This is a genomic window from Bdellovibrio bacteriovorus (assembly GCF_041888015.1).
Taxonomy (GTDB): Bacteria; Bdellovibrionota; Bdellovibrionia; order Bdellovibrionales; family Bdellovibrionaceae; genus Bdellovibrio.
On the sequence record NZ_CP168968.1, the window covers coordinates 3,491,918 to 3,548,808 of the forward strand.

General features: G+C 48.3%; 56 protein-coding genes and 1 other RNA gene (1 of these 57 cut by a window edge). 30 read left to right on the forward strand and 27 right to left on the reverse strand.

What is annotated here, in order from left to right; translation table 11 throughout:
* Positions 1-13 precede the first annotated feature (13 nt).
* Both ACES2G_RS16640 and rnpB read right to left on the reverse strand, forming a co-directional pair.
* Entirely contained in the window at positions 14-2,527 is a 2,514-nt protein-coding gene (locus ACES2G_RS16640; RefSeq protein ID WP_374000793.1) for a hypothetical protein, read from the reverse strand.
* Between the two features lie 189 nt (positions 2,528-2,716).
* Positions 2,717-3,102: RNase P RNA component class A (gene rnpB, locus ACES2G_RS16645), an RNA gene on the reverse strand.
* A gap of 99 nt (positions 3,103-3,201) precedes the next feature.
* On the opposite strand from rnpB, the gene ACES2G_RS16650 reads away from it, so the two are divergent.
* A complete protein-coding gene (locus ACES2G_RS16650) occupies positions 3,202-3,663 on the forward strand; it encodes a fibronectin type III domain-containing protein (protein WP_347359396.1) in 462 nt (153 codons plus the stop codon).
* Positions 3,664-3,817: 154 nt separating this feature from the next.
* A complete protein-coding gene (locus ACES2G_RS16655; protein ID WP_347359397.1) occupies positions 3,818-5,404 on the forward strand; it encodes an ATP-binding protein in 1,587 nt (528 codons plus the stop codon).
* Here the strand turns inward: ACES2G_RS16655 and ACES2G_RS16660 are convergent.
* Entirely contained in the window at positions 5,401-6,234 is an 834-nt protein-coding gene (locus ACES2G_RS16660) for a Bd3614 family nucleic acid deaminase (RefSeq protein ID WP_374000794.1), read from the reverse strand. The genes ACES2G_RS16655 and ACES2G_RS16660 overlap by 4 nt on opposite strands.
* 46 nt (positions 6,235-6,280) lie before the next feature.
* Between ACES2G_RS16660 and ACES2G_RS16665 the strand changes: the two genes are divergently transcribed.
* The 3 genes from ACES2G_RS16665 (at position 6,281) to ACES2G_RS16675 (ending at position 9,451) form a co-directional block, all read left to right on the forward strand.
* Positions 6,281-7,198: a class I SAM-dependent methyltransferase gene (locus ACES2G_RS16665; RefSeq protein ID WP_347359399.1), complete on the forward strand. Its 918-nt coding sequence runs from the start codon at positions 6,281-6,283 to the stop codon at positions 7,196-7,198.
* A gap of 268 nt (positions 7,199-7,466) precedes the next feature.
* Complete coding sequence (gene speE / locus ACES2G_RS16670; RefSeq protein WP_374000795.1) at positions 7,467-8,756, forward strand: polyamine aminopropyltransferase; 1,290 nt, start codon at positions 7,467-7,469, stop codon at positions 8,754-8,756.
* Positions 8,757-8,830: 74 nt separating this feature from the next.
* Complete coding sequence (locus tag ACES2G_RS16675; RefSeq protein ID WP_347358709.1) at positions 8,831-9,451, forward strand: superoxide dismutase; 621 nt, start codon at positions 8,831-8,833, stop codon at positions 9,449-9,451.
* A 74-nt stretch (positions 9,452-9,525) separates the two neighbouring features.
* Here ACES2G_RS16675 and ACES2G_RS16680 read toward each other — a convergent pair whose 3' ends face one another.
* From ACES2G_RS16680 to ACES2G_RS16695, 4 genes are all read right to left on the reverse strand, one after another.
* Positions 9,526-10,302 (reverse strand): hypothetical protein, encoded by a 777-nt coding sequence (locus ACES2G_RS16680; protein WP_347358710.1) that lies wholly within the window; start codon positions 10,300-10,302, stop codon positions 9,526-9,528.
* Between the two features lie 124 nt (positions 10,303-10,426).
* Positions 10,427-10,999, reverse strand: coding sequence for an NAD(P)H-dependent oxidoreductase (locus ACES2G_RS16685; RefSeq protein WP_347358711.1), 573 nt, complete (start codon positions 10,997-10,999; stop codon positions 10,427-10,429).
* A 151-nt stretch (positions 11,000-11,150) separates the two neighbouring features.
* The gene (locus ACES2G_RS16690; RefSeq protein ID WP_347358712.1) at positions 11,151-11,708 is read right to left on the reverse strand and encodes a BON domain-containing protein; all 558 of its coding nucleotides are present in this window, start codon (positions 11,706-11,708) and stop codon (positions 11,151-11,153) included.
* A 38-nt stretch (positions 11,709-11,746) separates the two neighbouring features.
* Positions 11,747-12,124, reverse strand: a complete 378-nt coding sequence (locus ACES2G_RS16695; protein ID WP_347358713.1) for an HPF/RaiA family ribosome-associated protein — start codon at positions 12,122-12,124, stop codon at positions 11,747-11,749.
* A gap of 206 nt (positions 12,125-12,330) precedes the next feature.
* Here ACES2G_RS16695 and ACES2G_RS16700 point away from each other — a divergent pair, with 206 nt between their 5' ends.
* Entirely contained in the window at positions 12,331-13,251 is a 921-nt protein-coding gene (locus ACES2G_RS16700; RefSeq protein WP_347358714.1) for a LysR family transcriptional regulator, read from the forward strand.
* A gap of 54 nt (positions 13,252-13,305) precedes the next feature.
* Here ACES2G_RS16700 and ACES2G_RS16705 read toward each other — a convergent pair whose 3' ends face one another.
* Positions 13,306-14,538, reverse strand: a complete 1,233-nt coding sequence (locus tag ACES2G_RS16705) for a M20/M25/M40 family metallo-hydrolase (RefSeq protein WP_374000796.1) — start codon at positions 14,536-14,538, stop codon at positions 13,306-13,308.
* Positions 14,539-14,647: 109 nt separating this feature from the next.
* Between ACES2G_RS16705 and ACES2G_RS16710 the strand changes: the two genes are divergently transcribed.
* Entirely contained in the window at positions 14,648-16,225 is a 1,578-nt protein-coding gene (locus ACES2G_RS16710; RefSeq protein WP_347358716.1) for a DUF4080 domain-containing protein, read from the forward strand.
* Here the strand turns inward: ACES2G_RS16710 and ACES2G_RS16715 are convergent.
* Both ACES2G_RS16715 and ubiG read right to left on the reverse strand, forming a co-directional pair.
* Positions 16,173-16,682, reverse strand: coding sequence for a DUF1772 domain-containing protein (locus ACES2G_RS16715; RefSeq protein WP_374000797.1), 510 nt, complete (start codon positions 16,680-16,682; stop codon positions 16,173-16,175). The genes ACES2G_RS16710 and ACES2G_RS16715 overlap by 53 nt on opposite strands.
* Before the next feature lie 66 nt (positions 16,683-16,748).
* A complete protein-coding gene (gene ubiG / locus ACES2G_RS16720) occupies positions 16,749-17,519 on the reverse strand; it encodes a bifunctional 2-polyprenyl-6-hydroxyphenol methylase/3-demethylubiquinol 3-O-methyltransferase UbiG (protein ID WP_347358718.1) in 771 nt (256 codons plus the stop codon).
* 126 nt (positions 17,520-17,645) lie between these two features.
* Here ubiG and ACES2G_RS16725 point away from each other — a divergent pair, with 126 nt between their 5' ends.
* Together ACES2G_RS16725 and ACES2G_RS16730 are read left to right on the forward strand one after the other, a co-directional pair.
* Positions 17,646-18,020 (forward strand): hypothetical protein, encoded by a 375-nt coding sequence (locus ACES2G_RS16725; RefSeq protein ID WP_347358719.1) that lies wholly within the window; start codon positions 17,646-17,648, stop codon positions 18,018-18,020.
* An 84-nt stretch (positions 18,021-18,104) separates the two neighbouring features.
* Complete coding sequence (locus ACES2G_RS16730; RefSeq protein WP_374000798.1) at positions 18,105-19,946, forward strand: ArnT family glycosyltransferase; 1,842 nt, start codon at positions 18,105-18,107, stop codon at positions 19,944-19,946.
* Here the strand turns inward: ACES2G_RS16730 and ACES2G_RS16735 are convergent.
* The gene (locus ACES2G_RS16735; RefSeq protein ID WP_347358721.1) at positions 19,839-20,234 is read right to left on the reverse strand and encodes a TM2 domain-containing protein; all 396 of its coding nucleotides are present in this window, start codon (positions 20,232-20,234) and stop codon (positions 19,839-19,841) included. The two genes, ACES2G_RS16730 and ACES2G_RS16735, sit on opposite strands and share 108 nt — an antisense overlap.
* 20 nt (positions 20,235-20,254) lie before the next feature.
* Positions 20,255-21,625 (reverse strand): NAD(P)H-binding protein, encoded by a 1,371-nt coding sequence (locus tag ACES2G_RS16740; protein WP_374000799.1) that lies wholly within the window; start codon positions 21,623-21,625, stop codon positions 20,255-20,257.
* A 151-nt stretch (positions 21,626-21,776) separates the two neighbouring features.
* Here ACES2G_RS16740 and ACES2G_RS16745 point away from each other — a divergent pair, with 151 nt between their 5' ends.
* Positions 21,777-22,256, forward strand: coding sequence for an Hsp20/alpha crystallin family protein (locus tag ACES2G_RS16745; protein WP_347358723.1), 480 nt, complete (start codon positions 21,777-21,779; stop codon positions 22,254-22,256).
* A gap of 117 nt (positions 22,257-22,373) precedes the next feature.
* Positions 22,374-22,853, forward strand: a complete 480-nt coding sequence (locus tag ACES2G_RS16750; protein WP_347358724.1) for a hypothetical protein — start codon at positions 22,374-22,376, stop codon at positions 22,851-22,853.
* Here the strand turns inward: ACES2G_RS16750 and ACES2G_RS16755 are convergent, their stop codons facing one another.
* Positions 22,854-23,192: a VOC family protein gene (locus ACES2G_RS16755; protein WP_374000800.1), complete on the reverse strand. Its 339-nt coding sequence runs from the start codon at positions 23,190-23,192 to the stop codon at positions 22,854-22,856.
* Between the two features lie 96 nt (positions 23,193-23,288).
* Here ACES2G_RS16755 and ACES2G_RS16760 point away from each other — a divergent pair, with 96 nt between their 5' ends.
* Positions 23,289-23,807 (forward strand): asparaginase domain-containing protein, encoded by a 519-nt coding sequence (locus ACES2G_RS16760; RefSeq protein ID WP_347358725.1) that lies wholly within the window; start codon positions 23,289-23,291, stop codon positions 23,805-23,807.
* Between the two features lie 110 nt (positions 23,808-23,917).
* Positions 23,918-25,672 carry a hypothetical protein gene (locus tag ACES2G_RS16765; protein ID WP_374000801.1) on the forward strand — a complete coding sequence of 585 codons (1,755 nt, stop codon included), beginning with the start codon at positions 23,918-23,920 and terminating at the stop codon, positions 25,670-25,672.
* Positions 25,673-25,675: 3 nt separating this feature from the next.
* Here ACES2G_RS16765 and ACES2G_RS16770 read toward each other — a convergent pair whose 3' ends face one another.
* Both ACES2G_RS16770 and ACES2G_RS16775 read right to left on the reverse strand, forming a co-directional pair.
* On the reverse strand, positions 25,676-26,335 hold the full coding sequence (locus ACES2G_RS16770; protein WP_374000802.1) for an SRPBCC domain-containing protein: 660 nt from the start codon (positions 26,333-26,335) through the stop codon (positions 25,676-25,678).
* 19 nt (positions 26,336-26,354) lie between these two features.
* Entirely contained in the window at positions 26,355-27,077 is a 723-nt protein-coding gene (locus ACES2G_RS16775) for a DUF4097 family beta strand repeat-containing protein (protein ID WP_347358728.1), read from the reverse strand.
* Positions 27,078-27,234: 157 nt separating this feature from the next.
* On the opposite strand from ACES2G_RS16775, the gene ACES2G_RS16780 reads away from it, so the two are divergent.
* Positions 27,235-28,836: an ATP-binding cassette domain-containing protein gene (locus ACES2G_RS16780; RefSeq protein ID WP_347358729.1), complete on the forward strand. Its 1,602-nt coding sequence runs from the start codon at positions 27,235-27,237 to the stop codon at positions 28,834-28,836.
* Here ACES2G_RS16780 and ACES2G_RS16785 read toward each other — a convergent pair.
* The gene (locus tag ACES2G_RS16785) at positions 28,833-29,735 is read right to left on the reverse strand and encodes a LysR family transcriptional regulator (RefSeq protein ID WP_374000804.1); all 903 of its coding nucleotides are present in this window, start codon (positions 29,733-29,735) and stop codon (positions 28,833-28,835) included. The genes ACES2G_RS16780 and ACES2G_RS16785 overlap by 4 nt on opposite strands.
* A gap of 99 nt (positions 29,736-29,834) precedes the next feature.
* On the opposite strand from ACES2G_RS16785, the gene ACES2G_RS16790 reads away from it, so the two are divergent.
* Positions 29,835-30,944 carry an S-(hydroxymethyl)glutathione dehydrogenase/class III alcohol dehydrogenase gene (locus ACES2G_RS16790; RefSeq protein WP_347358739.1) on the forward strand — a complete coding sequence of 370 codons (1,110 nt, stop codon included), beginning with the start codon at positions 29,835-29,837 and terminating at the stop codon, positions 30,942-30,944.
* Between the two features lie 13 nt (positions 30,945-30,957).
* The gene (fghA, locus tag ACES2G_RS16795) at positions 30,958-31,785 is read left to right on the forward strand and encodes an S-formylglutathione hydrolase (protein WP_374000805.1); all 828 of its coding nucleotides are present in this window, start codon (positions 30,958-30,960) and stop codon (positions 31,783-31,785) included.
* A gap of 3 nt (positions 31,786-31,788) precedes the next feature.
* On the opposite strand, the gene ACES2G_RS16800 is transcribed toward fghA, so the two are convergent.
* Complete coding sequence (locus ACES2G_RS16800; RefSeq protein WP_374000806.1) at positions 31,789-32,493, reverse strand: tRNA-uridine aminocarboxypropyltransferase; 705 nt, start codon at positions 32,491-32,493, stop codon at positions 31,789-31,791.
* Positions 32,494-32,711: 218 nt separating this feature from the next.
* Between ACES2G_RS16800 and ACES2G_RS16805 the strand changes: the two genes are divergently transcribed.
* Positions 32,712-33,356 carry a L,D-transpeptidase gene (locus tag ACES2G_RS16805; RefSeq protein ID WP_347358733.1) on the forward strand — a complete coding sequence of 215 codons (645 nt, stop codon included), beginning with the start codon at positions 32,712-32,714 and terminating at the stop codon, positions 33,354-33,356.
* Between the two features lie 39 nt (positions 33,357-33,395).
* On the opposite strand, the gene ACES2G_RS16810 is transcribed toward ACES2G_RS16805, so the two are convergent.
* The gene (locus ACES2G_RS16810) at positions 33,396-33,881 is read right to left on the reverse strand and encodes a hypothetical protein (RefSeq protein ID WP_347358734.1); all 486 of its coding nucleotides are present in this window, start codon (positions 33,879-33,881) and stop codon (positions 33,396-33,398) included.
* Positions 33,882-33,926: 45 nt separating this feature from the next.
* Positions 33,927-34,298 carry an MGMT family protein gene (locus tag ACES2G_RS16815; protein ID WP_347358735.1) on the reverse strand — a complete coding sequence of 124 codons (372 nt, stop codon included), beginning with the start codon at positions 34,296-34,298 and terminating at the stop codon, positions 33,927-33,929.
* Positions 34,299-34,340: 42 nt separating this feature from the next.
* Here ACES2G_RS16815 and ACES2G_RS16820 point away from each other — a divergent pair, with 42 nt between their 5' ends.
* Positions 34,341-35,885, forward strand: a complete 1,545-nt coding sequence (locus ACES2G_RS16820) for an AbgT family transporter (protein WP_347358736.1) — start codon at positions 34,341-34,343, stop codon at positions 35,883-35,885.
* 52 nt (positions 35,886-35,937) lie between these two features.
* On the opposite strand, the gene ACES2G_RS16825 is transcribed toward ACES2G_RS16820, so the two are convergent.
* Positions 35,938-36,888 carry a hypothetical protein gene (locus ACES2G_RS16825; protein WP_347358912.1) on the reverse strand — a complete coding sequence of 317 codons (951 nt, stop codon included), beginning with the start codon at positions 36,886-36,888 and terminating at the stop codon, positions 35,938-35,940.
* A gap of 184 nt (positions 36,889-37,072) precedes the next feature.
* Complete coding sequence (locus ACES2G_RS16830) at positions 37,073-37,318, reverse strand: zf-TFIIB domain-containing protein (protein WP_347358913.1); 246 nt, start codon at positions 37,316-37,318, stop codon at positions 37,073-37,075.
* A gap of 180 nt (positions 37,319-37,498) precedes the next feature.
* On the opposite strand from ACES2G_RS16830, the gene ACES2G_RS16835 reads away from it, so the two are divergent.
* Positions 37,499-38,686: an MFS transporter gene (locus ACES2G_RS16835; RefSeq protein ID WP_374001915.1), complete on the forward strand. Its 1,188-nt coding sequence runs from the start codon at positions 37,499-37,501 to the stop codon at positions 38,684-38,686.
* 7 nt (positions 38,687-38,693) lie between these two features.
* Here the strand turns inward: ACES2G_RS16835 and ACES2G_RS16840 are convergent, their stop codons facing one another.
* On the reverse strand, positions 38,694-39,350 hold the full coding sequence (locus ACES2G_RS16840) for a response regulator (protein WP_374000807.1): 657 nt from the start codon (positions 39,348-39,350) through the stop codon (positions 38,694-38,696).
* Positions 39,351-39,378: 28 nt separating this feature from the next.
* Positions 39,379-41,394: an ATP-binding protein gene (locus tag ACES2G_RS16845; protein WP_347358916.1), complete on the reverse strand. Its 2,016-nt coding sequence runs from the start codon at positions 41,392-41,394 to the stop codon at positions 39,379-39,381.
* A gap of 168 nt (positions 41,395-41,562) precedes the next feature.
* Here ACES2G_RS16845 and ACES2G_RS16850 point away from each other — a divergent pair, with 168 nt between their 5' ends.
* The 6 genes from ACES2G_RS16850 (at position 41,563) to ACES2G_RS16875 (ending at position 48,987) form a co-directional block, all read left to right on the forward strand.
* The gene (locus ACES2G_RS16850; RefSeq protein WP_347358917.1) at positions 41,563-41,973 is read left to right on the forward strand and encodes a CoA-binding protein; all 411 of its coding nucleotides are present in this window, start codon (positions 41,563-41,565) and stop codon (positions 41,971-41,973) included.
* A gap of 123 nt (positions 41,974-42,096) precedes the next feature.
* Positions 42,097-42,816 (forward strand): alpha/beta fold hydrolase, encoded by a 720-nt coding sequence (locus ACES2G_RS16855; protein WP_374000808.1) that lies wholly within the window; start codon positions 42,097-42,099, stop codon positions 42,814-42,816.
* The gene (locus tag ACES2G_RS16860; RefSeq protein ID WP_347358919.1) at positions 42,813-43,451 is read left to right on the forward strand and encodes a phosphatase PAP2-related protein; all 639 of its coding nucleotides are present in this window, start codon (positions 42,813-42,815) and stop codon (positions 43,449-43,451) included. The genes ACES2G_RS16855 and ACES2G_RS16860 overlap by 4 nt, the downstream gene beginning before the upstream one ends.
* Before the next feature lie 148 nt (positions 43,452-43,599).
* Positions 43,600-44,232, forward strand: coding sequence for a hypothetical protein (locus ACES2G_RS16865; RefSeq protein WP_347358920.1), 633 nt, complete (start codon positions 43,600-43,602; stop codon positions 44,230-44,232).
* 150 nt (positions 44,233-44,382) lie between these two features.
* Positions 44,383-48,396 (forward strand): hypothetical protein, encoded by a 4,014-nt coding sequence (locus tag ACES2G_RS16870; RefSeq protein WP_374000811.1) that lies wholly within the window; start codon positions 44,383-44,385, stop codon positions 48,394-48,396.
* Positions 48,397-48,549: 153 nt separating this feature from the next.
* A complete protein-coding gene (locus tag ACES2G_RS16875) occupies positions 48,550-48,987 on the forward strand; it encodes a cupin domain-containing protein (protein ID WP_374000812.1) in 438 nt (145 codons plus the stop codon).
* Between the two features lie 37 nt (positions 48,988-49,024).
* Here the strand turns inward: ACES2G_RS16875 and ACES2G_RS16880 are convergent, their stop codons facing one another.
* On the reverse strand, positions 49,025-50,347 hold the full coding sequence (locus ACES2G_RS16880) for an MBL fold metallo-hydrolase (RefSeq protein WP_374000813.1): 1,323 nt from the start codon (positions 50,345-50,347) through the stop codon (positions 49,025-49,027).
* Between the two features lie 54 nt (positions 50,348-50,401).
* On the opposite strand from ACES2G_RS16880, the gene ACES2G_RS16885 reads away from it, so the two are divergent.
* On the forward strand, positions 50,402-51,175 hold the full coding sequence (locus ACES2G_RS16885) for an exodeoxyribonuclease III (protein ID WP_347358924.1): 774 nt from the start codon (positions 50,402-50,404) through the stop codon (positions 51,173-51,175).
* A 2-nt stretch (positions 51,176-51,177) separates the two neighbouring features.
* On the opposite strand, the gene ACES2G_RS16890 is transcribed toward ACES2G_RS16885, so the two are convergent.
* From ACES2G_RS16890 to ACES2G_RS16900, 3 genes are all read right to left on the reverse strand, one after another.
* Positions 51,178-51,660: an SRPBCC family protein gene (locus tag ACES2G_RS16890; protein ID WP_347358925.1), complete on the reverse strand. Its 483-nt coding sequence runs from the start codon at positions 51,658-51,660 to the stop codon at positions 51,178-51,180.
* 9 nt (positions 51,661-51,669) lie between these two features.
* On the reverse strand, positions 51,670-51,795 hold the full coding sequence (locus ACES2G_RS16895) for a hypothetical protein (protein ID WP_374000814.1): 126 nt from the start codon (positions 51,793-51,795) through the stop codon (positions 51,670-51,672).
* Between the two features lie 118 nt (positions 51,796-51,913).
* Positions 51,914-52,774, reverse strand: coding sequence for an alpha/beta fold hydrolase (locus ACES2G_RS16900; protein WP_374000815.1), 861 nt, complete (start codon positions 52,772-52,774; stop codon positions 51,914-51,916).
* 204 nt (positions 52,775-52,978) lie between these two features.
* Between ACES2G_RS16900 and ACES2G_RS16905 the strand changes: the two genes are divergently transcribed.
* From ACES2G_RS16905 to ACES2G_RS16920, 4 genes are all read left to right on the forward strand, one after another.
* Complete coding sequence (locus ACES2G_RS16905; protein WP_374000816.1) at positions 52,979-53,860, forward strand: urea transporter; 882 nt, start codon at positions 52,979-52,981, stop codon at positions 53,858-53,860.
* Positions 53,860-54,513, forward strand: a complete 654-nt coding sequence (locus ACES2G_RS16910; protein WP_374000817.1) for a tRNA-uridine aminocarboxypropyltransferase — start codon at positions 53,860-53,862, stop codon at positions 54,511-54,513. Before ACES2G_RS16905 ends, ACES2G_RS16910 begins: the two co-directional genes overlap by 1 nt.
* A gap of 71 nt (positions 54,514-54,584) precedes the next feature.
* Positions 54,585-55,850 carry a DEAD/DEAH box helicase gene (locus ACES2G_RS16915; protein ID WP_347358928.1) on the forward strand — a complete coding sequence of 422 codons (1,266 nt, stop codon included), beginning with the start codon at positions 54,585-54,587 and terminating at the stop codon, positions 55,848-55,850.
* Between the two features lie 137 nt (positions 55,851-55,987).
* Positions 55,988-56,891 carry the beginning of a hypothetical protein gene (locus ACES2G_RS16920; RefSeq protein ID WP_374000818.1) on the forward strand. The gene runs 2,003 nt beyond the window's last position, so the window shows 904 of its 2,907 coding nt (coding positions 1-904); it begins with the start codon at positions 55,988-55,990; its stop codon lies beyond the right edge, outside the window.

The window sequence follows — 56,891 nt, forward strand, 5'->3', positions numbered from 1 at the left end:
CTGTATAAAGGCTCTATTCGTACAGACCAAAGACCGGGAATGGGGTCTCTTTACTTGTTGCAGGTGAGGGATCACTCAGCCCCAAGTTTCCTTTGACATTAGAACCCCAGCACTGAATCTGGCCCGATACAATTCGACAATAACTGTTTCCAATCCCGCCATCGATGGAATACTCACCATAGTGACTCCAGGTGGACGAAATCTCCGTCGCTGAAGTTTTATCATGCTGATAGATTTTCCCCGCGTGCTTGTAGTAAACGTTGGTGTAAGACGCCATATTCAAACCTTCCACAACCACACCTGCCGTTCCCGGAAGGACCGACACGTTGGGGCCCACACCCCAACCGCCCCAGCAGTAAACTCCGCCAGAAGCCCGAGCCGCACAGGCAGATTCATATCCTGCTGCCACTTGCACGAAGTCAGAAAAGGCACTGTCAATCAAACGAGGTGTCGAGGTGCTGCCCCCCGCACTTCCTAAGCGACCGTCATCATTGCTTCCCCAGCAATAGACTTGCCCGCTTTTGACAGCGCAGGAGAATCCATAACCCACGGCCACACTGGTGACGCCTGAGTTCATATTTGTCACAGCCTGAGGTTCCGTATTGCAATCCCCAATACATGTCGCCACCCCTAAAGGCAGACTGTCATTCCAACCCCAACAATAAGCCGCACCACCGTCAATACCACAATAGTGATATTCTCCTGTCACCCGACTTAAACTGGTAAAGCTTCCCACGGGAACATAGGACGAACCGAAGTTGTCGCCCGCACAATAACCTTTGCCATTGCGAGCGATACAGGAGTTATAACCGTTAGTGGCCACCGAAGTCACACCGCTGTGGAATATCTTGCGCGGTAAAGATACGCCTTTGGTATTCCCGGTTCCGCAGGCACCTGATTGATTAAATCCCCAACACCACAAAGCGCCGGAAGATTCCACCGCCAGCCCCTCATTGTTCATGGCCATCTCAGTCACACTGGTTAAACCTGGAATCGTCTGGGGCGCAAGACTTGAGTACTCAGCGCCCGCGCCACCAATCCCCAATGCTCCATCCAAGTTGGCACCCCAGCAATACACGCGTCCCTCAGAGACAGCACATTGCGTGTTAATAAAGATGCCCTTTTCAACCATGCTGATCTTAGGCAAGCCAAAGTTTTCCGCAACGGCCACAGTCTCACCACTGTTCCAACAGTACAAAGTCGATTCATCTTCGGCTGACACGCACCACTCTGAAGAATTAATATGATGATCCAGATTCGACACTCGTCCCGACAATCCCGTTATTTGCACCGGAGTTGCCCCATAGTCCTGCCCCCAGCAATGCACTTCACGATCTGACGTCGGGCTTGCCTCCGACAAAACACAATACTGATTCGAGTGCGATGCAGTCTCGATATTAACAATGCCCGCAGGCATTCCGACCACCTGAGCCGCCGTAGGATACTTGTTATTATTTACCGGACGAAGAATTCCGAAGTCAGCGTTCGAACCCCAGCAGTACACTTCTCCCATCGAAGTGAGCCCACAGGCAGATACACTACCCACCGCCACATCGACAGCCATCCCCATAAAGCCCATAACCAACGACGGAGTCGTTACAACTCCCGTTGTCAGACCGTTTCCGACAATACCGTTGTCATTGTAACCCCAGCATCGAATCTGACCTACACTCATCACCGCACATCCTGCCGTGGCATTGCCGATTGAAACTTGGACTGCGTCTGAACCAATAAGCAACGCGGGCGAAGTTAAACTTCCCCAGGCTCCCGGCACGTTATAACCCCAACACCAAACCTCACCGCCCGTTTTTACCGCGCAGCTATAGCGACCGGTCATGTCAAAGCCCAAAACTCCCGAATCCAGTTGCAGAGGTGCGACCGGAAGAGTGACTCCCGCATCCATGGAATAATTCACGCCATCACCCAATTGATAGCCCAGTCCCCCGTTACCCCAACACTTCAAACTTTGATTGGAAAGACGCGCACAAAAAGCACGAGTTCCCGCTTTGACTTCAAGAGCAGTGATCCCTGAGTCCGCCGAGGCAATCATCTGCACTGACTTGGACTGATCGGCCCCTTCATATTCATAACGAACTTCAAAATCATCCTCGAAACTTGCAGGCGCACTGGCTGCAAACGACAAAACCACGGTGCAGGAAGCCTGACTTGCCAGCTCTTCCGAACATGTTCCCCCGGTACCCGGAAAAACATCCCCTACAAAACGGAATGGAAAATTTAGTTTCCAGCTACGCAAGCCTTCAACCGTTTTAGACCCGTAGTTTTTAACTGTTACAGTGCGGGAGTTGGAGGTGCCTACAGTCACATGACCAAACTCCACTTTATTGGTGGTGAACTGCAAAGGGTCTGTCTCGGAACCAATAGTTCCGCCTCCACCATCACCGTTTCCACCGCCTCCACCCCCAATAGTGGACTTCAAGTCGCTCAACAAAGAAGCGTCTAATGAGCAGGCCGTCGTTAAAAGTAATGATAAAGCTACAGGTGCAAACCAAAACGAAACCAATCGCACGCAAAACCTCCGAGAAGAACTGTGATTCTTATCGGAGACTTGCACTCGAAAACGCATAGTCTCTTCAGGTTATTTCGACCTAAATACGCGTAAAATATGATTATCTGGGGACCAAGTTGTGAGCCACGCTCAGAAACGAAACGCACTCCCATTCGGTGCTACGGCACCAAAGGAAAATGAAGAAGGCGGGATCTCGGTTTTGCTATAAGCCGGATTCTGTCCCAACTACCAGGTCCCATAATTTGACCCGATAATCGTGGATGATCATTCCTCTGGGAGTGGCATTACTGACACCCTCAAGCGATCTTACCCGAAGACTACGGACTGGCCGTCCTACTAATGTCTCCCTATTTGATCTTGCTCCGCGCAGAGTTTGGCTGTTTTCACTCCAGCGACTCCCCTAGAGGCTCCCGTTCCCGCCTCCAGGCTCAAAGCCCTGGACATTCTCTCTGTTCCACTGTTCCTGACATTACTGTCGAGGGGCGTTACCCCTTGCGCTGCCATATGGAGTCCGGACTTTCCTCTCTAATTTCATGAATTTAGAGTATTATTAGAGCAATCATCCGCAAAACCGATGGGGATTTCTAACACCGTCCAGCATTTAGCGCAAGAAGGTTTTCTTCAATCCCAGTTTTATTTTACTTTCTAAGCATCGTTTACAAAAGGATTAAATCATGAAGATCTTGGTATCTCTATTCGCGTTCGCTATGACTTTGACTCTTGCTTCTGCTTCTTTGGCTGAAGAGGCTCATGGTGGTGGTCACGGTGGTTTGACCGAAAAAATGAATGCTTTGTTCCCACAGCCGAAAGAAGACCCAGCCAAGAACGAAGTTCCTGCAAAGCCAGAGCTGCAAAGTCCAGGTTACTATCAGGCGATCAAAGCTGATAAAACAACTTTGACTTGGAAAGAAGTCACTGGCGCTGATGAATATCACGTACAAGTTGCTACAGATGCTAACTTCAAATGGTTGGTGGCAAATGAGTACTCTGTAAAAAACACTTCCTTTGAAGTGACAGGTTTGGAAGCTGGCAAACACTACTTCTGGAGAGTGGCAGCTGTTAAATCACAAAACTGGAGCACATTCCGCAAAAGCTTCTTTGCAATGTCCATGTTCGAAACTCCTGCAGCAAAATAAGTTGTTGTGAAAATTTGATTGCACACACCAAGAGCCCTTGAAGAAGGGCTCTTTTTTTTGCGCTTCGACAGTTCCCTTGCGCAATTACAAAGTTTTAATCCCCAGGGCGTTTTGTAATTTTATATCTTTGTAAGAGTGTAGATACACTTATGTCATGACTCATTCGGTATATGAGGCTCTTCTCAATTCAAATGCAGTGATAGAGTTCGACATCCAGGGAAATATTCTCTGGGCCAACTCTAATTTTCTGAATCTACTCGGATATGAAATGAACGAGATTCAGGGAAAGCATCATTCTTTGTTCCTGCCGGAGTTTCACCAACATGAACTTGAATATCAAGAAATGTGGAATCAACTTGCCGAAGGACATGCTCAATCCGGGGAATTCAAACGGCTGAGCAAACAACAGGAAGTGATTTGGATTCAAGGATCTTACACACCAGTAAGAAATGCCGAAGGAACAGTTATCAAGATCGTCAAAATGGCGGTCGATATCACCGAAAAGAAAAGTCTGTCCGACAATCTGGAAAAGAAAAATCGGGAGCTGGTTGGCGCTGCCACCAAAGCCCGGGCCGCCACTCAAGCCAAGTCCGTCTTTCTGGCCAACATGAGCCATGAAATCCGCACCCCTTTAAATTCAATTATTGGTATCACTGACACCTTGGCGGAAACAACCTTGGATGATCAGCAGAGCTCTTTCGTTGAGATTCTTCAACGCGCCAACCATCAGCTTATGACCATCATCAATGACATTCTGGATCTGTCGAAGGTGGAAGCTGGCGAGATCGAACTGCGCCCCCTGCCTTTCAAACTTCAAAGCATGTTGGATGATCTGATCGCTATCCTTGGGTTCCGGGCCAAAGAAAAAGGTCTGCAGCTGAAAATCGAGATCGAATCCGATGTAGGCGAATATTTCGTCGGGGATGCGGATCGTCTGCGCCAGGTCCTGATGAATCTTCTGAACAATTCGATCAAATTCACCCAAAGTGGCAGCATTTCTTTACGAGTTGCCGTCAACCGCACTTCGCATTCGGGAAATTTGCTGTTCTGTGTTTCTGATACAGGAATCGGCATTTCAAAACAGAAGTTCAAAGATATCTTTCAGCCTTTCACACAGGCTGATTCCACCACCACCCGCAAATATGGCGGTACGGGCCTGGGGCTTTCCATCACAAAGAACATTGTTCAACTGATGAATGGTCATATCTGGTTTGAAAGCGAACTGAATGTGGGAAGTGCATTCTATTTCACGATCTCCGTGCCCACCACCACGGAAAGAAAGACCTCAATGCACAACCCTTGGCAGGGCCGCTATCAGCTGACCGACATTCGGCACAATATCTCACACAGCCGCCTGCGCATCCTGGTCGTGGATGATGTGGATGACAATCGCAGTCTTTTTGGAATCTATCTGCAAAAGACCATTCATTCTGTCAGCTATGCCAGCAGCGGATCTGAGGCTGTCGAAATGGTGAAAAACGAACACTTCGATATCATCTTTATGGACGTACAAATGCCGGGAATGGATGGCTATGAAGCCACACGGTGCATTCGTGTTCTGGAGAAAGATCTGGAGCGCACTCCGGCTCGGATTTTCGCCTGTACAGCGAATGCCTTCCAGGAAGATGTTCGTAAAAGTCTGTCGGCGGGATGTGATTTGCACCTGTCAAAGCCGGTCCGCAAAGACACCATGCTCAAAGCCATTCATTCTTTCTTTAGTGCGCCCGAGGCGATTTACTAGCCTTCAGCCACCAACTCATTCAGATTCCAGTGATCCAAGACTGTTTGCCGGGACAGACCGCCTTCTTCTTTGACGGAATAATAGACCTTGATGGAGTGGGGATTCACAGAACTGTGATAGATCATCCCCGCGCACATTTTGCAGGGTTTGTGGGTGGAATACAAAATGGTGTCTTCCGGAATTCCCTGACCGTTTTCGCGATAAAAGCGCTGGATCAGATTCACCTCGGCATGAAGGGTTTTATTCCTGGAATTGGAATTCACCCCATAACCCAGAAGTGTCCCTGCTTTATCTACCAAGACTGCAGCGATATCCCGGTCGAAATCGTGCAAAACCTGTCCCCGGGGAACTCTTTGCGCAAGCTTGGTCACATTTTGCAGAAATGCGTGCTCTGAACCGGGCTTCTGCTCTGAAATCCACTGATGAATTTCTGCCAAAGAAAGCTGACTTTCCGCATTGAGATAACGGCTGACCGGCAAAAGATCAGCCCCTGCCCCCACCTCGATCATTTGCTTTAGAACGAGCATCTGATGATCATAAGGGATGATCTGGGCGGTCACGCGTTTGGCGACCACTTTGACCATCCCCCGACACATTTCAGTCAGATGTGCCGTTGTATAGATGCGCTGACGTAAAATAAAGAAACTGTGATCCACAAACTGTTCAAAAAGCCCTTGCAGCAGCTTCACCACGGATGAGGATGGCAGATGCTTTTTCCCCTGGGAACAGCGGGCGTAATAGATAGTGTCTTCATGCTCGATGAAAGCAACGTCTGTTCCTGCCTGAACAAGTAAAAATGCTATATGTTCTGCCCTTTTTTCTGCCAACATCCAGGAATTGGTACCATATCCCGTCTAAATTGTCTAAAAAGCCCCTATGGACATGATCAAAAACCGCTTGGAAAAAAACTTCAAAAAACTGAAAAGCTGGGCTGAGCGCCACCAAATCGAGGCTTTCCGCCTTTATGATCGTGATATTCCCGAATATCCATACATTGTCGATATTTATAAAGACCACTTCCTGATCTATGACAAAAGTGATTTGCGCGACAAAGACAAAAATCACCTGCCTCACGTTCAAGAGGCACTAAAGGCTCTGTTCAAATGCGATGATTCTCAAGTGGTGGTCAAAAAACGGGAGCGCCAGGAAGGCCTGAAGCAATACGAGAAACTCGATGCCAAAGAGGACACCTTTGTCATTCGCGAGTCACAAGCCCTGATAAAAGTGAATCTTTATGACTATCTGGACACCGGCTTGTTCCTGGATCACCGTCCGATGCGCCAGAAGGTCTTTAAAACCGTTCAGGGCAAAAGATTCCTGAATCTTTTTTGCTATACAGGCTCGGTCAGCGTATTTGCCGCTCTAGGCGGGGCTCGCACGACCAGCGTGGATATGTCACAAACCTACCTGCGCTGGGCTCAGGACAACTTCCAGCTCAACAACATCGACTTGGGAAACCATAGTTTCATCAATGCTGACGTTCTGGAATGGCTGCGCGCACAGAAAAATTCGAACACTTTTGATGTGATTTTCCTGGATCCTCCGACCTTCTCCAATTCCAAGAAAATGGAGGACACATTCGAGGTCGAACGCGATCAGGATTTCCTGGTTGAAAGCTGCATGCAAATGCTGGCTCCCGAGGGAGTTCTGTATTTCTCGAATAACAAGAGGAAGTTTAAGATTTCCGACAGCATTCTGTCCAAATACAGAGTGAAAGAAATCACCACCGAGAGCATCCCACAAGATTTCCATGATAAAAAAATTCACAACTGCTTCGAGATCAGAACCAAATAAGGGCCCCTAGGGCCCTTTTCCATTTTGGGGACAAAAATACCTTGCCCCAGCCACCAAAAAGCCCTAGAACCCCCGCTTTAAGACAACTACTAAAATCAAAAAGATCCCTAGAAGATCTTAGAAATATAAGGCCACTCAAAATGCCCCAGGCGCAAGGCGGAGGGGTCCCTTCGAAGCGGAGGCGTGCTCCAAGCACGTCGCAGCGAAGGAGGTCCCCCGACAACGCAGTCGAATGGGGTATTTTCAGGGGCCGTCGGAGGAAGAGGAATTGAAAGCTTTAGGTCGTCATATTTTGGTTGAATTCAGTGGATGCAACGCTGAGGTTTTAAACGACGTTTCCATCATCGAAAGAAGCATGGTTGAAGCGGCGCAAATCGCAGGCGCGACAGTCATCAACTCCACGTTCCACCACTTCTCCCCATGGGGCGTAAGCGGTGTTGTTGTGATCCAAGAAAGTCACCTGGCGATTCACACTTGGCCGGAATATCGTTATGCCGCAGTGGATTTGTTCACTTGCGGTGATTCTGTGGACCCGTGGGTTTCCTTTGAACACCTGAAAAAAGCTTTCCAGGCCAATTACTCTGCTTTGGAAATGAACCGCGGTTCTTTGCACGTCATCCAAAAATCTGATTTCCAACCGAAGATCATGCGAGAAAAACCATCCTTCGATCTTTCCAAAGGTCATCAGATCGACCGCAATGTCTGGTTCACGGACAAGGACGAAAATCAGGCGCTTTCTTTGCGTTACACAGGCGATGTTTTGTTTGATGAAACAAATCCGTTCCAGCGCGTGCGTGTTTTGGACTCTTATTCTCACGGCAAATTCCTGGCGATCAACAACATGGTTATGTGCACAGAGCGTGATGAATTCCATTATCACGAGATGATCACTCACCCGGTGATGCAGGCTCATGGTAACGCGAAAAATATTTTGGTTATCGGTGGCGGTGACGGCGGCACAATTCGTGAATTGTTCAAATACGACCATATTGAAAAAGTCACGATGGTGGAAATCGATGAGGCGGTTGTTCGCGCTTCCAAAGAACACCTGCCAAAGATCGCTTCTGAGTTCAACAATCCAAAGTTGAATCTTATTATCGGCGACGGCATTCAGTTCGTAAAAGATGCTGCGGCAAACTCTTACGATGTGATCATCGTGGATGGTTCTGATCCGGTGGGTCCGGCAAAAGGTCTTTTCACTGCGGAGTTCTACACCAACTGTAAAAACGCATTGAAAGAGGGCGGTTTGGTGATCACTCAAGGTGAATCGCCAATGTTCCATGAAGGCACTTTCGTTGAATTGAATCAGTGCTTGAAAGGCATCTTCGGCAAGAAGAGTGTTCACACAATGTTGTTCCATGCGACCACTTATCCTTCAGGAATGTGGAGCTTGCAGATGGGCGTGAAGGGGACAAATCATCCTGCGAAAGACTTCAACAAAGACAATGCGCGCCAATTCTCTCTGGCCAAAGGTCTGAAGTACTACAACGAAGATCTGCATACAGCGGCATTCTGCCTGCCTACATTCGTTAAAACGATGCTTGGCGATAACGCCTAGTTCAGTGAATTGAGATAGACCGCCTCCTGTTTTCATTATAGTTTCATCTAGAACTAAACAAACAGGAGGCGTAAATGTTCAAACTTCCACAACTTCCCTACGCAAAAACAGGTTTGGCTCCTTTGTTCAACGAAGAACAAATGACTTACCACTACGACAAACATCACAAAGCTTACATCGACAACTTGAATAAATTCATGGAAACAGATGCTTCTCTTAAAGGAAAATCCCTTGAAGAGATCACTCTGACTTCATCGGGTGGCGTGTTCAACAACGCGGCTCAAGCCTGGAATCACACATTCTTCTGGTTTGGTATGACTCCAGCGGGTCAAGGCGGCCAGCCTTCTACAGAATTGTCTGCAGCGATCACTCGCGATTTCGGTTCTATGGATGAGTTGAAAGCAAAGTTCGTTGATGGCGGCGTAAAAACCTTCGGTTCCGGCTGGATCTGGTTGTGCGCGGATACTTCCGGCAAACTTTCCTTGGTTTCTACTTCCAACGCCGCAGTTCCTTTCACCAACAACGGTCCAACTCCTTTGTTGGTTGCGGACGTTTGGGAACACGCTTACTACGTGGATTACAGAAATCTTCGTGCAAAATATCTGGAAACTTTCTGGAGCCAAGTAAACTGGAACTTCGTTTCTGAAAACTTCGCATCCAAAAAAGTCCGCGACCTAACTAAGTCCATGACATAGTTTTGGTATTCATCGCAAAAAATAAAAAGGGACTGCCTTCAAGCAGTCCCTTTTTTCTTTTGAAGCCTGTTTTTTTAAAGTTCAAAGAATGTCGTGGAAAGCAGGAACAGCGTGTTCCCGTTGTCTGGGGTGTAATAAACGCCGACAGAAGGACGAGAGAACATTTCCTTGGGACGGAACTGAGACCAAGCCACCCCAGCCCCCGTGTTCATATTCTCGTAAGGGGAAATCCCCGCCTCACGCAAGTGCCCCCAAGCAAAGGTCAACCACTCGCGGTCCTTGATCTGATATTGCATATCCAGACCCCACTCGGATTCACACTTCAAAGAATACACAAACGTCATCGTGTTTTTGGAATCGATATGTCCGCAGACATTGTTCAGGAACGGCGACAACGTAATGTCTTCAAGTTCCGCAGGACGATAGTTGAAACCGATGTGAAAGGAACGCAGAACCAAATCTGGCGTCTCGATCACTTTACCGTCCTGTCTGACTTCGGACTTAAAGCGATTTTCAGTGAAGGCAGCGGCCCAATCGAATTTTTCGCCGCGATAGAAATTCAATTTGGCGGTGTAGTTTCGGCTTCCAGGTACGGTGGCATAAAAAATGGGAACTGTGCCCAGTTCAACCCGCTCATGCACCCCCACACTCAGGGCATTGGCCAGCATGTGGGAATTGATGTTAGCCCCACTGGTTCTTTGAAAGCCAAACTGCCATTTTGCCAGAGTGCGTGCCGAGGTGCTGACTACCGGGTTAAAGATCACACGTTTTTCAGGAACGACCATATCAAAACCTGCAAGGGCTTTGAATCCAGAGAGCAGAATAAGAGTCGATATAATAAACGCGCGCATGCCCGCGAGCAGTACAAATAAGATGCCAAAAAAAGGGTCTCGAGTGCCTGTTTAAATCCAGTTCGAGGTTCCACAGTCTTGCAACATCAGTACATTTTTCACTGTGACAAATATTTAGACAGCCCTAAGATCGCAGCCACTTACGACGAGGATCTTTTTTATCCACGGGCCAATGCGCCCACTGCACATTCAGATCACACGCTTTCAGCAGATTTTCCACAATCAGCTCGGCATCTTCCTTCTGCCAAAAATCCTTCGCATGAGAGCTGGGGCTTTTCAGAGCAATATCAGAAACCAAAGAATAGACCATGCCGCTCATCGGAGGAATCAGGAAGCCCATCGTGGAAAGAACCCCCTGCAGGCGCGACAAGATCCCTTTGCCACCCACCGAGTGCATCAACACAAAAACAGCGACAGGCTTCCCCATTAAAGCCTCTGTCCCCTCAAGATCCGTCATCTGCTCAAGAAGCTTTTGCAGGGGGCTTCCCCATGAATCCCAATAGGTGCCTGTTACAAAGATCATCGCATCGGCATCAGTGATTTTCTTTTTTAAAGAGCTTCCATAGCCCGAGCTTGCCAGATGTATCACATCCAACGAGGCCGTTTTCGGAAATAGCTTCTTCAGTGCCTTGATCCAAAGCGCACAGTTGCCTTTGTCACCAGAAGGGCTGCCATTTAAAACCAAAATCTTTTTCATCGGGAATTTACTCCATGCCGAAAGGGATGTCGTATTATGACCTGCTCCAAGGACACAATCCAAGGATAAAAATAAGACAGGCGCCTGGGATCAGACGCCTGCACATGGAGGGATGGGAAAAGGACCGCACCTTAATTTGTGACAACTTTCATCAAGACACCTCCTTTAGGTTGTCTTCGAGGATCACTGTCCCCTTATTTATGGGGAACAGCACTTCATAAGCAAAATCAACCGAGATAGGAACTCTGCGTGGAGGGTCCCTGATTTCAATGAAATTCAGAACATCCTGCACACCGGACAGCTCCCAGGCCGCCGCGACAGCCAAAGCTTTCAAACGAGGTCGGAACACCTCCCCGTGAAGTTTTACAATGCCATCAACAACTTCGACTTCTACATGTTCACCGCCGATCTTAATCATCTCTGTCATCTGAGCTTCAAGGATTCGAAGGATCTCCTCGTCGGATCTATAGTAGTCCGTGGGCACGACAATGCGGTCTTCGACAGCCCAGACACCTTCGGTGTCTGAGATGACTTCCAAGGCCGCATTCTTTTTGTAAGATGTGTCCACGAATCCACTTACAATGACCAGGTTGCCCCGGACAACAACGTCAAGATCAGCTGCGCTCACTCTTTTATCCCATTTGATTCGATCGCAAATCTTGCGACCGAGCTCACTGTCGATCTGGTTTTTAAGAAGATGCGTATTCATTATGCTGCTCCTTGCCTGTTCTCGGGTTTTTGTTGGAGTCAAGCCACCCCTTCCAGTGTGGGTGGCTGATAGTCCAACATCGGATCATTCCTGCGATGTTGTGACTTGCGAGAGGATCGCTTGCTCAGCACCACTTTCAAAGCGGCAACTGTTTTCGCTACACATCGCTTGAAGTTCTCGTCACTTTTGACGATCTTAATCACACTTTTTGAGCGTGATGGCTTCAGGATGACCTCACAGAGATAACTCGGCTTGCGAGTCTGCGAGCGATGTCGATCTGTTTCGACTCGCACGGTGAGGTGAGCACCACTGTCATACTTGAAGAAATCCCCGACAGCATTTTCAACTGTCTCCATTAGGTAAGCTTCGAGATTTTCAGTTTTAGTGATGTCTCTGTAGTAGATGTCTGTTTGCATATCTACCTCCTTGTCTTGCTCTCATTATCGTAGAAAACAACAAATTCGTTAAATATATAATTTAGAAGACATTGTTAGGTTAAAGTTATATATTTAAGGGGTCTAGCAGAGGATTTCGTAGGGAAGCTCATAACTTACAGAGCCGCATCAAGAGGCTAGTTCCAAAAAGGCTCCAAAAAAACCATGTTAATCGGAGGTCTTGCACCATGTTTAACTACAACCATTTATATTACTTCTATGTAACCGCCCGCCTGGGTGGAGTCAGTAATGCTGCAAAATATCTGCATATCAGTCAGCCTTCACTCAGTTCGCAAATAAAAGTTTTAGAAAGTACGCTGGACAGAAAGCTCTTCGAAAAACGAGGAAGAAATCTGCATCTGACTCCTGAAGGTGAACGCACCTTTGCCTACTGTAAAAAGATGTTTGATGTCGCCGCTGACTTTGCTGAATCTTTAAAAAGTCCCTCTGAAAAACAAAGTCAGCGCATCCGTATTGGCGTCAGCGATCAGGTGGAACGTCCCTTTATTGCCGACTTGCTGGCTCCGCTGATTCGCGAACAAAAACGCGGCATCGAAAAACACTTCTTTGTCAGCTCAGCTCCGTCAGATATCCTCGTGAATCAACTGCGCAGTCAGGAAATTGATCTGCTGCTGACGAACAAGCCTATCTATGCTGACGACGTCAAAGAAATCGCCACTGCCGAAATGCCGGTGAATCTGATGGTCTCCACCAAGAATCTGAAAGATCTTAAAATTCGCATCTCCCGTCACACCTCTGCTCTGGAGTTCCTGAATGCGGTGCCTTGGGGTTTGATCATTCCTTCTTACAAGATGAAGCTGCGCCATGAAACCGATCTGTTTTTCCAGGAAATTCATGCGCGCAAAAAAGTGATCTTTGAAAGTGACATCATGTCCGTGGTGGGTCGTGCTGTTATTGACGGGGCTGGGGTTGGCTTTTTGCCGGTCCCCTATGTTTTGGATGAGGTTCAGTCAGGCAAGATCACTTTGATCGGCCCTAAGACAGGATACTGGAAGCACACCTTGTATCTGCTGGGGCGCAAGGATCAGAAGGAAGATGAAATTCTGACGGATCTGAAAAAGACCATCAAAAGACTGGAGAAGTTCTAAAATAAAAAGCCCGCTGCAAAGAGCGGGCTTTTTATTTTTATTCTGAATGTAATCTTAGTACGGCTGGCGAGCGTCTGAATTCGCCAGATCCATCCCCATCACCACGGCAATTTTAGTGTAGGCCGCAGAATGTTTGAAGTTGGATTCCGGAGTAATCACATCACGAGTCGTGTGGATGTTCTTGTTGCTTTTGCTGAAGGTCGCTTCAAATGGCATCAGTGCCGGATAGCCCTGACGATTCCAGGAAGCGTGATCGCTGCAACCGTAACCACACTTGTCATCCACGATACGAGCATGGATATAGGTCTCATTCGCAGCTTTTAGATATTCACGCAACCAAGAGCTGGTGAAGTCCGTCATACTGCCAATAACCAGTTCACCAGAGCCCGGGAACAAAGTCATATCCAACTGAAGAACCGCGACAACGTCTTTCTTTTCAGCTTTATATTGCTTGGCAATTTCGGCAGAACCCAGAAGGCCTGACTCTTCACCCGCGTACCAGAAGATCTCAATCGTGCGCTTTGGCTGGGATTTGCTCATCAAAATACGCAAAGCTTCGATCAGATTCGCAGAACCGGAAGCATTGTCATCTGCACCTGGAGCTGTTTTACCACCGCCCCAGCTTTGATTGATGGAATCCAAGTGACCACCCAAGACTACGATTTCATTCGGACGCTCACTGCCCACCAGACGCACTTTCAGCGATCTTTGCTTCGTGGAGGTGTGGTTGATCTGAGAAATCTCATAGGGGATTTTAGATTCCGCCAGCATAGACTCCAAACGCGTCTTCATTTCATCAACGTGACGGTTCGGCTCAGCATCGCGATTACTGCGACTTGGGAAAGAGGACAACCACGTCACATAGGCACGCAGATTGTCTTCGCTGACTTCTGTCAAAGCCGATTCAATAGCGGCATTCTTTTCCAAGGCCAAAGGGGCAAACGGCGCACGATCATACAGGGCGTTTTGTTCCTGAATTTTTGCCAGATTATCCAGAATCCCGTTAAAACCAGCACCTTGAACGTGCATATCCAAACTCAGGTCTTCAAAGCCGCCGCACTTGCCGACTTGGTGAGAGCGTTCCTGAATTCTCTGCTGCATCAAAGGAGTCACAATAGCGTAACCGACCTCAATGCGTTCATCTTTAGCTAGTACCGGGATATTAAGAGCGCGCAAATCCTTCAAATCAGCCAAAATCGGCTTTGTTTCGAAGTTTTCCATATCAGGAACATGCGCCATTGCACTCGTTGCAACGAACATTAGCAAAGCCATCGTGGCAGTTTTCATATTTTCAATCCTTTGAAAAGCATTACCGCAAGTTAATGCTATCGAATTTGTCCTCATGTTGGCAAAGACAATTCGCTTATTTTTTAAACATGCATTAGGATAAGTCCCTATGACGACAGACATTTTACTGGTGACCCTGAACTCCACTTACCAACATAGCTCCTTTGGTTTGCGCTACCTTTATGCCAACTTGGAAGAACTGCAATCACGCACCCAAATCCTGGAGTTCACCATCGCCCGGGACCCACGAGACATCGCTGAAAACCTCCTGCGTCACAAACCCAAGATTATCGGAATCGGCGTATATATTTGGAATGCCCAAGAATCTTTGGAACTGGTTTCTTTACTAAAGCGGATCAGCCCTGAGACTTTGGTGGTTTTAGGAGGCCCGGAAGTCAGCCACGAATCCGAGACCAATCCACTTTGTCAGACTGCGGACTTTGTCATCAAAGGGGAAGCCGACTTCCTGTTTAGAGACTTCTGCCGAAGCTACCTGAACGACGGGGTGCTCCCGGAACAGAAAATCATCGCGGGAATTCTGCCGGACATCAAGACCATCAAATCCCCTTATGAGTTCTACAGTGACGAGGATATCAAAAACCGTGTTTTGTATGTAGAGGTTTCCCGCGGCTGCCCTTATCGCTGCGAGTACTGCCTGTCCTCTTTGGATAAATCTGTCCGTAACTTCGACGTTCCTCATTTTTTGGAAGAAATGCAGAAGCTGATGGAACGAGGGGCCCGTCAGTTCAAATTCATTGATCGCACTTTCAACTTAAGCCCGACAACCTGCACACAAATTCTGGAATTCTTCCTGGAACGAATTCATCTGGGACTATTCCTGCATTTTGAAATGGTGCCGGATCGTCTTCCTATTGAAATCCGAGAGCTGATCAAAAAATTTCCAGCAGGTTCTTTGCAGTTTGAAATTGGCATTCAGACTTGGAATACCGACGTCGCTCGTCTGGTCAGTCGTCGTAACGATTTGGAAAAGGTGAAGGACAACTTCCGCTTCCTGGCTTCAGAAACAGGCGTTCATACTCACGCAGATCTGATCGCCGGCCTTCCGGGCGAAGACATCCACAGTTTCGCCAAAGGTTTTGATATTTTGGCCGAGCTTCGCCCAGATGAAATTCAGGTCGGGATTTTGAAACGCCTCAAAGGGGCGCCGATCTCCCGTCACGATAAAGAATGGGAAATGGTTTATTCGGCCCATCCGCCCTTCCAGATTCTGCGCACCAAATCCATGGATTTTGCCACCTTGCAGACCATGAATCGCTTTTCAAAATATTGGGACCTTTACGCCAACAGCGGAACATTTAAAAACTTTGTCGAAAGTCTGAAAACAGCCGCTCAGGACAAGGAACACCAATCCTTCTTCTGGGAGTTCTATGATTTCAACGCCTTCATGTCACAAAGACATGCCCAGTCTCACGGAATTTCCCAATTAAGTTTGTTTGAATCTGCTTTGATTTATCTGACAGAGCATCGCAACTGGTCTCTGGAAAAAGCCAAAGCGCTTTTAGGTGAAGACTATTTGGCCACTGGAAAAAAGGAACTTCCTCGATTCCTGAAAGCTGGCGAGGCTTCGCCAACTGCTGGCGGCCAGGACAACGCCGAGACAAAAGGAAACCTGCCTAAGCGGCAGCAAAGGCATCTGGCTGCGAAGACGGAGCAGGCCTCATCATAAAGATCGAAGCCAGCAACAAAGAAAATCCCGCCACCAACAAAGCACAGCGGATGTACATGAACCACAGCCACTGTGACCGGATACCCATCCAATCCGGTGGCGGTGACATCAAATCCCAGCTTGTGATGAGTTGATTGAGCGGAAGATTGCCCATGTAGGTCATAAGCAATTCATTCAACACACAGATCACTGCAAACACCATCAATAAATATTCCATGGATTTCCAGCGACCGCGAGACAGATACATATTCGCCACCAAGGTCAGCAGGGCTAATGCATAAACTATCGGGCTCATCATCGAAAAAGAATGATTCCAATTTCGATGAAACTCCAGGTACGCCAGTATCGACAGGTTCTCAAGCGTGGGCCCCACTCCAACAACCAGAGCAAAGGAGCTTCCCGCCATCAAACCCAGCAGCAGCAAACCAAGATATTTCAGACCCAAAGATAAGTTCATAGAGACATCATATATTCTCTTGTTTACACCACTACAAGTTTCATTTTTTTAATTCAAAATTACCGGTTATTGCTCGCGCATCTTTTTCGCAAAGCCTGTGTAAGCTATCAAAGGCATCTTACTAAAGGTGAACTTAAAATCCTTTGGAACCTCTCCGGACCGCATGAGTTGCCATAGTTGCTTTTGTAAAAATACAGGGCGTATTCCACGAATATCCGGCTGCTCAAACCCGAGGTCTTCCATCCACATCTTCAATTTCCGAGGCTCGATAAACAGGGAATAAACATGGTAATCCGGTGGTGTGTTCTTCACGAACCACTCCATCCCTTTAATCACCACCAACCAGGCCAAAGGATTTTTATTAAAGGTATTGAAGAAGAACAATCCCCCCGGACGCAACACTCGTGAAGCTTCCGCAATCACTTTCTGAGGATCAGAAACATGCTCCAGCAAATCCATAGCGGCAACAACGTCGAAGCTTTCATTGGCATAAGGCACTTGATAGACATCCCCCTGATGGTAGTGCACTGAATGTGTATGATCCCGGGATTCGGCCACTTTCAAACTGGAGGTGGACAAATCAATGCCCGTCACTTTATGGCCCGCCTCTGCCAAATCATTTGCCAAAAAGCCAGCCCCACAACCCATATCAAGGATTTCGGCGTGATAGCCTATATTGCGCCGAATGGATTCCAGAATCCATGGCATTTCCACCTTGTGCTGATTGCGCAAAAGAGCGATAGGATCATCCTGAGCCTCATACCATCGATCCGCCAGATGATCATAAACTTCATTGTTGACGATTTCTCGGTCCACCTTTGCAAGTTCCAAATCCATGGAATCACCTCCAGCTCTCAAACACGCTAGCAGTCGCCAGTTCCGGCGAGGAGCTTTGGCGAAGTCCAGTGGTAAGAATCAAGTGGCATATTGATCTGTCAGTCGGCTTCCGCTACACTCAAACATATGGCTGATTATATTGAAATTGCGTGCCGATGGATTTTAGGTCTGCAGATGTTCTTCTGGGGGCTCAACGGCTTTTTTCATTGGGTGAAAGTTCCTCCTTCCGACCCTGCCATCGACCGCTTTGTTCAAGCCTGCATCGACACACGCTTCATCATGCCAACCGTGAAGATCTTTGAAATCATCGGTGGCGCTCTGCTGGTTTTGCACATAGGTGTGCCTCTGACTCTGGCTTTACTTTCTCCTATCATGTTTGTGGTGACCGGATTGCATATTCTGCACAATCCCAAACCCTGGGGCGTTCTGGTCACAACCACGCTGCCTTATGCCGCTCTGCTGTTCTATCATAGCTCTACTTTATTACGACTTGTTCACTAAACGACTCTGTAGCAATTAAACTCTCTATGAATCTTTCGTAACTTGAGGAAAAACAAGATCTCTCAGTAGATACTCCTCAAGCTTATGAAAAGACACAGTGCTAATTCTTCTTCCTATTTGATTCTCGGACTCGTTGGTATGGCTTTGGCCTTTTCCTGGCTCTTTGCTTTAACCCCCCGTCCTCACAATATCGAAGTCATCCGCCCCAACCTCACAGTCAATACCCAGTCACTGTCTTCTTTCAACTATCTGAATTACAATACCGATCATGAGGGCCTGTACTGGTTGAAGTTCGAAACTGACCCCATGATCTACCCTTTAAGCCGTCTTAAAATGCGCACCATGAACTGCGTTCACGAAATGAGCACCAATCATAGCGATTGGAAATTACCCTCAGGACTGCAGAGTGTTTGTGACAATCGCAGTGGACTCTTGCTCAAGGACACCACAAAATCACTTTCTCAAAATACCCAATGGAGATTTGCGGGCAGCACCCGGGGTGACAGCTACGGTGTTCTTCTGGAGAAGGACTGGAGCGATCCTCCCGTAGCGGCAGGTCTTGCCCTGTTGACTTTATCTTTGGCGTTGATGCTTTATGTCCGGCTGCCAACACGCCATCTGTCAGAGCGTCTTTTTGTTGTCACGTTCTTGATCTTGGCCTTTCTTTTCCGCTTCTGGCTGGTTTTCATCGAGTCGCCCCCTCAATTCGGCCTTTTTTCGGACATGGGGGCTTACTTCTCCCGCTCCGAAGAAATTCTTAAAGGCCAATTCCAGCTCGATCAACTGTTTCAACCCATTGGCTTCACCTTGTGGAGCTTATGGCTTCGCAAGCTAGGTGATTTTGAGCTGTTTAATTGGTCACAGGTTTTCTTTTCCTTGGGCACCGTGGTTTTCATTTATCTGATGGTGCGGGAGCGCTTCGGTTCTTTGGCCGGAGCCATCAGTGTGGTGATCAGTGCGACCTATGTTCCGCTGGCGGGTTTTGCCACTTTTCACATGGCCGAAAACGCCTATGCGTTTTTCATATCTTTGCTCTTGTGGCTGATTCTGAAGACATTAAAGAACCAGCGCCTGTCAGGATACTTTATGATTGGCCTGCTGATGGCGATCGCCTTCTATTTCAAAGGAAATCATGCCTTCTTTATCCCGATCTTTGCTCTTTGGCTTCTTTATCAGGACCGGCAGCATTTCCAAAAAGGCTTCCGTAAAGTTGCGGTGATGGGACTGGGATGTGCACTTGTCGTAGCACCGCATATCCTGTGGACCTGGGAGCACTATGGAAAACCGCAGCTAGGCCCCACGGCTGGCGCCTTGAATTTTGTGGAAGGAAAATGCCCTTCGAAAGACAACGAGGATTCCACCGGAGCCCGCTGGATGTCCCCGATGTTCGGCTTCACCAACGAAAGAATCTACAAAAAATGGGATCGTCCGTTTACAGATCAAGGATATTTCTGGAAAGCCGGGTTTAACTGTGTGAAAGAAGACCCGCTGGTTCTGATTTCCAGCCTTCGTTACATCTACTATCTGGCCTTTGGAAACCCCTTGTGGCCTCATATCTCCACCAACGTGCAGGACCTCTATTATCCTTGGGAAAATTTATTTTACTATGGAATCCTGCCGCTGACTCTTTTGGGGCTGTTGGTTCTGCGTAAAGACGAAGAGGCCTTCACTCAGACCTCCGCCTTACTGATCATGTCGCTGTTCCTGACTGTGTGGTTCTTTAAATCAGAGAACCGCTTCCGGGTTCCTTTTGATGCCCTCTTGATTGCCTGGTCCTCTGTGGGAGCCTCCTGGGTTCTGTTGAAGCTTTTGTCCTTCTTAGGATGGTTGACTGTTTACCTGCGAAACCTGTTCATTAAGACTCCAGTAGTCGTACAGGTAACCCACCAGGAAGAGTCCTCCGGTGCAGAGCCAAATCAGTCCTGAGATCCATTTTCCCATATAGAAGCGATGCACACCGAATATTCCAAGGAAGGTCAAAAGAATCCATGCCACGGTATAGTCGATACGCCCATTGCGATAATTGCGTTGCGCATCTCGCTCCATACCCGGAATCAGGAAAAGATCAATCAACCATCCCACTCCTAAAAGACCAAACGTAAAGAACCAGATGGTTCCGGAAACAGACTTTCCAAAATAGAAGCGATGAGCCCCCATGAATCCGAAGATCCAAAGAATATAACCAATAAAAGTGGAATGTGTTGGCTGTGCCATTGCTGTACTCCTGTTATTCGTTAACGGGCCGCGTGCGGTCGCTTCAAGTATAGACCAAACTTATACATAACCCATACATGAAACAAGGCCTGTGTCCATCTGTACAAAAACCACGGCATGCGGGGTTTGAATTCATGGATGGCTGCGATTACGGCTTTGCCTCCAAGGATTTCCCGAAACTCCAAACGCCCCCGAACTGTCTTTTGCGCCAGAAGTCCCCCTCGCACATAGAAAAGCTGCCGGTGGGACCAACTTCGTTCTGGAGAATACTCCAGAATCAAAAGTCGCAGGTACGGAAAGCTCCAACTGAAACTCACCCAGCGTCCACTAACTTCAACTTTCATAAAACCCGGCCGCATTGTGGGCAGAAAATCCATATAGGCCTTCGCCACCTGCGCTGCCGTCACACCTTCAGGAATGAGGAGACGCTGGACCGAGCGAACCTCATAAGACCCGATCGGATTTTTTTGAAATGCCAACGGTGCCTGCTGTTCCTGATAGTGATCCAGGGCCGTGCTTAACGCCTGCTGAATGGGGGTAAAAGAATATCCGGGAATATTTAGTTCATGTCCTGCCCGCACGATCAAAGGGACTCGCAAACCTTCAATCAACGGTCGCACCAGCGCTCGCGGAGCCCCTGTCACCAAGCAGACCCACAGTGTGGAAAGTTCCGGACTTAAAAAGGGGATCGGCAGCAATATACGCTTCTTACCCAAAATACCGGAGATCATCTTCATCATATCCAGATAGCTCACCACATCCGGCCCGCCAAGATCATAAATATGGTCGGCGGTGGCAGGTGTTTCAAGACAGTGATGCAGACTTCGCACCACATCTTTAAGTGCAATCGGCTGACTGAGCGTATGAGTCCACTTCGGGCACACCATCACCGGCAAGCGCTGAACAAGACGCACCATCATATGAAAGGACGAGCCCTCCGGCCCCAGAATAACAGCAGCACGCAAAATCGTCGCAGGAATTTTACTGGCGGTGAAAAGCCCTTCAACCTCATGCCGACTTTTCAAATGACGGGACAAAGTGGGGGCATCATCTGGATACATGCCTCCCAAATAGAGGATTCTTTTGACTCCGCACTTTTCCGCCGCACGCACAAAGTTGTCCGCCACAATCAAATCAAAATCTTCAAAGCTTCCTTGAGTCAGTTGTGCAGACGGCCGCATCGAGTGCACTAAATAGACAGCGACGTCACAGCCTTGCAGGGCTTTTTCTGCATCAAGCAAACTAAATAAATCGCAAGATCGCCATTCAATTCCTAGGGCAGGGTTTTGTTTTACAGACCGACTCAAGGCCACAATTTCGTGCTGCCCCTGAAGTTCTTCTATCAAGGCTTTGCCGACAAAACCGCTGGCACCTGCTATAGCCACTTTCACAACAACCCCCAACTTATTGGAAAAACTATATTCTATCACATTCATCCCAAACCCAAGTTGGTAATTAACAAAATAAAGCCGTCGCCTTGACAAAGAAAAAGGCGCACACAGGTTTACAATGTGAGAACGAAACCAACGAAGGAGGTTTTTAATGAGACTATTAACACCTTATTGGCCAACTCGCCGAGCTACGACCAGTCTTTTCGACGAGATGGATCGCCTGTTTGAAAACTTTGCGACGCCAGCTTCTTATGAGGCTCACGAACGCACGTTAACTCCAGCATGCGAAGTGTCTGAAACCCAGGATCATTATCTATTAAGCATGGATATACCTGGATTTAAAAAAGAAAACGTAAAAATTGAAGTGAATGGAAATCTTCTGACAATTTCAGGAGAAAGAAAACGCGAAGAGAAAGTCGTGGGCACTTTCGCTCGCAGATTCACTGTCCCCAACAGTGTGGATGGCGGAAAAATTGAGGCACATCATGAAGATGGCGTCTTAAGTATTTACCTGCCAAAAACGCCGATAGCCCAAGCTAAAAAAATCGAAATCCAATCTCAAGGGGGTTTCTTCGAGCGGATAGGATTACAGAAATCCACCGAAGACAACACGTCTGAACCTTCCCATTGATCCTCCTCCCTCCTAAGAGGGCTTGATCCCCCGTCAGGCCCTCCTCTTTTTTAGTTTCCGGTTGCCACCTATTCAGTGAAAGCAGATAATAAAAACTGCAACTCATTGAGGTGAAACGTGGATAAGAAAAAACTGGTTGAAGCCATCCGCACACATTTGGAAAACGACATCACAGCTTTAAAAGAGTCCGTCAAAGCCACGATTGATGCGGCCACCAATGAGGAAAGCAAAGCTGAAAATGAATATGACACCCGGGGATTGGAAGCTTCCTATCTGGCGCGCGGCCAAGCCAAGCGCATTGCCGACATGGAAGAAGCCCTTTTACATCTAAAGCATGTGAACTTAAAATCTTTCGGCCCGAATGATCCCATTTCTTCTTCCGCCATCGTTGAAGTTGAGCACAATGGAAAAACCAGCTTCTTCCTGATTCTTGCCAAAGGCGGTGGCGTCAGTGTTTCCTTTGAAGGAAAAAATATTCAGGTGATCACACCCAACAGCCCTTTGGGCGAAGCCCTTCTGGATCAGAAAAGCGGCGGAGTGGCCGTGGTTGAATCCGGCCCTCAAGTTCGTGAATACGATATCATCAATGTCTGGTAACTAAGGCAGTTGCATCTCGCCCCGTTCATTCAGGGGCGCCATTGGATTCCAGGCCACTTCCCACAAGAACCGATCCGGGTCTTCAAAGTATCCACTGTGACCTCCCCAGAAAACATCCTGTGCTGGTTTGATAATACGGCCTCCGGCTTTTTCAGCCTCGGCCAAAACCTTTGCCACTTCTTCACGGGTATTTACATTATGGGCAATACTGAACTCGCGAAAACCGCTTCCGCGGGAATCAACCCCAGCATCCTTGGCCAGTTCTGCGCTTGGGAACAATGAAAGCGCCACACCACCTGTTCGCAAAAATACGACGTGCTCGTTGCTGGCTGGCGACACCTTCCACCCCAGGCCTTTTTCATAAAAGTTCCTGGAAATTTCCCGCTTTCTGGCATTTCTTGCCAGCCCCGGAAAGTTGACATAGGATCCCTAGCCATGGGCACACCAATTCAAGACGTTGTTATTATTACGACCGGCGGCACCATCGAAAAGACCTACAATGAATTCGATGGCTCACTGGAAAATCGCGGCACCAGCATTAAGAATCGCATTTTGTCAAAAATGCGTCTTCCCTACACGAACATCTCTGTTTATCCGCTACTCAGCAAAGATTCTCTTTACATGACGGACGAAGATCGTTCTTTGATTGCCGCCACCGTTCGCGATCAGATGCAACGGGGCTGCCCTATCGTGGTTCTTCACGGTACAGACACCATGCACGTATCCGCCGAGCATTGCTTTAAGGAAATTGGCACACCGAAAGTGCCGGTGGTCTTTACTGGCGCCATGATTCCGATGGGCTTTGATGACAGTGATGCTGCTCAGAATGTCACGGAAGCCCTGCTGTCGGCGAAACTTCTGCAGCCTGGTTTTTACATCTCTTTCCACAACCAGGTCTTCCACGTTCCTAACGTTCGCAAGAACCGCGAAAAAGGAACCTTTGAAAGTACCTAAAAATCCTCGCAATGGCCGTCTTATTTTGAGATTTCCCGTCTCAAAGTATTAAGACGGCTCCAGGATCTCCGAAAAGAAACTGTTGTATCCGTTTCATTCAGGAGATCGCCTTGAAGTCTTTTGCTTTTATTCTTTCCACCATCGTTTTCGCCACCTCCGCTTGCACTCACTTTACCAAAGTCGCCACTGAAAAAGAGTTCACAGATCATCCTGTGCCGTATTCGCCAAACCATCGGCAGCCAGCGAATAATAAAATCCCCTGGTGGTCAGCCAACGAAAATCAGGTGCAAAATGCATTCTGCCGTTCCAAGCTTCCGGCAACCAGTGCCGCCATCACGGCATTCTATAAAAATCGCCCCCTGGGCCCCGGCTATGAAGGGGGCACTTACACAATTTCAGGCATTGAAATCAAAGATGAAAGACCGGAACTGGTACTGGCGCTGAGCAAACTTCTGTTCCCGGCGAATCCGGAAGAAAAGATCAAAGAAGCCCCCGCAAACTTTCAGCAGACTTTTAAGATCAACTCTTCCTGCAGCAAAGCCTTATGTGCCGTTCAAAAGATCTTTGGCCCTGAAGTCGGACCCCAGATGCTGTATCTTATGGATCAGTTCGATATCAATACATCGCCGTACGCATTCATCAATGCCTCAGCCTTTAATGCTTCCGAAATTGCCGACGTGATTCGTTCGCTGGAACTGGTTCATCCGGATCAGCTTCCCTTTGGCAGCAACAAAAAATTGATCCGTTTTAAGCGTGGTTACACAAGGGCGTCGTATGGCGACGATGGTGGAAGTGTTGTCGCCAATGCAGCCATCGAGTTGTTTGATTCTTGGAGCGAGCAAAGTTCCGTCATGCGCCAGTACACACTTTATCATGAAATCGCGCATAACCATTCCGACAATCAGTTTTCTGACTATGACCGCTCGGCAAGCTGGCTGGCTCTTTCTGACTGGAAGGAAAACAAAGGCGGTGAATTTGAATCCTTGCGCAAGAAAGCCAAACAAGGACATCCTTTTGTTTCTCGCTATGGCGAAACCAATCCCTTTGAAGATTTCGCGGAAAGCCTGACCGCCTATCGCTTTAATCCTTCATGGCTAAAGCAAAAATCCAAAGACAAATACAATCTGATCAAACTGCTGGTGCATGATGGCCTGGAATATACTTCAGCCAAAGACTGCCAGCAAGCTCCGGCTTCCAAAGGCTATCAGCGAAATATCGACCAAAATGGCGACCGACTTTCTACCGCCGACAAGGACTATATCCTGAAATCCTGCCGTAAGCCCTTCTATGAATCCGTCTTGGGCCACATGCCCACCAGCTTCTTTGATGCCTGCGTGAACTACGAGGCCACCTTACTGTGGCAAAAACAGAATCAGCTGCAATACCCAGATCTGGTTCAACAAGCTCTGTTCGATCCGACACTGCGGGTCTCTGTATTAAAATTCAAAGCCGTCCGACAGGAACTTGCCGAAAAGCTGCAACCTGAAATGACTGATTGGCTTTTAAAGTCCATGGAGTCCTACAGCTATCAGATGAGTTCGGCACAATCCAATGCTGAATATTGCGACGTCTGGGCAAAAATGGAAAACCGTATCTATCCAGAGCTCTTTACAGAAAACAAATGGGCGACGAAAAGTATTTACCGCTCCAGAAATTTCAGTCCGTCTGCCGGTGCGGCCCGCGGGCTGTGTCTGGATCTGGTCCAGGGCTTCGTTCCCACGGCTAAATCCACAAGATCCACCGTAACCAGTTGGCTCAGAAAGACGGTCTATATTTCTGACGATGGTAAAATCAGCGAACGTGGCATCACTCGTGATTCTCTGATGACCTACATCAAAGACCGCACACGATTGTACGAAAAATAATGACTACTTTTTCTTCTGAGCTTTTCTGGGCGGAGTCAGCTCCGCCAGCTCTGCAAGAATCTGCAACCAGCGCTCTTTTAAAGCCGTCTTAGTGCGCGCATCCTTGATCTTTTCATGGTTAAACACCAGAAAACTTTTATCTTCGCCACGGTCCCCAAGATAGACCTGCAAGATCGTGGCCTTGTGCCAGTCGGTATCCTGCCAGGTCATACGCAGGCGCACACCCTCTTTCATCGTGCGGATTTCACCAAAAACACCATCTTCGGTTTCAAAAACATTCTTGGGTTTGAACTTAAAGGGTGACAGGGGCTTCAACCAAACCGCCTGACCTTGTGAGGACTCCAGAAGATCCCAAAGCTTATCCGCACTTGTATAGAAAGTGCGTGAAGCCGCGGTCATATATTCGCCCTTGTCATTGCGGCCTTCAATCTTACGTCCAATATGAACTTCGTAAGCCGAAGTGACAATCTGCTGCCACCAGGGCTTGCATTTGTACTTCTTGGCCAGAAACGCCACGATCTCTTTGCGGGTCATGTGGGTGGCACCTTGAGTGTCCAGGATTTTCACCCACTGATCCCAATTTTTTCCTGTGTGTTTGGCCACCGACTCTGCGGAAACCTTGTTCAGTTTTTCGATCACGCCAGTCGGAACTGTTTTGGCCATACACTGATTCCGTTATGTACTAGAGAGCTTTTTTAATGTGCAGACTGGCTGCGCCTGACTTCACGGAAACCTTGAACTTGGAACCGGCCGTCTCGCCGACCTCATTCGTCATTTTGCCCGCCGGTGAAATAAAGCTCGTCGTAAATTTGGCGTCTGCAGGCATCGTCAATTCCACCGTGCCACTTCCGGATTTCAGATCGAACTTGCCTGATGCCGGAACCGCTGCATAAGTGATCTTTGCAGAGCCCGAGCCCATTTTCAGATCCACATCCCCTGACAAAGACTTCACCGTGATTTCACCACTGCCGCTAGAGCCTTCCAGTTCGTGAACATCGGCATCCACGGTCAAATGACCAGCGCCGATTTTGAAATCAATTTCACCCTTGGTGCCCGTGACAGAAATATCTCCAGAACCGTTTTTAATATCCAGACTGATCACTTTGGGAACCAGAATTGTGAAGTTCGTTGTACAGTCGGACTTCTTGAAAACCCCTTTGCGGTGAATCTTGATATCCAGATCAGAACCTTTTTGCTTGAACTCCAACGCGCAGGACTTCGTGAAATCAACTTTTTCGCTGGTTACCACCAGCTTATCCTCGTGCCCGCCTTCGATTTTCACAGTGCCCTTGATATTCTCCAGCTCCAATGAACGGATCGTCTTTGCGTCAAACTCCTTGGTTTCAGTCTGTGCCCATGAAATATGCCCGGCAAACACCAAAGCCACCATCAACATTGTTCTCATATTTCCTCCTAAACAATTCCCTAATTTAGCTCCTGAAAAAGCCTCTTTTCAAGCCAGAAACAAGAGTTTTTTTCCAAGGCTGGCTCCCCACCCAGTAAAGGGTTGCGTTTCCCTCTGGGACCACGTACAAAAACAGCTTTTAAAAGGACCCCTGTTCATGATCAGTACATCCAATGTCAGTTTGCGTTTTGGCGGAAAAAAGCTCTTTGAGGACGTGAATGTCAAATTCACTCCGGGAAACTGTTATGGCCTTATCGGGGCTAACGGCGCCGGTAAATCCACTTTCCTGAAAGTTCTTTCCAAAGAAATCGAACCGAACACCGGTGAAGTTCACATTGCCTCGGATCTGCGTTTGTCTATCCTGAAACAGGATCACTATGCTTATGACGAATTCCCGGTTCTAAAAACTGTTCTGATGGGGAATGAACGCCTGTACAAAGTCATGCAGGAAAAAGACGCCCTTTATGCCAAACCTGATTTTTCTGAAGAAGACGGCGTGCGCGCTTCTGAGCTTGAAACCGAATTTGCAGAACTGAATGGCTGGGAAGCGGAATCTGAAGCTGCCGTCATGCTGGCGGGCCTGGCTATTCCTGAAGAGCTGCACGGCAAACTGATGAAAGAACTGACTGGCGGCGAGAAGGTGAAAGTCCTTTTGGCTCAGGCTTTGTTTGGCCGTCCGGATATTTTGTTGCTGGATGAGCCGACGAATCACTTGGACATCTATGCAATTCAATGGCTGGAACAGTTCCTTGAGAAATTCGAAAATACCGTCATTGTGATTTCGCACGATCGTCACTTCCTGAACAAAGTCTGCACCCACATTGCGGATATCGACTTTGGCAAAGTGACCACCTATACAGGGAACTATGACTTCTGGAGACAGGCAAGCGAACTGAATCAGCGTCTGCGTGCAGATCAAAACAAGAAAAGCGCTGACAAGGCGGAAGAACTTAAATCGTTCATCGCCCGCTTTAGCGCGAATGCCTCCAAATCCCGCCAAGCTTCTTCACGTCAGAAGCAGTTGGAAAAACTGGAGTTCATTGATCTTCCGGCTTCTTCTCGCAAACAGCCGTTCATCGGCTTTGATATTAAACGCGATCTGGGTAACGACATCCTGACAGCGGATAAGATCACCAAGACCTGGGAAGGCGAGACTCTGCTGAAGAATATCAACTTCACTTTAAAAAAAGGCGACAAGGTTGCTTTGCTGGGCCGAAACGATCTGGCCAAGACTTTGCTTTTGGAAATCCTGGCGGGCGAACTGGCCGCGGATTCTGGCACATACGCGTGGGGCATTACCACATCCCTCAACTACTTCCCGACGGACAACTCCAAATACTTCAGCGGCAATGAAGAAACGCTGGTGGACTGGCTGCGCCCTCATTCCACGGAAAAGGACGAAACCTTCCTGCGTGGCTTCCTGGGGAAAATGCTATTCAGTGGATCTGATGCCTTGAAACAGCCGAAGGTTCTTTCCGGGGGCGAAAAGGTTCGCTGCATGTTCTCTAAGATGATGTTGTCTGGTGCAAACATCCTTATTCTGGATGGTCCAACCAATCACTTGGACTTGGAAAGTATCACGGCTGTGAATGAAGGCTTGAGCCGATTCAAGGGCACCATCATCTTCACATCTCATGACCATGAACTGATTCAGACCGTTGCCAACCGTATTATCGAAATTGATGACACTGTCGTTTACGACAACCACATCACTTACGAAGAGTATCTGGCAGCAAAAATGGCGACCGCTCAGTCTTAAAACTGAGAGCCCCGGTAATCTCGCTCGAGGGACTTTTTAAGTTCCTCGACGAAGACGTTTACATTTGTATTCAGCTTGTTTCGCGTCGGGGTCACCACCCAAATATCTTTGGTGCCCTCGCTGTACCGTTCCAGTAATGAAACCAGTTTTCCTTCCTTGATATCATCCCACACATAAGATCCCGGCAAGCGTACAATCCCCAGACCATCCAAAGCAGCTTTCACCAGAACCCGAGGATTGTTGGTCTTAAAGTTGCCCTTCACCGATACAGACAAAGGCTTGCTGGACTTCTTAAAGCTCCAAGAGCCCTGCCCACCCGACAGACAGTTATGATCAGTCAGATCTTCGGGACTCGCGGGAGCACGGTGAGTCTCCAGATACTTCGGTGAAGCACACACATACTCGCGTCTTGTAGCAATCTTCTGTGCCAACAAGGAAGAATTCTTCAAGTGCCCAATACGGATAGCTACATCGAATTTTTTCTCGATGATATCCACAATGCGGCTTTCAAAATCCAGCTCCACTTGCAGATCAGGATATTTGCGGGCCAAAGAGATTAAGGTCGGCGCAATAAAGTTTTCACCAAAAACGCCGGCCAGTGTGACTCGCAGAACACCTCGCGGACGATCTGAAGAACTGATCACCTGCTTCTTGGCAGACTCCAAAGTTTCCAGGGATTGCCGACAGCTTCCTAAAAACTCTTCCCCCAAATTTGTCAGCTGAATCCGGCGCGTGGAGCGGGAAATCAGGGCTATTCCCAGATCTTTTTCCAGTTGTTTGATGGTCTTACTGATATGCGATTTAGAAACGTGCAGTTCGGCGGCAGCCTGAGAAAAGCTGCCGGTTTCACTGACTTTCACGAAGGCAATAATGCCCTGAACCCACTTGATTGTTTCCATATGGAAACAATGTTGTTCTAAATGCCCGTATAGTCAAGCCGGGCACACTCCCCTAAGATAGAGCCACTATTAAAACCTCTTCACTTAGGAGACAACATGATGAAAGTAAAAGCGGCTGTTGCCTGGGGCCCTAATCAACCTTTGAAAATTGAAACTGTCGATCTGGAAATGCCAAAGAAAGGCGAAGTTCTGGTGAAGATTGTTGCTTCCGGTGTTTGTCATACGGATGCTTACACTTTGTCTGGTGTGGACCCTGAAGGCATCTTCCCTGTGATTCTCGGCCACGAGGGCGCTGGAATCGTAGAGGCCGTGGGCGAAGGTGTCACAACTTTGAAAAAAGGCGATCACGTCATCCCTCTTTACACGCCAGAGTGCCGCACCTGCAAATTCTGCCTTTCTGGCAAAACAAATCTTTGCCAGCGCATCCGCGAGACTCAAGGTAAAGGTTTGATGCCAGACGGAACTTCCCGTTTCTCCAAAGATGGCAAACCCATCTTCCACTACATGGGAACTTCCACGTTTGCTGAATACACCGTTGTCCCAGAGATTTCTTTAGCCAAAGTGGACGAAAAAGCTCCATTGGAAAAAATCTGCCTTCTTGGCTGTGGCGTCACTACAGGAATCGGTGCCGTTCTGAACACGGCCAAAGTTGAAAAAGGCGCGACCGTTGCGGTCTTCGGCATCGGCGGTATCGGTCTTTCTGTCATCCAAGGTGCGAAAATGGCTGAAGCCAGCCGCATCATCGCGGTGGATATCAACAACGACAAATTTGAAATGGCCAAAAAATTCGGAGCCACTGATTTTGTGAATCCAAAAGAAATCCAAGGCAGTGTTGTTGAAGCGATCGTGAAGCTGACTGACGGTGGTGTGGACTATTCTTTCGAGTGCGTTGGCAGTGTTCAATTGATGCGTCAGGCGCTGGAGTGTTGCCATAAAGGCTGGGGCCAATCTATCATTATCGGTGTTGCCGGTGCCGGAGAAGAGATCTCAACCCGTCCATTCCAGTTGGTCACAGGCCGCGTCTGGAAAGGTTCTGCTTTCGGTGGAGTTAAAGGCCGTACAGAACTTCCGGGTTATGTTGAAAAATATATGTCCGGCGAAATCAACTTGGATGATCTGGTGACTTTCACAATGCCGATTGATGAAATCAATCAAGCCTTCCAGTACATGAAAGAAGGCAAAGCCATCCGCAGCGTGGTCACGTTCTAAAAAGGACTTATCAATGAAAGTGCTTAAGACACATAAGACATTTGAAGGGCTCACCCAGTTTTGGTCTCACGAATCTGCCGAGACCAAAACTGAAATGAAATTTGCAACCTTCATCCCAAACGGAAAGGTCGAAGGCTGTATCATCTGGCTTTCCGGCCTGACCTGCACGGATGAAAACTTCATCACCAAGGCCGGGGCGCAAAAGTATCTGGCTGAAAACAACTTGATGGTGATTGCACCTGATACCTCCCCGCGCGGACTGAATCTGCCGGGGGAACATGATTCTTACGATTTCGGTTCTGGAGCTGGTTTCTATGTGGACGCCACAACCGCGGACTATAAAACCAACTATCGCATGTACAGCTATATCGCAAATGAGCTTTACGGTGTGATTCAGAATCACTTCAAAGTGATGAATATCGCTATCATGGGGCACTCCATGGGTGGGCACGGCGCTTTGGTGATCGGCTTGCGCGAGTCTGAAAAGTTCAGATCTGTTTCTGCCTTTTCACCGATTGTGAATCCCACTCAAGCACCCTGGGGTCAAAAGGCTTTCCGTGGTTATCTGGGTGACGATCAAAATGTGTGGAAATCCTATGATGCCTGCGAACTTATTAAATCAGGCAAAAGACACGCCCATAAGATTCTGATTCACCAAGGCACAAAAGATGAGTTTCTGCTGAACGGCCAGCTTCTGACCCCTAACTGGGTCGAAAGCTGTCAAAGGCACGCTCAAGAACAAGAAGTGGTTTTTGCTGAGGACTATGATCACAGCTACTACTTTATTGCGACCTTTATTGAGTCACACATCAAGCATCACGCAAAGTTCCTGAAACAGTAGTCCTTATGCGGGCCTTCTCCCCAATCGACGGGACGTAAAGGCCCCATTTTTCTCTTCGGAAGAGCGAAGATAATCCAATTGACGCTCTACCATGACATCAAAGACATCCAGCAAATTGTCATGCTGCCTTTGTGCGGTTGCAAATCCCTGACTCTCTCCCAAAAGCTCAATGGTGTGATGAATCGCCTCTATCGTGGAATAACAATAATCCGCCGGCTGCTTGCGCACCCTGAACGTAGAGGGTTTTTCCGGAGAAAAACAAATCTGCGGCAAGGACTTCAGATTCTGGCTTTCTCGCATCATTTTTTTAGCTGTGGCCCAAGTTCCATCGATCACAAAGATCGTCAGCTTTTTTCCTTGTGGAACCAACTGAGCCTGTTGCGCTTGTGTCATCACAGAGAGATTCCGAGAATCAACACCTGGATAGAGAATAATGCAATGTCGGCCGGAATCCTGTATCAGCCCGTTGACCATTTCATTGTCCGAGTAATTCTTGCCTGAAATCAAAAAGGACTGTTCTAGACACAAATGAGACATGCGTCCCGTGGCAATGCGCCGACGCATTTCAATCGGATGAATCAGAATTACAAAACTGATGTTCGGATCAAACTTCTGGATGTGTGGACAGTAGCAACCTTTCTGGGGCTGAATACACACAGCACAGTGCTCACGGTAAACCGTCTGATCATGGTAATTCTTTACTTCCACCGATAAACCTCACTACTAAGATCATACATCACGCTGGACCGGGCAGAATGCCCCAAATCGAAAAATCTCGCATTTTCCGACAAGACTTCCGTGTCCAAGTCTTTCCAGTCTATCACACTCCACCTGTTAGCTGTCGTTCCTTGTACGGATTTTTTTAGATTTCTGTCCCCACAAAGTACAATAGGTACAGATACAACTCACAACAGATGAGGTGTGGCATGAGAACTCTAAAACAAATAACAGGTTCAATCGCTGCTCTGCTGTTTTTGACATTAAATACGGCCCACGCAGAGCCCATGGAAACAATGAGAAATCACAAGCCCAACGTGATTGAAGAGATCAACCCTTTTGATCCCAACATCGAGCAAGTGCTGGAGCAATTCGATAAAATCTACGAGGAAGAAACTGGAAAGCCTTCCCACCTTCCTGAAAGCTTCCTGGATGAAATTATCGGCTTTGCCAATTGCACACGAAACAGCTGCGCTGTCTGGGCTCAAGTGGTGAAATCCAGCCAACGCATGTACTTGTATGTCAATGGCAGTCTGCGTGGCTCATGGTTGGTGTCAACAGGCATGTCGGGCTATGGCACTCCCAACTTCGATCGCCACCCCGATGGACGTATTTATGATCGTTATACTTCAGGAAAATATCCTGGCGGTGACTACAAAGGCCTGGGCAATATGCCCTATGCTGTCTTCATCACAGGTGGCTTTGCTCTGCATGGCACACCTCAAGGCAACTGGTCTAAACTGGGAACCCGAGCCTCCCACGGCTGTATCCGTATGCATCCCGACAACGGATATCTCTTCAACCGTCTGGTCCGACAATACGGCAAATACAATGTCTGGATCACTGTTCAATAGAGAAAACAAAAAAGGGTCTTCTTCCGAAGACCCTTTTGGCTAACGACGCCCGTGATAGTTTGTGGGAATTCCCGTCGCACTCCATTTATGGGAGATATACGACCCGCCCGAGCGAATTTTTTCATAGGAAAGTTCGACGTCAATCAAGGCATTGTAATTCGCCTTGACCGTCAAAAATGCCAGACTCAACAGCGCCTCTTCGCGGTCTTCATAATCCACGACTTTCAAAGCCGTCTCTTTGCGGGAAAAATTTCGGGTTTCCTTGCTTTGGTCTTTCATGAAGACAGCAATATTCTTCGCAGCCTGCACGGTCTCATTGTAAGCCTCAAGCTCCGGAACAATTTTCGCATCATAACATGGCCCACAATAGGCCCCATGAGACAGAAATTCTGGAACCTCTTTCAAGAACGAAAAGCTTCCCTCTTCTAAGAACTGCGCACACTTCTTACAGACAGGTTCTTTACAAGCTCCGCATTGAAGGGTGGCTTTCGGCTTTTGGCAGACACAGCAATTCGTATTTTCCATAGAAACAAACTAATACATTTGCCGCCCGAGTTCGACAAGATTCTATCATCGTCCACCAAACATCACCGGCCTGCGCAGGTCCTTGGGGGCCGTTTTGGGCTTTTGCTTCCACTGGAAACGCTTCATGTCAATCTGGTTGGACTCCGAGAATTCCACCCCTTCGCCCTCAAGCAGCCTCTTTTGTTTCTTAAATTCGGCACTTCCCGGAGGAAAAGAGATCTTACCTTTGGAATTCAAAACTCGCTGCCAGGGAAGATCGTGGCTTTCACTGCAGGAATGAAGAAGCCATGCGACTCCGCGAGAACCCTGCGGCTTTCCTGCCAAGGCGGCGATCTGTCCATAGGTGGCGACCTTCCCGCGTGGGATTGTCTTGATAAAGCTTAAAACTTTTTTTGAGAATTCCGTGGTTGCCTGCATAACGTCCCTTTAAGCTATACTTTCGTGAGGGGGAAAAGTCACATGTCGAATTCAGAAAGTTCTATCGAGTCAGGTCCACTGTACAAGTTTCTGCTGAAAGTGGAAAAGGCGGGAAATGCCCTGCCACAACCTGCCTTGATGTTCTTGCTTCTAACCTTCCTGGTAATTCTGCTTTCCGCAGTCATCAGTGGTTTGGGCGTTGAAGCCGTTCATCCGGTAAAAAAAGAAACCATCACGGCCGTCAATCTGCTCTCCGTTCAGGGCCTGCACATGGTGCTAACGGATATGCTAAAGAACTTCACGGGCTTTGCTCCCCTGGGAACAGTCCTGGTCGCAATGCTGGGCTTTAGCTTAACTGAAAAAAGCGGACTTTTAGGGGCCCTACTGCGCCTGTTGGTCCTCAAATCCCCGAAGCAGCTCTTGGTTCCAGCGGTTCTTCTTGCGGGCATCATGTCCCACACTGCGGGTGACATCGGCTATGTTTTGTTGATTCCTCTTTCTGCCATGGCCTTTCACAGCGCGGGGTTAAATCCCTTGGCAGGTCTGGCGATCTGCTTTGCCGGGGTTTCCGGAGGTTTTGCCGCCAACTTTATGTTGAGCGTGGCCGACCCGGTGCTTTCCGGATTGTCTCAAGAAGCAGCCAGAATCATTGATCCGGCCTACGTGGTGACTCCGGTGGTGAATTGGTACTTCATGTCCGTGTCTTCTGTACTGATCATCGGCATAGGAACTCTGGTTGCGAAAAAGATCACTATTCCTTTCCTGGGCGATTACAAAGGCTCCGCCGAACACACCTCGCCAGAACCTTTGAATGCCTATGAACGAAAAGGTCTTCGTTGGGCGGGAATTGTTTTCGTTATCTTTATCGCACTGGTCTTATTGGGCACTGTTCCTGAAAGTGGTTTTTTGCGTAATGCTCAAAACGGCTCTCTTCTGAACTCTCCGTTCCTGATGGGTATTATTCCGATGGTCTTTTTCCTAGCGGCCCTGACCGGTGTCGCTTATGGGTTTGCTTCAAAGACCTTTAAATCTCAAAGCGACGTCACCAATGCCATGCAGGAATCCATGGCAACAATGGCCCCTTATTTGGTGATGGTCTTCTTTGCTGCCCAGTTTATTGCTTTGTTCAATTCTTCCAATGTGGGACTGATCCTGGCCGTCAAGGGTTCTGAGGTTTTGAAAGATATGAATCTCAGCGCCATTCCTTTGATGATTGGTTTTATCATCCTGACTTGCGTGGTGGATTTGTTCCTGGGAAGTGCCTCTGCAAAATGGGCCTTGATGGCTCCTGTCTTTGTGCCGATGTTCATGCTTCTGGGCATTGCGCCCGAACTGACTCAAGCCTCATATCGTGTGGCTGATTCGGTGGTGAATATTATATCGCCTCTGATGCCGTACTTCCCTCTGATTCTGGCCTTTGCAAATAAGTACGATCCAAAAGCCCGTATCGGAACCTTGATTGCTTTGATGCTGCCGTACTCTATCGCCTTTACGATCTTCTGGTCGTTGCTGTTATTTGCCTGGATCTTACTGGGACTTCCGCTGGGCCCAGGGGCTCATTTGCATTTTGTGATGCCTGGTCAATAAGGAACAAGAAAGAAGCTCCCCGAGAAAACTCAGGGAGCTTCTTTTATTTGTCTCACTGCTTGTAAGAACGGTACCAGACGGCATTGTCGGTTCCTAAAACAAAGACCAGAGTTCTGTTTTTCGCTGATGAACTGGCATCAGGTCCCGAGGACAATCCTCCTCCCAGAGACTCCCAGCCCGACCATGCGCCACTGAACCATTTGTGCCAAAGAGCATTGTCGGTTCCGCGCACATAAACATCCAAGCGACCATTTCCCCATGAAGAAACACCGGGTGATGACGTCAGGATACCACCTAAAGATTCCCACGCGGACCAACCTCCCCAATACCAGATGTGCCAAAGGGCGTTGTCAGTACCTCGAACAAAGACGTCAATGCGATTGGCACCCCAGGAAACGGCTGCTGGATCAGATGTCAGAATGCCGCCCAAAGATTCCCAGCCCGACCAGGCTCCACCAGTGAACCACTTGTGCCAAAGAGCATTGTCACCACCTCGAACAAAGACATCCAGTCTTCCGCCTGACCAACTGGCCGCTGCCGGTCCGGAAGTCAGGAAGCCACCCAAAGAAACCCAAGGCTGCCAAACTCCATTTCGGAATGTGCGCTGCCAAAGAGCATTGTCGCCACCTCGAACAAACACATCAATACGATTAGGTCCCCAACAAGCCGCCGCTGGAGACGACGTCAAAAATCCCCCCAGCGAAGTCCATGGACTCCACGAAGTTCCGTTCCATGCACGATACCAAAGAGCATTATCCGTTCCGCGCACAAAAAGGTCTGTACGATAGTTATGACGAGAACAAGAAGCCGGGTCTGATGTGCCAATACCGCCAAGGCTGGCCCAAGCAGACCAACCCGGAGGTTGCGGATCATCATGTTCAGGAACAACGGGTCCCTCCAAGGGAGCCGGCGCTGAAACTGAATCCGTCATCACAAACGCGTTTGCCATCTGTGATGCGCTGATAGAAATAAGAAATAAAAGAAAGCCTGTTACAGCACGCATATCATCCTCCTGTGATTCGAGCGTTGGTTATTGTTCCTTCACCGCAAAGGTAACCAATGCCGAATCGGGCAGGTAGATGATTCGCGTGCTTTGCTAAAATGCCTTACTTAGCCTTGCTAAAGAAAATCACTGTGCAGAAGCACACGCACTTATGTTTCTGATCAAGAGCACTGGACTGCAGTTTCTAGTCGAACAGTTCTTCCAAGAAAGTTTTTCTGCGCTTATAGGGTTTTTGCTGATAAGGACCTGAGGGATGCTGCTGATAAGAAGGTTCTTCTTTCTTGCTTTCAAATTCCTGCGAGCGTTCGATGATTTTATCCAGCTCTCCACGATCCAGCCAGATTCCACGGCACTCCGGGCAATAGTCGATTTCAATACCTTTACGTTCAGAGATTACAAGATTCGGCTCTTTGCAGTTTGGACATTTCATTTAATACCTCCAGAGCTTTCAACCTACTAAACACTTCTTCTTTTTGAAAATCGATAATATTTAACAAAGTCTTCGCTTAAAACAATCAACTAAAAAAACGTCCTCGGCGAAGATCTTTAAATGATCAGAGACGAATTCTTGTCTTGCCGGTACTGCCGGACAGGCGTAGTTATTGGCTATATGACTGCTTCTTCTCATTCTCCTCTCTCACGAGGTTTGGTTCTTCTTCTTGCCGCCGCCGTTGGTATTATTGCTGCCAACCTCTATTATGCTCAGCCTATTGTTGCGATGATCAGTCAGGCCTTGGGACTGGCGCCGGAAGCTGCCGGTTTGGTGGTTACACTCACTCAAGTGGGTTATGGCTTGGGAGTTCTGCTGATGGTTCCCCTGGGGGATATGCTGGAAAATCGCCGTCTTGTCATGACGATGATCGCTCTGACAATTCTTGGGCTGTTGGGCCTGGCCTTTGCCACGCAATTGATTCCTTATTTTATCGCAGCCTTCGCAACGGGGTTGGGGGCCTCGACCGTTCAGATTATTGTTCCCTATGTGGCACACTTTGCTCCTGAAATGCGCCGAGGTCAGGTCGTCGGCAGCCTGATGAGCGGCCTTATGATTGGCATTATGCTTTCCCGCCCCACCGCCAGTTTGCTGACGGATCTTTTTTCATGGCATGCGGTCTTTGTCCTGTCTGCTGTCTTGATGACGATTCTGGCCGTGGTGCTTTATCTTGTGTTGCCGCCCCGCCCTCCTTCCAACAAGAATCTGCGCTATGGTTCTTTGCTGAAATCCATGGGGCATCTTTATCTAACAACGCCGATTCTGCGGCGGCGAGCCCTTTATCAGGCTTTTCTTTTTGGCGCTTTCAGTCTGTTCTGGACAGCAAGTCCACTACTGCTAGCCGGACCTGACTTCAACCTTTCGCAAACCGCGATTGCGGTCTTTGCCCTGGTGGGTGTCTCTGGCGCCATTGCTGCTCCGCTAGCGGGTTGGGCTGCCGATAAAGGCTGGAGTCAGAAGGCTACAAAAATGGCGATGCTTATTTCCGCAGGATCTTTCCTGCTAAGTCATATTTTTTCTGCGGGTTCGACAGCGGCTTTAGCTGCCTTGGTGGTTTCAGCCATTCTGCTGGATGCAGGAATCACGGCCAACCTGGTGCTGGGACAAAGAGCGATCTTTGCTTTGCAGGCAGAATATCGCAGCCGCTTGAATGGTCTTTTTATCGCCACTATTTTTGTGGGTGGTGCGATCGGATCCACGCTGGGGGCTTGGGCTTATGCTTATGGTGGCTGGAATCTGACAGCCTGGATCGGTTTCACGATGCCAGCGTTGGCTTTCCTGGTCTTCTTGACTGAAAAAAAGGCCTGATGGTCGTCTAAGCCAGGCCACGTCGAATTGCTTCGCGGGTGGCTTCGGCTCTGCTGGATATGTGCAACTTCTGATAGATGATCTTCACATAGCCCGCAACTGTCTGGGCGCTAAGGCCCATCTTCCCAGCAGCTTCTGCCACCGTAAAACCTTTAGCCAACAATGCCAGTGTTTCAGTTTCACGTGCCGTCAAATCCACATCTTTATTTTTCGCAGCTTCTGGCGTTCTGAAATGACTGATCAGTCGGTGAGCAATCGATGGCGAAAGAGGTGGCTCACCATATTGGATTCTTTTTAGGATTTCTGCCACCATCTCGACATTTTCATCTTTCAGAATATAGCCTGATGCCCCGGCAGACAAAGCATCGAATAGATGAGCATCGTCATGGTAGATTGTGACCACCACACTCAGAACCTGGGGAAATTGCTCGCGAAGCTTTTTGACCAGTTGAATCCCGGAGCCATCCGGAAGCCCCAGATCAATCAGAGCCACCTTAAAAAGATCCTTGCGGTCTGAATTTGCAAGCTGATTCAGCCAAGCCTGCGCGTCCTTCAGGTAGGCACATGCAAAGACCTGCGTCTCAGGGAAAACCTGATTCATGGCCTTGATCAAAAACTCCTGCGTTTTTGGTTGATCCTCAACCAGCAAACAAAGATTCTTCATTTCGCTCATGAGGCCAATATACACAAAATCAGGATAGATAAAAAGGAATCGTCAAATAAATCTTTGTTCCTTTACCAGAACTGTTCGCTCGGAAGCTGCCGCCGATGTCTTCAAGGCGCCTTTGCAGACTGGTCATGCCAAATCCGGAGTTTTTGGTTTCAGCGTCAACATCAGAAGTAAAACCTTTTCCATCGTCTTCCACCAGAATCTCTAAATTCTCTGCCTGCACTTGAATGAGAACCCTTACTTTTTCGGCTTCCGAGTGGCGAACGACGTTGCTGATCACTTCCCGCAATGCCGATCCCAAAGCTTTATGCTGGCGATAATCCAACAGGCTTTCTGCATGAGGCCCTTCAAACACAGGCCATTCCATCTCGATCTTGGCAGCACTTAACCGACGTTCGGCTTCATGGCGCAAATCCGCAAGCAGACGCATCAGCATGATCTTTTCGCCGGCAATACCACTGACGATCGAACGAATATCTGAGATAGCTCCCTGCAATGTCGGTCGCAGATTATCATCAGCCATATAAAGCCCCGTCAGCAGACGCGCTCCCACATCATCATGCAGATCCTGAGCCATGCGACGACGTTCTTCCACCACACCACGATCATAAGCCTGACGACTGGATTCCGCTTCTTCAATCAAACGCACGATCTCTTTGGCAAGGTCCTTAGAGCTTGAACTGAACAAGGACGTCCCGGACCACGGATAGCTAAGCTCCATTGCCGGAGCACTGGCCACGGCTGGCAGAATGAGAGTCAAACCGTCTTTTTGAAGCAAGACCTCAGACACTTCTGCCACTGAAGGTTTTAACTCCAGAGGATCAAAAAGTTTCCGCAGCAGATTTTGCCAGCGCTCTTCCCTTTGCAAAGCCGATGGAGCAAAAGCCACATGCAGAGATTCCGCCAACAGCTCATGAGTTTCAAGTCGTCTTTTCTTTGAAAAAATTCGCCATAAAGAATCCCGCAGAGGCAGATAGATAAAGCCGATCGCAAGAAGAGCCATCCCAAGCGCTGGCAAACGGTCAATACCCAACAAATAAATCAGTGCAGCATCCAGAGCCACCAAGATCATCGCTCCAACAGCATAGAACAAGAATCGAAATGCCCATTGTCCTACTTCAAACAGGCGATACTTAGTCAATCCCGCCGCCAAGCCCAGATAGATAATCAGGAAGAATGAAAAAGCATAGCCTTGATTTAAAGGCTGCATCTTCATCAGCAAAGGCAACGTATTAAAGATCACCCACGCTCCAGCCCCGATCAGGACAGAAAGCCCCAACCAGGTTAAAGACGCTCGGGAGGTCGGATCTTTTCTGGTCGCAAAGAATTGCGCGCCGACGGCGATACAGATCGTCAGCATCTCCACCGCGATCATCAAAGACACATTCGCCCAATCGGGCAGAACATTCAGCACATACAAACCAACCCAGGAAACAAAGACAATCGCCTGCACCACCGCAATCTGGCGCCAATAGCGCAATTGCACCGGATAAATCATAAATAGAGCCAGAATGCTGACGCCAAAAAGACAAGCCCCCAAAGCATTAAAAGCCTCAAGGACAACAAAGACGTTCGAAGCAATGGCTAGTTCTCGTGTGGTATAAACGGCTGAGGGCACCGCAGAGATAAATGTTGATAGACCGCTGAAAGCAAACAAACCACTGGCAAGATCCCGCGGCCGTAAAGCCCAAATACTGCCAGAGATAATCAAAGACCCCATACCTACAAAAATCTGCAACCAAAAAAGAGCGGGCAAATCTGAAAGCTTACGATCCGGGAAATCCAAGTCGGAGCTTGCCTCCAGAATCTGATCCTGACGATCAAAGAATCGGGCCAATTCTGCCTTTTTTCCAAGATCCCCCGGCTCTGCCATTAAATCAGAAGCTTCCAATATGATGCTGCCGCTGGCAGAATTGATTTGATCACCGACTGATAAAGGTTGTGGCAAGGTTTTCTGCTGAAGAGCAGTATAGACAGCCGAAGCACTGACTAGAAATCCAAATATCAAAACCAAGGCAAAGCGACTGCTAGGAACCATTCCTGTCTCCGAGATCAAAACACTGTTATCAGGCATTATTGGTACAATTCTCACAAATGTTCAATCTAGGCCAAAATGTTTTTGCCAACAGACCACAATAAGAAACAGTTGAGTTCGTATTTTCCGCTGCCCTATAGTGTTCTATGATTAAGTTATCAAGGAGCCCTTATGAATGTTCAAGACAGTGAATTCAAAGCCCTGCTGGAAAAATATCGAAAATTTTCCGTCTATGGACTGAGCCCCGATGCAACCAAGCCCAGCCACTATGTTCCGGTGTACATGAAAGACCACGGCTGGGACATCGTCGGTACATATCCGAAGACCCATGATGTTGGTGGTTTTAGAATCTATTCCTCGTTAAAAGAAATTCCGCCAGAGTATCGCAAGTTCGTGGATGTTTTCAGAAGTTCGGACCGCATCCCTGATGTCGTCGATGAAGTTCTTGAGGTCGGTGGTGTTGAAGTGTTGTGGTTGCAACTGGGGATTTCACACCCAGAAGCAGAGCTGCGTGCAGAAAAGGCCGGAATCAAAGTCGTTTCCAACCGCTGTTTGATCATTGAGCACAAGAAATGGTTTTAGCAGACGCTTTGCTGCGGCTGCCAACTGAGAAAATTTGACCCCCGCAGAGAGTTCTACTATTTTTTGATTTAGAAAGAGGGCTAAATCCAAATGCAGCGACAGTGGGTGTTAATTCGAGGAATCATGAGTGAATCTTACCATTGGTGGAATTTTCTTCCCCAATTGCAGGAGCACTTTCCTCAAGATCACTTCCACACGGCCGACATCCTTGGCAACGGTCGTCTGAATAGTCACAAAACCCCCTTAAGCCTATCCAAGAATATCCAAGCTTTACGCGGGCAAGCTCCCGCAGACGGCAAAAAGATTCTTTTTGGTTTTTCTTTGGGCGGAATGCTTGCTTTGGAATGGGCACATCGTCATAGCGACGAAGTGGCGGCGGTGATTCTGATCAATGCCAGCCTGAATAATTCTCCTTTCTATAAAAGAATGACGCCTTATTCTTTCGGGCGCATTTTCCAGTCAGCTCTTCAAAAAGATCTGCATAAGCGCGAAGAAATGATTATTCGCATGACAACGACGCAAACACCGCAGGAATCCGTTAACGAACTGGCTCAACAATGGAGCGCACGCAGCCTGGAACTTCCGGTGCGACCTGCGAACTTCCTTTGGCAGCTGGGGCTTGCCACTCAAGTACGTCAAAGAAAAGAGCCCCCGGCTCCGGTTCTCGTGCTTTCTTCTGCGAAAGACCGCGTGGTTCACCCACAATGCTCGGAAAAAATTGCCAGCACTTGGGATCTGCCACTGGTCAGACACCCCGAGGCAGGACATGATCTAACCTTGGATGATCCAAAGTGGGTTTTGGAACAAGTAAGTCAGTTTATCACCTCAGGACTAAAAGCATGACCATCGCAATTAAAATCGGACTGACTGTCGCGGCTGTAGGAATGTGGCTCTTCACGCAAAAACTTCTGGGCCAGCGCCAAATGCCCTTCAAAGACCGCATCGGTGATTACTTTCATATTCTGACAGATCGCTGGAGCCAGCACCTCAACCGCACCCCCAAAGTCGCCAATGGCCTTTTGATTTCCAGCTCTCTGGTAATAGATGCCGTGGGGATCTATCTGATTGCTCAGACTCTTTTAGGACCGAGCATTCGTCCCTTGCTGGCACTTCTGATGCTCTTTACTTTGCGACAGATCAATCAGGCGATCACTGTGCTGCCAACCCCCGAAGGCATGATCTGGCGCGACCCGGGTGTGCCATCGATCTTTGTGACTTACGGGGTCTCCAACGATCTGTTTTTCTCAGGTCACACCGCTTTGGCTGTCCTGGGAGCTTTGGAAATTGCTCAGTTGGGTGGACCCTTCTTTACTACTTTAGCCTTTGCAATTGTATTTTTTGAAATCACCGTCGTGCTTTTACTCAGAGCCCACTGGACAATGGATATTTTCGCAGGCGCCATCACAGCCCTGTGGACTCATGAAATTGTCTCTAAGTATGCGCCCTCCGTTGATTACTGGATCGCAACTCTATTATAGAACTCGCATTCTCCTGAAGTAACAATCTGCGTGACCAAGCCAACTCGTAAACACCTCACTTGTTGGCGGATTCAATTAAACAGCATCTAATGTTGAAAATCGTTGGTCCTCTGTTTGCATCTTTCCGAACTCCGTAGGAAAGAGGCATATGAAATCAATCTTTACACTGCTTTTAATTTTAGCTTTATCACCCGTCACCCAAGCTGCCGAAGACATCGTCGTCCGTGATGTCAATCTGACAATGGATGGCCAAGCTTCCGACAAAAGACTCAGTTGGGGCTCTTTGGAACCACAAATCCGTCAGGCCATTTTAGAGCAAAGCCAAGCCTATGAAGGCACCGCCTCTAGAAATATCAACAATCCCCCGAATAGGCGAATGGTGGTGATGACCGCCAATGAAGAACGGGCGCAACAACCGGTACGAGTTTTCGGTTTCACAGAAAAAGATGTTCTTGCGATGGATGGAGATCCTAATGGAGCCGCTTGTTCTCGCAGACACATCCATGATGATTACTCCAATCGCTGGTGTCATGCTTACTTCATCAAGCTCGCCGACACTTATCTAAGATCCCACGGGGTAAATAAGCACGTTGCAGCACTCATAGCGGCTTCCACATTCCTGCCGAAGGAATATCTCTATGATAAAAACCCTTCTATGGCGGATCTGGCCGTCGTAGAGTATGAAGTTTACAGATCAGATAACCCCCGCAAACCCACTCGAATCACCATGACTTTGTTTGGTGATAAAACCGCCTTTGTGACTATCGAACGTAAGTTTTAGACAGCTGCTTCTCATAAATGTCACCATCTCAACGTGAGACATATCCCTTGGACTCCCAAGGGATATGTTCGTTTACAGCCCTAAATTCTCCGTCCTGTTTGGCATCGACCTTGCCTCTATTCAAGGTGAGACAAATCTTTTGGAGGATTTATGAAACGTCCATCTGCCTATGTTCGCTTGTTTACCGCGGGTCTGGCTGCCAGTGTAATCGCAATGGCATGCGCTCCATCGGCACAAGCTATCAACCTTCCTTGGAAGAAAGCTCAGGCAGCGACCCCAGCAGCTCAACAAGTACAAACAGTTGTTCTGGCTGTGGATGGTTTCAGCTACTTCGCATTCCTTGAAGCGCAAAGACAAGGACTCTTTAAAGAATTCACAAGTGCGGGTGCGCACATCGCCCCCTTCCCTTCCATGACAGACTTGTCCTGGTCCGTTGTCACTGACACGGCCAATTTGTTTGGCGCCGCCGGGCGAATCAAATCTGTTGAAGCCACTTACTTCGATGAATCGTCTCAATCTGTACAAGGTGACCCACGCGACTACTATCGCCGCTTGGCCTTCCCGAAGTACTACATGGGCGCCTTCGATGCTTTCTTTAATCCTTATGTTGAAGCCCTGATGTACTTCCCAACGGAAGAAGTTCCAAAACTGGAAGTAAAAACAGTAATGGACGATCTTTTGGCAGCAAAGCCAAAGAAGTTCATGACCGGCTATATCGGCGCGGTGGATTCCACGGCCCATACTCAGTTGGATCGTCTGTATCCAATCCTGAGAACTCTGGATGCAGAGGTTAAACGCCTGATCAAATCGTTTAAGGAAAAAGGTCAGGACGTGGAAATCGTTCTGGTGTCCGACCACGGAAATATCGGCCGTTTCCAAGAGGGCAAGAAAGAGCAAGAACTGATCGGCATTGACGTTCACAAGATCGTTGAGCGTGCAGGCCTGAATTCTGTGCAACAACTTCAGTCCGATAAAGATGTGACCATGCCTTTGATGGCTTTGGGTACTTGGGCTCCGGTTTATCTTAAAGACCGCAATAACATGAAAAATCTGATTACAGAATTCCGCAAGGAATCCTGGTTTGACATGGCGGTTTACATCAACCGCAACAGCCCTTCAGAGACACTGATGACGGTGATCACTCAGACTGGCGAAGCGAAAGTCAAATATGACAAAAAGAAAGATCTTTACTTCTATCTGCCAGTGAATGGAAACCCACTGCAGCTGGCAAAAGCCCTTCATTCCACAAGCACTGAAGCCAAGCCGATCACATCCCAAGAGGCTATGAAAGCTTCCGATCTGACTCCGTATCCAGATGCTTTGTATCGTATTATCGAATCCGCGTCTGAAAGAAACTTCGACTTCCCGGACTTTATCCTGACTTTGAAAGATGGTCACTTTATCCAGAACTCTCTGGGGGCCTTCACTAAAATGTACCGTACTCACGGTTCTTTGACGGCAGCATCTTCTTACGGCTTGGTCGCTTCCACGAAGCGTAAGGTTCCAGGTCAAATTCGTTCTAAAGACATTCTTCCGTTCATCGGAGTATCCGCAAAATCCCTTTTTGCTGATGCGGTGAAAAAGCACAACGATTCCGGCCAAGAAGCGCTGAAGGAAGTTATCACCAACTCTCTCCAAGGCATTCAGACAGACGCGAAAGACCTAAGTCAAAAACGCATCTTCCGCCACTTGACGAAGTTCGTGGCTGATACACGCCCATACTTCCTGGTATCTGAAATGAAGAGCTTCATGGAAGCCTTCAAATTCGATCCATTCAAAGATCCATCTGGCAGAAGCATGTCCCCAATGAACTTCGACGTGTCCAAGTTCGACGTGACAACCATGATTTCCCCAGAGGACATCGGCGCAGTGACAGATGCCGTTCTGACTTCCGGCTCTGTGGAAAACCTGATGAATGATCCACGTATCGCAAAAGTGAAAGAAAAAGTAGGCCTTCTGAAAGATCAAAAAACTGCCAACTTGGATCTGCAGAATGTAGACCTGAGTAAGGCTGACGACGGCATCATGGGCACGATCAAACAATTTGTACTGCCAGCCAAACGCGCCGTCATGAAAATGTATCAATTGCCATATCTACTGGAAAACTCCATCGTGGTTCAGGAAAAACCATTCCTGCCTGAAACTCGCGACATGCAGTTTGCCCGCAAATGGGTTTCTGATAAGACCAACACAACTCAGTCCTTCACTGCGTTAACTAAAGCTGGTTCCAAAGAACAGTTGTCTGTGGCGCAAAACCTTCTTAAAGAATCCATCAAAGAAGCCGATCTGGAAGGTCGTATCTACCCGACACCGTTAACAAAGATCTATAACCAGAAGCTGGAAGATCTGACGATCGTTTATGTACCGGGCATCTATAACAGCATCTTCGACAAAGAGATCTTCAGTCTGGGTCTTTCAGCCCTGAGCGACGAGATGGGTTTGCGTGTGATTCAACCACCCGTGGAAAGCACTTGTGGCGCCGAAGTGAATGCTGACATCATTCTGAATTATCTGCGCCAGGACTATAAAGCACGCACTCAGCGTGGTCACGCAGCCCCGAAGTATCTGTTCCTCAGCTACTCCAAAGGGGCCGTGGATACATTGCACGCTTTCCTGAAAGCTCCGAACTTTATCTCTATGACGGTGAAAGGGATGGTTTCCATCGCGGCCCCCCTGCATGGCTCTAGCATCCTGAACACCACAGACGTTCCGTTTGCCCTGGTTTCAGCCCTTTCCGAGAAACAAGGACCTGAGATCTGCCAAACAGAAAAAACAGCCTCCAAATCCATCACCCCGACAGCCATGAATGCATTCTGGAGAAAAAACGAGCGTTCTTTGACTGGTTTGACCCGTTACTTCTCTGTGACTTTTGAAAGCGCTCCAGAAGATTCCCATATCTTCATGAAAGCGACAAAGCTCATTGGTCAGTTCGACGAGGACAATGACGGCGTTGTGACGGTGTCTTCTTCCAAGTTCCCGGCAAATCTAAAAGCCGTGGACCTGGGCACCATTCATGCCGATCACTTGGCAGGTATTCTGTCTTCCCGCTTCAACCAAAAAGCATTCATGAAAGGTCTTGTGAATACTTTAGCGGAAATGGACATCAGCAACGACGAAAACAACTTCAACTGGAATACGCAGGTGATTTTATCAGCGGCCAATGCTCACTATTTCAAAGACAGAAGATACTACCGTGTGAAAAGCCCGGGAATTGTTGCTCAGCTCGGTGTGGGACAGGAACACTTAGTCGAGCTGATCCCTTACGGCAATACCTACGAACTTTCCCGTCAGGTTCTGCCAAAACTAAATGATCCGGCAGATAACTATGAGGTGAAGGTGAAATTGCCTCAATCTGGTCTTCGTTATGATCCCTACCAAGTTCTGGATGTGGCGAAGCTTGGGGATGTCATGGCTGGCATCAAAGTCAATCCCGTGACCCGCCAAAATATGCCAGAAGGTATCCGTATCGTGTACGACCATAAAAACATGGTTCACTTCCGCATGGATCACCAGTTCAACTATGAGTCCCGCTCTCCAGGTGGTTTGGATGACAACAAAAACTTTGGTTATGCCACCGCGGAATACGAATATGAAGGCAACAAGTGGGCCTTGATGAAGAGTGAGAACAACTCCATCCGCATGACGAGCTTGGCTTACAGATTCTCTCCAGTGGAATTCCCGGAGATGAGTCTGAAGCTGGCAGTAACGAAAGATGTTGTGGGAGCTGATCCGGTAAAAGGTAAAACTGGCAAAGATGATTCAGCCTTCCAGGTATGGTTCACGATCCGTGACGGTCGCGCGAACGGCGACAGAACCGTGATCGACGCCAAGAACGACAAAGTCTTCTTGTTTGGCTACTACTATGGAGGTGCCGTGGCCGGTGAAAACCGCAAAGCGGGCGATATCTTTGAAAACTGGTACTCCAACAAGAACGTAGTTGTCGCGACGTTGCCGGAAGCAAAACAATTGCTTCTGAACAATCAAGACATGCTGGGGAAAATACAGAACTATCAGCGCGATCTGGCTGCTGACTTGAAACGCGCATTCCCGGACAAAAACGTTCAGGATCTGGAAATCGTGGCGATCACAATTCAGCACGACTCCAATGATACGGCCTCATCTTCAGAGGCCTATTTCAAATCCCTGGACTTCTTGGCAAAATAGTTACGAATGAATAACCAACCCAAAGGGCCTGACCTCAACAGTCAGGCCCTTTTCATTTGCTGCTAAGAAAGACTCACCAAGGTCTGTTGTGAGTCAACACCGCATCTCGCAGTCAAAGGCTATCAGGAGTATGATCCTGTGTAGGAGGTTTTTATGGCTATGCAAACATCTTCAGCAAAGACTGAACGAAAAACCGACGCCAAATCTTTTGCCAAGGTTACAGGGGACCTTGCCGCGAAAAACTTCGGCAAGGCCGATGAAGTTCGCGACTTTTCAAAAGGTAAACTTGAGTTGGTCAAATTTGGAGACGCTGTCGTTGGACGCGCGACCTTACAACCAGGTTGGCGCTGGTCCACATCCGTGAAAGAAATCGCACAAACAGAGAGCTGTGAAGCTCCCCACTTCCAATATCATGTCTCAGGAATTCTGCGTATCAAGATGGACGATGGCACAGAAATCGAGTGCAAACCCGGTGATGTTTCATTGGTTCCCCCTGGACACGATGCTTGGGTCGTCGGCAATGAACCCGTCGTCATAGTGGACTTCCAAGGAATGATTGATTACGCAAGCAAAGCTCCCCATCAGCATTGAGTATTCATGAGTGCCCTGACTATTCAGTGCGGGGCACTCATACAATGCCCATCATCTTAAGTTGCGCCTTCTGATATCCTGCGAAGATGCCATCAAAAAGGCAGCGTACCAGCGGATCTTGCATGACATCACTTTCGGGAGAAAAGGGGCCGTCGTTGATTCTAATATACATCGAGGTTAAGGACTCTCCGAGTTCAAGAGCTGCATACAGCTTTACCAAGGGAACTTCGGTTTTCCAGCCAATGGATTTCTCGTCCCCTTGTTGTGGCATGAGTGTTAGCCTCCCCTGCTCCACAAGATAATAGAAATTCTCGGTCAAGCCTTCGTGATCATAAACGGAAAGCTGCCAAAGAAACGGACCCTTGAAGTAGGCATCCTCGGATTCTTGCAAAGAACCGTATCGCTCTGCGATCTCATCTCGACAGTAAGCTTGAACTCGCGACCTTGCCGCCCCTGAAGCCGCTTCCAGTCTTTGAGCTATTTCTGCAGTGGCAGGGATGATCTGAGCGGGGTCATACGTGTAGTCCACAATCTCGGTGCCCAAGAGCTTCATCCAAGGCAAGGGGCTGGAGACAGACACTCGTTCTTTAGTTATTTCAACCGACAAGGACGGGTCCAACCTTACAACATTGACGGAAGGCAAGGCCTGCACAACTTCCCTCTGAAACTGCTTATAAGTGATCGGGAAAAAGGCCTTGTTATACCAAGACCATTCTTCCATCTGAAATTGGCAAGAACTGGGAATGACGTGCTTGGGATTTAAGACTTTCAACTGCTCAATCCATTCCGGAGGAAGCTCACGAGAAGCGGGCTCAGCCCGTGAAGGAGAAAGCACTTCGATCTCGCGCATCGTTTGAAAAGGCCACATGATCAAATCCCACGGGCCTTGTTCCGCCAACAAGTCCAGCGTCTCATAGTCAATCCAGGAGTCCACGACATTAAGAACATTCAATCCTTCCGCCTGAATCTGGAACAATGAATCCACATCCTCATCCAACGCCCGGCGTGGAATCACTTTAAAGCCCCCGACCTGCACAGGCTGATTCAATTGCAATGAGTGGACATGTTTAAAGCCCAATTTTTTAGTCAAAGAAAAGAATTCTTCAAAAACACAGAATCCATAGATCGGCGTTTCCCTATTTAAAAGAGCCAGACTGTCCATTGACCAGTGATCATCATGAAAATGAGAAATAAAAACCGCATCCAGCTTCAGCTTCTGAATCTGAGTCCGATCAAAGCTCACTTTCGGAAAAGCATGGCAGTTCCGACTGAAAGGGGTCTCAAAGATCGTATCAAAAGCGATCTGAGTCCCCTTGCTTTCCAAAAGATAGCCCGCATGAAGGATTCGCGAAATTTTCATCCCTGCACTATAGCGCGCTTGCTTCGCTGGCGCAATTGCGCCTATTGTAAGGTCATGAAACTGATTTCATGGAATGTAAATGGTTTGCGCTCAGTCCACAGGAAAAACTTCCGCGAATGGTTTGAGAAAGAAAAGGCCGACATCGTCTGTCTGCAAGAAATTAAAATCACCAATGACGTGATTGAAAAGGATGAAACTTTTTATCATCCGGCCCGTTATCATTCCTCCTGGGCCTTTGCCGAAAAGGCAGGGTATTCAGGATTGGCGCTTTACTCCCGCAAAGAACCTGATGATGTGCGCATTGGTTTGGGCATTCCCAAGTTCGATTGTGAGGGCCGCTGGCTTGAAGCCGATTTTGGTCCTATCACTGTGGTCAATAGCTATTTCCCCAACAGCCAGCGCGAGCACACTCGCTTGCCATTTAAACTGGAATTCTGTGCCGCCGCGGAAAGACGCCTGCAGACCCTGCGCAAAAAGGGCCGTGAAGTTATCATCTGTGGTGATTTCAATATCGCTCACAAAGAAATCGACCTTAGAAATCCCAAGACCAACATGAAGAACGCCGGATTCCTGCCTGAAGAGCGCGCCTGGATGACTCGCTTTTTGGATAAGCTTGAATGGGTTGATAGCTTCCGTCAGTTTGAACAAGGACCTGAACACTACACTTGGTGGAGCTATCGCCCGGGTGTGCGTGAAAAGAACATTGGTTGGCGTCTGGATTATTTCCTGGTGAACAAAGAAGCCTCGGACCGCCTTAAAGCGGCGGCGCACTGCCCAGATGTCATGGGTTCGGACCACTGCCCCGTGCGCCTGACTTTAAAGAAATAATTCTAAAGACTTTTCATCAGTTTTTGCAGCTGATCAGCACAAATTCCCCAGCCTTGATGAAAGCCCATTTCTTCGTGCTTCTTGCGATCAGCTTCATTTTTGTGCCTAGCAATGGCCGTGTACTTTGTTTTGCCGTCTTGTTCTTCCAGCAAAATGAAAGCGGTAAAGAACATATTGGCACCTGAGGTCGGAACTTCCACAGGGCGATAGCCCGGAAGCAATGCATCTGTCCATACCAGCTTCTTATTCCTTTCAACTTCCAGGAAGCACCCCAGATTTGGATACTTTTCCCCTTCAGGAGACTGCATCACGGTTCTGAAAAGACCACCGGGTTTCAAATCAACTTCGGCCTCTGTCACCTTCCAAGGTTCAGGACAAAACCACTTGCAGATCAGTTCTGGGGTCGTCCACCCCTTCCACACCTGTTCAGGAGTCAAATCCAGCACGCGTTCTAAAATCAAATCCAACTTAGGATCAATATTCATAGTCGCCTCCTATTTCGGCATTTCGACAATATCTTTAAGATTCTGAATTCCCTGCTTGAACTGATCTGTGATCAATTTCTCGCAATCCACAAAGAACGTAACAAGTTTTCCAACAAAGCCGCCGTCACCCGACATCGACCAGGTGAACTTTGTGCCTTCACCTTCTTTGGCTATGAACTCCTTTATTGTGAAGACACCTTAATATTAAAGGCCTCGAAGGGCCCCTCCAGGCCCATATTTCTTTTCCTTCTCATTACTCTGAAGACTTGAGAAACTCGTCCACAATCCCCGCTGTCAGCTCGGGATACTTGGATGGTTTGGTCGCCATGACAAGCTCTCCCAGATACTCCCCGTGCCCCGCAGGCAAAATTGAAAGACGCGAACGGGGAATCAGTTTGTTTAACTCCAGCGCATGCTCGGGCTTTGCCACATCACGATCGCCCGTCAAAATCAAAGTGGGAACCTTGAGGGTGCGCAAGGCCTGATCACTGATATCTTTAAAATTTCTCATACGATCAGCATCTTTGTCGTGCATAACTTTCAGCTTTGCCGGGTCCGGATTCACTTTTAAAAAGGCTTCCTTCAACGGCGGCGGCATATTGGATATATCAGCCCGCTTCATAAAGTCCCACAATTGTGGATAGGCCCCGGCTCGTTTCGTTATGGATGAGGCAAAGATCAATTTACGCACCAACTGCGGATGACGAAGCGCAACCTGCATTCCAACACTGGCACCGTTGCTAAAGCCAAAGATGTCTGCCTGTTCAATATTCAATTTTTTCAACAAGGCCGCCACATCATCAGCAGAGGCTTCAAAAGAAAACGGCCCTTTGCGGTCACTGGTCCGACCGTGCCCCTGTTCTTCAATGGCGATGACTCTGTGATTCTGCGCCAAAAACGGCAGGATGCGACCGAAGGTCGTATCGATGGTGGAACCGCCCCCATGTAACAAAACCAGAGGAACACCCTCTGCTTTCCCATAAAGCTCATAGTACATTAGCAGACCATTCACATCAGCAAAATTTCCTGACACGTTCGGAGCCTTTTGGGGCTTTGATGTCACGCAACCCACCAGGAATAACAACATCACTGCACATAAAAGATTTCTCATCATGAAAACCCCCTGCCCTACTAAGCAGTCCCAAAAATCATTTCGATGTTAATTTCTACGTCCCGATGATACTATTCTAAACATCATCACAGGAACAGCACTATGCCAAAATTACTTTCGCCCACTGGATTCAATATTACTGGCGACTCAGCCCCTGCCAAATTCATGATTTTTTTGGACTCGGTTCTGCGAGGAATTGGACAAGTCATGTTTCAGAACAATACCTATGCAGGGATCTTGTTCTTAGCAGGAGTCTTTCATAGCTCTGCACTTTGCGGAATCGCGGCCCTTACTGGAACGATGATCAGCACAGGCACGGCAATCCTTCTTGGCGCCAATGCCACCAAAATTCGCGACGGTCTTTTTGGGTTCAATGGTGCCCTGACTGCCATTGGATTGATCTATTTTTTTGAACCCAGCGTACTAGCGTGGGGGTATGTGATTTTTGCGGCAGCGTCGTCCACAGTTCTTATGGCTGCAGCACTAAAATATTTTGAAAACCGGAACCTTCCAACCCTTACCGCACCCTTTGTTTTTACAACCTTGTGCTTTTTGCTGGCCAGTGCTCGCTTCGGAAGATTGAGCACTACTCAAGTCCTTCCCCACGCTGGATTGCCGGTATCAGCGGACGTCGAGGGCATTGTCTCCCTGAACACTGTCTTTGAAGGTTTAATTCATGGAATTTCCCAGGTCTTTTTCCAAGAGAATTTAGTTACCGGAATCCTGTTCACCCTGGGTCTTCTGATCAGCTCACGGAGATCATTTGTCATGGCCTTGATTGGGTCTATCCTGGGCCTGTCAACAGCATGGCTGCTTGGGGCCTCTGAACCCGCAATTCGCTCAGGAGCTTTTGGATTTAACTCTGTCCTGACAGCAATCGCACTGGGAAGTGTCTTTCTGCCATCCAATGCGAAGTCTTTGGGATATGCTGTCCTAGCAGCCATCGTAACCACGATTGCCTTTGCTTCCCTCTCCGGAGCCTTGAAGCCGCTAGGAATGCCCGCCATGACCCTGCCATTTGTTGTTGTGACCTGGATCTTTCTTATTGGGAGCAGGATGTTTGTGAAAATCAACCCGTCTGAAATCTAATGAAACACGCTCCCTTAAACAGAAAACGAAAAACCAAAGATCCCTGCCCAGAGTGTGGTCTGCATAAAAATCTGTGCATTTGCGAGCTGATTCCGTCGCTCACATTTGCCACCAAAGTTTGCCTGATCATTCACAAGAAAGAACTTAAGCGAACCACTAATACGGGACGACTTGCGATCAAAAGCCTTACCAATAGCGAAATCCGAATCCGCGGTGGTGAGGATCGCCAGGTTCTGGATCTGAGTGACCTGCTGGTGCCCACGTACCGGACTTTTTTGTTTTACCCTTCCGACGATGCCGTAGAGCTGGATCGGGATCTTGTCGAACAAAGCCCGCTGCCGATTCAGCTTATTGTTCCGGATGGTAACTGGCGCCAGGCCAGCAAGGTGTACACCCGCCACACGGAACTCAAAGATGTTCCCAAAGTGAAAATCAGCACGACCAACTCTTCGATCCAGCATCTTCGGGCGGAGCATTCTGCCGAGGGGATGGCCACCCTTCAGGCGATTGCCCAGGCCCTGCAGGTCATCGAAGGGCCCCAGGCCGTCGAGCCTCTAGTGAAGCTTTATGAGGCTAAACTTAGAAACACCCTCATAGGACGAGGCCAAATACAAGCCAGTGCAGGCTCAATCCCCAGCGAAAAAGCCCGATAATTTTTCCAAGAAGGCCCCTGGGGCCTTTTTACTCGTCGAATCCCAGGCCCAATCGTGTTAGGGTCGGCCCCATGAATAACTTCACAAATTTCGGCCTTTTACCTTCCCTGATTAAAACTCTGACTGAAAAACGCATCACAAAACCGACTGAGATTCAGAACAACACCCTGCCCCTGCTAATGAGCGGCCAGTCCGTGGTTGGCGTATCAGAAACAGGAAGCGGTAAAACCTTGGCGTATGCTCTTCCAATGCTACACCTTCTTAAATCTTTGGAAGATGGTGGTCAGCCAGTCACCGCTGAATCCTCCCCTCGCGCCATCGTCATGGTTCCCACTCGAGAGTTGGGCGAACAGGTCTCCAAAGTTTTTAAAACCCTGACTCATGATACCCGCCTTAGAGTCCGCCCGGCCTTGGGTGGTATGGCCATGGAACAAGCCCGCAGAAACACCTCTGGGGAATTTGAGATTCTGCTGGCAACACCAGGACGCCTGGCTCAGTTGATGGATATGGATAAAGTGGATCTGAAAGACGTTCGCATGCTGGTCTTTGATGAAGCCGATCAGATGATGGATCAAGGTTTCCTGGCGGACTCAAATAAGGTTTATTACTCCTGTCCTAAGGATGTTCAGTTGGCGCTCTTTTCGGCCACTGTTTCTCCGGCAGTGCAAGATCTGATCAATGATCTGTTTTCGGATGCTGAAGTCGTCCGAAGCTCTGGCAGTGGCAAAGTTGTTAAAAGCCTGACCACCAAAAATCTGATCGTCAAAGACGGCGACCGTTGGGCACACTTGGACAAACTTTTATCCCAAAAAGTGGATGGCGGAACGATCTTATTTACCAATACGCGTGAGCAATGCGACAAGCTGGCGAAAGATCTTGAGGCAAAAGGCTTTGAAGTTGCCGTTTATCGCGGTGAAATGGAAAAAAATGATCGACGTACGAATCTTAAGAAATTCGCTGACGGCAAGATCAAGTTTCTGGTGGCAACAGACCTCGCAGGCCGTGGCCTGGATATTCAGAATGTGGACCGGGTTATCAATTTCCACCTACCAAGACAAATGGAAAACTATCTTCACCGTGCTGGTCGTACCGCCCGTGCGGGCCGCAAGGGCACAGTTATCAATCTTGTCACTGAACGTGATGAGCTTCTGATCAACAAACTTGAAGGCCGCGGAGGAAAAAGAGAAATTGATTCTTCCAAATACAATTCCCATCCCCGCGCTAAAGCCAAGACCACGGTCGCAAAAAAACCGGTCGCTGCAAAGGCGGCAGCAAAGATCAATCCATTCAAAAAGCCGAAGAAAAAGCTGGGCTTCCAGCGTCCTTCTGCAAAATAAGACTTCTCGGGCGGCACGAACATGGCCGCCCGTCACGCCAAGCCGGCCTCTGTTTGAGGCTACAGACCCCGAAACACATAATTTAGTTTAAAACTCATTTTCCTTTAGAACAAGCCCCCCAAGACCGAAGAGTTCTTGTGGAACTTTTCAGAACCGTTGTCCTCTGGGCATCTCTATTCTACTTGGTACTGGGCAACCTTGGCTGCTCTCTGGATGCTTCCATTGTGTCTCAATTTGGTTCACAAACAGGCGACTCTACCACCCCTTCCATCTTGATTTCAGGGGTCCCCAACTACGCTACAACAGATGGCTCTTCCACCTTACAGGTCACTAGCTCCGAATATTCTCAGTATGCCTTGCAATTCGGCCCTTCGCCGCTGGACTGTGCAGATGTCTCTGCTTACTCCAGCGCCATTGAGATCTCTTCTTCAAGTCCACTGAGCCACAGTACAGATCAAAGCTACCAAGTATGTGTCGCTCCAGTGCAGAACAATCTGATTGATGTTTCTAAAGCCGTTTCCAAGGTGTTCACCCGTGACACGTCCCCAGCGACCATAGAACTTTTGAACTTCGATCAAAAACTGTTAAAAACGGCCAACCAGATCACGATCACTTTAAAAATCGACAGTGCAAAACCTTATGACATCCCGATGTCCTTTAACTTCTATGGGTCAGATCGAACGGCTCACGACAAGACGGCCCCACCCACTGAAATTCTTTTTCCCGCCAATCAAACAGTCCATAGCGTGACCGTTCCCTTGGTTTCTGAAGGCCACCCGCAATTTGGTGCCCTTGAAAAAGACCACCAGCTTCTGTTCAACATTACCGGAAGCAGTCTGAAAAATATCTCTGTGGGTCGGATGGCCTCGGCGCGATATATTCTTTCCAACAGATCGCAACAAAGACGCTATGTGGATGTCGAAACCTCGCTCAACCACACCTGCGCGCTTGATACGGACAACCGCCTGTACTGCTTCGGAGCCAGCACAAAAGACTTCCTAGGCAGTTCAAGCGATGCGAACAGTCCACGTGAAGTGAATT

Bases quoted from the DNA above. Each gene is read 5' to 3' on its own strand.
- ACES2G_RS16650 (WP_347359396.1), top strand. From the start codon at position 3,202: ATGAAGATCTTGGTATCTCTATTCGCGTTCGCTATGACTTTGACTCTT.
- ACES2G_RS16655 (WP_347359397.1), top strand. From the start codon at position 3,818: ATGACTCATTCGGTATATGAGGCTCTTCTCAATTCAAATGCAGTGATA.
- ACES2G_RS16660 (WP_374000794.1), bottom strand. From the start codon at position 6,234: ATGTTGGCAGAAAAAAGGGCAGAACATATAGCATTTTTACTTGTTCAG.
- ACES2G_RS16665 (WP_347359399.1), top strand. From the start codon at position 6,281: ATGGACATGATCAAAAACCGCTTGGAAAAAAACTTCAAAAAACTGAAA.
- ACES2G_RS16675 (WP_347358709.1), top strand. From the start codon at position 8,831: ATGTTCAAACTTCCACAACTTCCCTACGCAAAAACAGGTTTGGCTCCT.
- ACES2G_RS16680 (WP_347358710.1), bottom strand. From the start codon at position 10,302: ATGCGCGCGTTTATTATATCGACTCTTATTCTGCTCTCTGGATTCAAA.
- ACES2G_RS16685 (WP_347358711.1), bottom strand. From the start codon at position 10,999: ATGAAAAAGATTTTGGTTTTAAATGGCAGCCCTTCTGGTGACAAAGGC.
- ACES2G_RS16690 (WP_347358712.1), bottom strand. From the start codon at position 11,708: ATGAATACGCATCTTCTTAAAAACCAGATCGACAGTGAGCTCGGTCGC.
- ACES2G_RS16695 (WP_347358713.1), bottom strand. From the start codon at position 12,124: ATGCAAACAGACATCTACTACAGAGACATCACTAAAACTGAAAATCTC.
- ACES2G_RS16700 (WP_347358714.1), top strand. From the start codon at position 12,331: ATGTTTAACTACAACCATTTATATTACTTCTATGTAACCGCCCGCCTG.
- ACES2G_RS16705 (WP_374000796.1), bottom strand. From the start codon at position 14,538: ATGAAAACTGCCACGATGGCTTTGCTAATGTTCGTTGCAACGAGTGCA.
- ACES2G_RS16710 (WP_347358716.1), top strand. From the start codon at position 14,648: ATGACGACAGACATTTTACTGGTGACCCTGAACTCCACTTACCAACAT.
- ACES2G_RS16715 (WP_374000797.1), bottom strand. From the start codon at position 16,682: ATGAACTTATCTTTGGGTCTGAAATATCTTGGTTTGCTGCTGCTGGGT.
- ubiG (WP_347358718.1), bottom strand. From the start codon at position 17,519: ATGGATTTGGAACTTGCAAAGGTGGACCGAGAAATCGTCAACAATGAA.
- ACES2G_RS16725 (WP_347358719.1), top strand. From the start codon at position 17,646: ATGGCTGATTATATTGAAATTGCGTGCCGATGGATTTTAGGTCTGCAG.
- ACES2G_RS16730 (WP_374000798.1), top strand. From the start codon at position 18,105: ATGAAAAGACACAGTGCTAATTCTTCTTCCTATTTGATTCTCGGACTC.
- ACES2G_RS16735 (WP_347358721.1), bottom strand. From the start codon at position 20,234: ATGGCACAGCCAACACATTCCACTTTTATTGGTTATATTCTTTGGATC.
- ACES2G_RS16745 (WP_347358723.1), top strand. From the start codon at position 21,777: ATGAGACTATTAACACCTTATTGGCCAACTCGCCGAGCTACGACCAGT.
- ACES2G_RS16760 (WP_347358725.1), top strand. From the start codon at position 23,289: ATGGGCACACCAATTCAAGACGTTGTTATTATTACGACCGGCGGCACC.
- ACES2G_RS16770 (WP_374000802.1), bottom strand. From the start codon at position 26,335: ATGGCCAAAACAGTTCCGACTGGCGTGATCGAAAAACTGAACAAGGTT.
- ACES2G_RS16775 (WP_347358728.1), bottom strand. From the start codon at position 27,077: ATGAGAACAATGTTGATGGTGGCTTTGGTGTTTGCCGGGCATATTTCA.
- ACES2G_RS16780 (WP_347358729.1), top strand. From the start codon at position 27,235: ATGATCAGTACATCCAATGTCAGTTTGCGTTTTGGCGGAAAAAAGCTC.
- ACES2G_RS16785 (WP_374000804.1), bottom strand. From the start codon at position 29,735: ATGGAAACAATCAAGTGGGTTCAGGGCATTATTGCCTTCGTGAAAGTC.
- ACES2G_RS16790 (WP_347358739.1), top strand. From the start codon at position 29,835: ATGAAAGTAAAAGCGGCTGTTGCCTGGGGCCCTAATCAACCTTTGAAA.
- fghA (WP_374000805.1), top strand. From the start codon at position 30,958: ATGAAAGTGCTTAAGACACATAAGACATTTGAAGGGCTCACCCAGTTT.
- ACES2G_RS16805 (WP_347358733.1), top strand. From the start codon at position 32,712: ATGAGAACTCTAAAACAAATAACAGGTTCAATCGCTGCTCTGCTGTTT.
- ACES2G_RS16810 (WP_347358734.1), bottom strand. From the start codon at position 33,881: ATGGAAAATACGAATTGCTGTGTCTGCCAAAAGCCGAAAGCCACCCTT.
- ACES2G_RS16815 (WP_347358735.1), bottom strand. From the start codon at position 34,298: ATGCAGGCAACCACGGAATTCTCAAAAAAAGTTTTAAGCTTTATCAAG.
- ACES2G_RS16820 (WP_347358736.1), top strand. From the start codon at position 34,341: ATGTCGAATTCAGAAAGTTCTATCGAGTCAGGTCCACTGTACAAGTTT.
- ACES2G_RS16825 (WP_347358912.1), bottom strand. From the start codon at position 36,888: ATGCGTGCTGTAACAGGCTTTCTTTTATTTCTTATTTCTATCAGCGCA.
- ACES2G_RS16830 (WP_347358913.1), bottom strand. From the start codon at position 37,318: ATGAAATGTCCAAACTGCAAAGAGCCGAATCTTGTAATCTCTGAACGT.
- ACES2G_RS16835 (WP_374001915.1), top strand. From the start codon at position 37,499: ATGACTGCTTCTTCTCATTCTCCTCTCTCACGAGGTTTGGTTCTTCTT.
- ACES2G_RS16840 (WP_374000807.1), bottom strand. From the start codon at position 39,350: ATGAAGAATCTTTGTTTGCTGGTTGAGGATCAACCAAAAACGCAGGAG.
- ACES2G_RS16845 (WP_347358916.1), bottom strand. From the start codon at position 41,394: ATGGTTCCTAGCAGTCGCTTTGCCTTGGTTTTGATATTTGGATTTCTA.
- ACES2G_RS16850 (WP_347358917.1), top strand. From the start codon at position 41,563: ATGAATGTTCAAGACAGTGAATTCAAAGCCCTGCTGGAAAAATATCGA.
- ACES2G_RS16855 (WP_374000808.1), top strand. From the start codon at position 42,097: ATGAGTGAATCTTACCATTGGTGGAATTTTCTTCCCCAATTGCAGGAG.
- ACES2G_RS16860 (WP_347358919.1), top strand. From the start codon at position 42,813: ATGACCATCGCAATTAAAATCGGACTGACTGTCGCGGCTGTAGGAATG.
- ACES2G_RS16865 (WP_347358920.1), top strand. From the start codon at position 43,600: ATGAAATCAATCTTTACACTGCTTTTAATTTTAGCTTTATCACCCGTC.
- ACES2G_RS16870 (WP_374000811.1), top strand. From the start codon at position 44,383: ATGAAACGTCCATCTGCCTATGTTCGCTTGTTTACCGCGGGTCTGGCT.
- ACES2G_RS16875 (WP_374000812.1), top strand. From the start codon at position 48,550: ATGGCTATGCAAACATCTTCAGCAAAGACTGAACGAAAAACCGACGCC.
- ACES2G_RS16880 (WP_374000813.1), bottom strand. From the start codon at position 50,347: ATGAAAATTTCGCGAATCCTTCATGCGGGCTATCTTTTGGAAAGCAAG.
- ACES2G_RS16885 (WP_347358924.1), top strand. From the start codon at position 50,402: ATGAAACTGATTTCATGGAATGTAAATGGTTTGCGCTCAGTCCACAGG.
- ACES2G_RS16890 (WP_347358925.1), bottom strand. From the start codon at position 51,660: ATGAATATTGATCCTAAGTTGGATTTGATTTTAGAACGCGTGCTGGAT.
- ACES2G_RS16895 (WP_374000814.1), bottom strand. From the start codon at position 51,795: ATGTCGGGTGACGGCGGCTTTGTTGGAAAACTTGTTACGTTCTTTGTG.
- ACES2G_RS16900 (WP_374000815.1), bottom strand. From the start codon at position 52,774: ATGATGAGAAATCTTTTATGTGCAGTGATGTTGTTATTCCTGGTGGGT.
- ACES2G_RS16905 (WP_374000816.1), top strand. From the start codon at position 52,979: ATGTTTCAGAACAATACCTATGCAGGGATCTTGTTCTTAGCAGGAGTC.
- ACES2G_RS16910 (WP_374000817.1), top strand. From the start codon at position 53,860: ATGAAACACGCTCCCTTAAACAGAAAACGAAAAACCAAAGATCCCTGC.
- ACES2G_RS16915 (WP_347358928.1), top strand. From the start codon at position 54,585: ATGAATAACTTCACAAATTTCGGCCTTTTACCTTCCCTGATTAAAACT.